At 35.5% G+C, this 41,902-nt stretch carries 42 protein-coding genes and 1 tRNA gene (1 of these 43 running past the window's edge); 25 read left to right on the top strand and 18 right to left on the bottom strand.

Features of this window, described 5'->3' with window-relative positions; genetic code table 11:
* The 5 genes from ACTYBU_RS19705 to ACTYBU_RS19725 all read left to right on the top strand — a co-directional run.
* Positions 1–205: the 3' portion of a DUF1871 family protein gene (locus ACTYBU_RS19705; RefSeq protein WP_445492388.1), read on the top strand. It extends 56 nt beyond the left edge of the window; the window shows 205 of its 261 coding nt (coding positions 57–261); its start codon lies beyond the left edge, outside the window; it ends in the stop codon at positions 203–205.
* Positions 206–619: 414 nt separating this feature from the next.
* On the top strand, positions 620–1,120 hold the full coding sequence (locus tag ACTYBU_RS19710) for an Lrp/AsnC family transcriptional regulator (RefSeq protein ID WP_445492390.1): 501 nt from the start codon (positions 620–622) through the stop codon (positions 1,118–1,120).
* Entirely contained in the window at positions 1,120–2,304 is a 1,185-nt protein-coding gene (locus ACTYBU_RS19715; protein ID WP_445492391.1) for an aminotransferase, read from the top strand. The genes ACTYBU_RS19710 and ACTYBU_RS19715 overlap by 1 nt, the downstream gene beginning before the upstream one ends.
* A gap of 681 nt (positions 2,305–2,985) precedes the next feature.
* Positions 2,986–3,396, top strand: coding sequence for a S1 domain-containing post-transcriptional regulator GSP13 (gene yugI, locus ACTYBU_RS19720; RefSeq protein ID WP_445492393.1), 411 nt, complete (start codon positions 2,986–2,988; stop codon positions 3,394–3,396).
* 158 nt (positions 3,397–3,554) lie between these two features.
* Positions 3,555–4,757 (top strand): ornithine--oxo-acid transaminase, encoded by a 1,203-nt coding sequence (locus ACTYBU_RS19725; RefSeq protein ID WP_445492395.1) that lies wholly within the window; start codon positions 3,555–3,557, stop codon positions 4,755–4,757.
* Between the two features lie 159 nt (positions 4,758–4,916).
* Here ACTYBU_RS19725 and ACTYBU_RS19730 read toward each other — a convergent pair whose 3' ends face one another.
* Positions 4,917–5,150 (bottom strand): DUF378 domain-containing protein, encoded by a 234-nt coding sequence (locus ACTYBU_RS19730; RefSeq protein ID WP_445492397.1) that lies wholly within the window; start codon positions 5,148–5,150, stop codon positions 4,917–4,919.
* Positions 5,151–5,377: 227 nt separating this feature from the next.
* Here ACTYBU_RS19730 and ACTYBU_RS19735 point away from each other — a divergent pair, with 227 nt between their 5' ends.
* Positions 5,378–6,541, top strand: coding sequence for an iron-containing alcohol dehydrogenase (locus ACTYBU_RS19735; RefSeq protein WP_445492399.1), 1,164 nt, complete (start codon positions 5,378–5,380; stop codon positions 6,539–6,541).
* Positions 6,542–6,832: 291 nt separating this feature from the next.
* Positions 6,833–8,179 (top strand): glucose-6-phosphate isomerase, encoded by a 1,347-nt coding sequence (locus ACTYBU_RS19740; protein WP_445492401.1) that lies wholly within the window; start codon positions 6,833–6,835, stop codon positions 8,177–8,179.
* A 14-nt stretch (positions 8,180–8,193) separates the two neighbouring features.
* Here the strand turns inward: ACTYBU_RS19740 and ACTYBU_RS19745 are convergent, their stop codons facing one another.
* Positions 8,194–8,499: a hypothetical protein gene (locus ACTYBU_RS19745; protein ID WP_445492403.1), complete on the bottom strand. Its 306-nt coding sequence runs from the start codon at positions 8,497–8,499 to the stop codon at positions 8,194–8,196.
* A 270-nt stretch (positions 8,500–8,769) separates the two neighbouring features.
* Here ACTYBU_RS19745 and ACTYBU_RS19750 point away from each other — a divergent pair, with 270 nt between their 5' ends.
* A complete protein-coding gene (locus ACTYBU_RS19750; protein WP_445492405.1) occupies positions 8,770–9,102 on the top strand; it encodes a four-helix bundle copper-binding protein in 333 nt (110 codons plus the stop codon).
* Between the two features lie 64 nt (positions 9,103–9,166).
* Here the strand turns inward: ACTYBU_RS19750 and ACTYBU_RS19755 are convergent, their stop codons facing one another.
* Both ACTYBU_RS19755 and ACTYBU_RS19760 read right to left on the bottom strand, forming a co-directional pair.
* Entirely contained in the window at positions 9,167–10,168 is a 1,002-nt protein-coding gene (locus ACTYBU_RS19755) for a potassium channel family protein (protein ID WP_445492407.1), read from the bottom strand.
* A gap of 642 nt (positions 10,169–10,810) precedes the next feature.
* Positions 10,811–11,683 carry a TetR/AcrR family transcriptional regulator gene (locus ACTYBU_RS19760; RefSeq protein WP_445492408.1) on the bottom strand — a complete coding sequence of 291 codons (873 nt, stop codon included), beginning with the start codon at positions 11,681–11,683 and terminating at the stop codon, positions 10,811–10,813.
* 576 nt (positions 11,684–12,259) lie between these two features.
* Between ACTYBU_RS19760 and ACTYBU_RS19765 the strand changes: the two genes are divergently transcribed.
* The 5 genes from ACTYBU_RS19765 (at position 12,260) to ACTYBU_RS19785 (ending at position 15,755) form a co-directional block, all read left to right on the top strand.
* Complete coding sequence (locus tag ACTYBU_RS19765; RefSeq protein WP_445492410.1) at positions 12,260–13,000, top strand: GTP cyclohydrolase II; 741 nt, start codon at positions 12,260–12,262, stop codon at positions 12,998–13,000.
* A gap of 12 nt (positions 13,001–13,012) precedes the next feature.
* A complete protein-coding gene (gene ribD / locus ACTYBU_RS19770) occupies positions 13,013–14,107 on the top strand; it encodes a bifunctional diaminohydroxyphosphoribosylaminopyrimidine deaminase/5-amino-6-(5-phosphoribosylamino)uracil reductase RibD (protein WP_445492411.1) in 1,095 nt (364 codons plus the stop codon).
* 210 nt (positions 14,108–14,317) lie between these two features.
* On the top strand, positions 14,318–15,451 hold the full coding sequence (locus ACTYBU_RS19775) for an FAD-dependent monooxygenase (RefSeq protein WP_445492413.1): 1,134 nt from the start codon (positions 14,318–14,320) through the stop codon (positions 15,449–15,451).
* Positions 15,452–15,472: 21 nt separating this feature from the next.
* Positions 15,473–15,601 carry a hypothetical protein gene (locus ACTYBU_RS19780; protein WP_445492415.1) on the top strand — a complete coding sequence of 43 codons (129 nt, stop codon included), beginning with the start codon at positions 15,473–15,475 and terminating at the stop codon, positions 15,599–15,601.
* Complete coding sequence (locus ACTYBU_RS19785) at positions 15,591–15,755, top strand: hypothetical protein (protein WP_445492417.1); 165 nt, start codon at positions 15,591–15,593, stop codon at positions 15,753–15,755. The genes ACTYBU_RS19780 and ACTYBU_RS19785 overlap by 11 nt, the downstream gene beginning before the upstream one ends.
* Before the next feature lie 265 nt (positions 15,756–16,020).
* Here the strand turns inward: ACTYBU_RS19785 and ACTYBU_RS19790 are convergent, their stop codons facing one another.
* The 3 genes from ACTYBU_RS19790 to ACTYBU_RS19800 form a co-directional block, all read right to left on the bottom strand.
* Positions 16,021–16,497 (bottom strand): Lrp/AsnC family transcriptional regulator, encoded by a 477-nt coding sequence (locus ACTYBU_RS19790; RefSeq protein WP_445492419.1) that lies wholly within the window; start codon positions 16,495–16,497, stop codon positions 16,021–16,023.
* Positions 16,498–16,580: 83 nt separating this feature from the next.
* The gene (locus ACTYBU_RS19795) at positions 16,581–17,120 is read right to left on the bottom strand and encodes a chromate transporter (protein ID WP_445492421.1); all 540 of its coding nucleotides are present in this window, start codon (positions 17,118–17,120) and stop codon (positions 16,581–16,583) included.
* Between the two features lie 3 nt (positions 17,121–17,123).
* Positions 17,124–17,693, bottom strand: a complete 570-nt coding sequence (locus tag ACTYBU_RS19800; RefSeq protein ID WP_445492423.1) for a chromate transporter — start codon at positions 17,691–17,693, stop codon at positions 17,124–17,126.
* A 586-nt stretch (positions 17,694–18,279) separates the two neighbouring features.
* On the opposite strand from ACTYBU_RS19800, the gene ade reads away from it, so the two are divergent.
* Positions 18,280–20,010, top strand: a complete 1,731-nt coding sequence (gene ade, locus ACTYBU_RS19805) for an adenine deaminase (protein WP_445492425.1) — start codon at positions 18,280–18,282, stop codon at positions 20,008–20,010.
* A 1,132-nt stretch (positions 20,011–21,142) separates the two neighbouring features.
* On the opposite strand, the gene ACTYBU_RS19810 is transcribed toward ade, so the two are convergent.
* Both ACTYBU_RS19810 and ACTYBU_RS19815 read right to left on the bottom strand, forming a co-directional pair.
* A complete protein-coding gene (locus tag ACTYBU_RS19810) occupies positions 21,143–21,463 on the bottom strand; it encodes an 8-amino-7-oxononanoate synthase (protein ID WP_445492426.1) in 321 nt (106 codons plus the stop codon).
* A gap of 22 nt (positions 21,464–21,485) precedes the next feature.
* Positions 21,486–22,409, bottom strand: coding sequence for an HD-GYP domain-containing protein (locus ACTYBU_RS19815; RefSeq protein ID WP_445492427.1), 924 nt, complete (start codon positions 22,407–22,409; stop codon positions 21,486–21,488).
* A 365-nt stretch (positions 22,410–22,774) separates the two neighbouring features.
* On the opposite strand from ACTYBU_RS19815, the gene ACTYBU_RS19820 reads away from it, so the two are divergent.
* The 3 genes from ACTYBU_RS19820 (at position 22,775) to ACTYBU_RS19830 (ending at position 25,017) form a co-directional block, all read left to right on the top strand.
* Positions 22,775–23,371: a nitroreductase family protein gene (locus ACTYBU_RS19820; RefSeq protein WP_445492428.1), complete on the top strand. Its 597-nt coding sequence runs from the start codon at positions 22,775–22,777 to the stop codon at positions 23,369–23,371.
* Positions 23,372–23,775: 404 nt separating this feature from the next.
* Entirely contained in the window at positions 23,776–24,387 is a 612-nt protein-coding gene (locus ACTYBU_RS19825; RefSeq protein ID WP_445492430.1) for a flavin reductase family protein, read from the top strand.
* A gap of 21 nt (positions 24,388–24,408) precedes the next feature.
* Positions 24,409–25,017: an alpha/beta hydrolase gene (locus ACTYBU_RS19830; protein WP_445492432.1), complete on the top strand. Its 609-nt coding sequence runs from the start codon at positions 24,409–24,411 to the stop codon at positions 25,015–25,017.
* A 157-nt stretch (positions 25,018–25,174) separates the two neighbouring features.
* Here ACTYBU_RS19830 and gsiB read toward each other — a convergent pair whose 3' ends face one another.
* Complete coding sequence (gene gsiB, locus ACTYBU_RS19835) at positions 25,175–25,540, bottom strand: glucose starvation-inducible protein GsiB (protein ID WP_445492433.1); 366 nt, start codon at positions 25,538–25,540, stop codon at positions 25,175–25,177.
* Positions 25,541–25,749: 209 nt separating this feature from the next.
* Here gsiB and ACTYBU_RS19840 point away from each other — a divergent pair, with 209 nt between their 5' ends.
* The 5 genes from ACTYBU_RS19840 (at position 25,750) to ACTYBU_RS19860 (ending at position 30,736) form a co-directional block, all read left to right on the top strand.
* Positions 25,750–26,124 (top strand): hypothetical protein, encoded by a 375-nt coding sequence (locus ACTYBU_RS19840; protein WP_445492434.1) that lies wholly within the window; start codon positions 25,750–25,752, stop codon positions 26,122–26,124.
* Positions 26,125–26,436: 312 nt separating this feature from the next.
* Entirely contained in the window at positions 26,437–27,339 is a 903-nt protein-coding gene (gene murQ, locus ACTYBU_RS19845) for an N-acetylmuramic acid 6-phosphate etherase (RefSeq protein WP_445492436.1), read from the top strand.
* 19 nt (positions 27,340–27,358) lie between these two features.
* On the top strand, positions 27,359–28,216 hold the full coding sequence (locus ACTYBU_RS19850; RefSeq protein WP_445492438.1) for a MurR/RpiR family transcriptional regulator: 858 nt from the start codon (positions 27,359–27,361) through the stop codon (positions 28,214–28,216).
* Between the two features lie 145 nt (positions 28,217–28,361).
* Positions 28,362–29,723 carry a PTS transporter subunit EIIC gene (locus ACTYBU_RS19855; RefSeq protein ID WP_445492439.1) on the top strand — a complete coding sequence of 454 codons (1,362 nt, stop codon included), beginning with the start codon at positions 28,362–28,364 and terminating at the stop codon, positions 29,721–29,723.
* Positions 29,720–30,736 (top strand): MupG family TIM beta-alpha barrel fold protein, encoded by a 1,017-nt coding sequence (locus ACTYBU_RS19860; protein ID WP_445492440.1) that lies wholly within the window; start codon positions 29,720–29,722, stop codon positions 30,734–30,736. The genes ACTYBU_RS19855 and ACTYBU_RS19860 overlap by 4 nt, the downstream gene beginning before the upstream one ends.
* A 214-nt stretch (positions 30,737–30,950) precedes the next feature.
* Here the strand turns inward: ACTYBU_RS19860 and ACTYBU_RS19865 are convergent, their stop codons facing one another.
* Together ACTYBU_RS19865 and ACTYBU_RS19870 are read right to left on the bottom strand one after the other, a co-directional pair.
* Positions 30,951–31,697, bottom strand: a complete 747-nt coding sequence (locus ACTYBU_RS19865; RefSeq protein ID WP_445492442.1) for an NADPH-dependent oxidoreductase — start codon at positions 31,695–31,697, stop codon at positions 30,951–30,953.
* Between the two features lie 142 nt (positions 31,698–31,839).
* Positions 31,840–32,622, bottom strand: coding sequence for an SDR family oxidoreductase (locus tag ACTYBU_RS19870; protein WP_445492443.1), 783 nt, complete (start codon positions 32,620–32,622; stop codon positions 31,840–31,842).
* A gap of 251 nt (positions 32,623–32,873) precedes the next feature.
* Here ACTYBU_RS19870 and ACTYBU_RS19875 point away from each other — a divergent pair, with 251 nt between their 5' ends.
* A complete protein-coding gene (locus ACTYBU_RS19875; RefSeq protein WP_445492445.1) occupies positions 32,874–33,869 on the top strand; it encodes a zinc-dependent alcohol dehydrogenase family protein in 996 nt (331 codons plus the stop codon).
* 57 nt (positions 33,870–33,926) lie between these two features.
* Here ACTYBU_RS19875 and ACTYBU_RS19880 read toward each other — a convergent pair whose 3' ends face one another.
* Positions 33,927–35,597, bottom strand: a complete 1,671-nt coding sequence (locus tag ACTYBU_RS19880; protein WP_445492447.1) for an Ig-like domain-containing protein — start codon at positions 35,595–35,597, stop codon at positions 33,927–33,929.
* A gap of 246 nt (positions 35,598–35,843) precedes the next feature.
* Between ACTYBU_RS19880 and tlp the strand changes: the two genes are divergently transcribed.
* Positions 35,844–36,077, top strand: coding sequence for a small acid-soluble spore protein Tlp (gene tlp / locus ACTYBU_RS19885; protein ID WP_445492449.1), 234 nt, complete (start codon positions 35,844–35,846; stop codon positions 36,075–36,077).
* A gap of 294 nt (positions 36,078–36,371) precedes the next feature.
* Positions 36,372–36,572, top strand: coding sequence for a ChaB family protein (locus ACTYBU_RS19890; protein ID WP_445492450.1), 201 nt, complete (start codon positions 36,372–36,374; stop codon positions 36,570–36,572).
* An 83-nt stretch (positions 36,573–36,655) separates the two neighbouring features.
* Here the strand turns inward: ACTYBU_RS19890 and ACTYBU_RS19895 are convergent, their stop codons facing one another.
* The 5 genes from ACTYBU_RS19895 to ACTYBU_RS19915 form a co-directional block, all read right to left on the bottom strand.
* Positions 36,656–37,441, bottom strand: a complete 786-nt coding sequence (locus ACTYBU_RS19895) for an SDR family NAD(P)-dependent oxidoreductase (RefSeq protein ID WP_445492452.1) — start codon at positions 37,439–37,441, stop codon at positions 36,656–36,658.
* Between the two features lie 238 nt (positions 37,442–37,679).
* Positions 37,680–38,819: a carboxynorspermidine decarboxylase gene (nspC, locus tag ACTYBU_RS19900; protein WP_445492453.1), complete on the bottom strand. Its 1,140-nt coding sequence runs from the start codon at positions 38,817–38,819 to the stop codon at positions 37,680–37,682.
* A 10-nt stretch (positions 38,820–38,829) separates the two neighbouring features.
* A complete protein-coding gene (locus ACTYBU_RS19905; RefSeq protein ID WP_445492454.1) occupies positions 38,830–40,029 on the bottom strand; it encodes a saccharopine dehydrogenase family protein in 1,200 nt (399 codons plus the stop codon).
* 338 nt (positions 40,030–40,367) lie between these two features.
* Positions 40,368–40,443, bottom strand: a tRNA-Ala gene (locus ACTYBU_RS19910).
* 188 nt (positions 40,444–40,631) lie between these two features.
* Positions 40,632–41,324 (bottom strand): MgtC/SapB family protein, encoded by a 693-nt coding sequence (locus ACTYBU_RS19915; RefSeq protein WP_445492456.1) that lies wholly within the window; start codon positions 41,322–41,324, stop codon positions 40,632–40,634.
* Positions 41,325–41,902: the final 578 nt, after the last annotated feature.

The raw sequence follows: 41,902 nt of genomic DNA on the forward strand, positions 1-41,902 counted from the left end.
TTTTCAAATAGGAGAAGGTAATTATGAAACAGAAATTGCTGATTGTATTCAAGCTGTTCATGATATTGATCTGACTGAAGCATTAGCTGTAAAGATTCAATCGATATATGAATTTTCTTTTGAAGAGTATATTCCGATGGATAAATGTATGGATATTTCAAAAAAACTTCTTCTTATTAAAGAGAATGGCGCTTGCTCTATTTAAAGATAAAAAAGATCTATTTGTAATAAAAAATAACACTTATCCAAAGGATTAGCGAATGGAAACTTTGATATATTTGTTATAAAAATAAGCTTTTTTTTTTCTGTAATTTGTTATAATAGATATATTTTAAAAGATAAGAATTTTTTAAAAATAACGAAGCGATCCAGCTCGTAAATCGATGACCAAGGCGCTTCCGTTTTTCTTAAAAAATAAGAAAGTGTAAATTTAAACAGAGAATAGTGTCTAGCTGCAGCGCCTATCGCCTAACGAACTTCAGGTCTTTTCCCTACGATAAGTCAACATCGATTCGCCATCCGGCTCTTCGTGTTTCCTTTATCTCAGTCAAAGCTCTTCCAGTTCGTAAGTCGATGACCAAGGCGCTTCCGCTTTTCTATTTAAGCAGGAGGGTTTTTTATGAAACTGACGGAAAAAGAAATTGAAATTGTTGAAATTTTAGAAACAAACGCCAGGATTTCAGATGAAGATATTGCTAAAATGATTAATGAAAGTTTGGATGCAACAAAACACCTAATCGCGAAACTGGAAGAAATGAAGGTTGTAGTCCGTTATACGTCCATCGTTGATTGGTCTAAAATAGAAGGACATGAAGGTGTAACAGCAATGATTGATGTCAAAGTAACTCCAAAGAGAGGAGTTGGCTTTGATGAGGTAGCACAAAGGATCTATCGTTTTAAAGAAGTAAAATCTCTTTACTTAATGTCCGGTGCATATGATCTGTCTGTTATTATTGAAGGGAAATCCATGAATGATGTGGCTCGATTTGTGTCTGAAAAATTATCAACTATTGATTCCGTTTTATCCACAACAACCCATTTTATTTTAAAACAGTATAAACATGATGGAACTATTTTTGAACCCAATGATGATGACAAACGAATTGTGGTGTCTCCGTAATGAAACAAACGAAAAGTTATATTGCAAAAAAAGTAGAAGAGATGAAGCCATCTGGAATCAGACGTTTTTTTGACTTAGCTTCAGGCATGAAGGGAGTAATCTCTTTAGGTGTTGGAGAACCTGATTTTGTTACTTCTTGGTCAGCAAGAGAAGCTGCAATTCTTTCCCTTGAAAAAGGATACACATCCTACACAGCGAATCCGGGACTACTGGAACTTCGAATGGAAATAGCACATTATATGAAGAAAAGATTTCATGTACCATATGAACCAAAATCCGAAATAATTGTCACTGTAGGGGCAAGTCAAGCAATAGATATTGCATTAAGAGCGATTCTTAATCCAGGAGAAGAAGTGATTGTGCTAGAACCAAGCTTTGTTTCTTATAGCCCTCTTGTATCACTTGCCGGTGGTGTTCCCATTGCAGTGCAGACGTTAAAAGAAAATGATTTTAAAGTGCTGCCGCAGCAGTTAGAAGAAGTGATAACATCAAATACAAAAGCAATTATGATTTGTTCACCTAACAATCCAACCGGTTCTACTTTGTCAAAAGAAGAATTGAAGGCAGTTGCTGAAATAGCCAAAAAACATGATTTGCTTGTTATTTCCGACGAAATTTATGCAGAGCTTTGTTATGACGAGGAGTATACGAGCATGGCTTCCATTGAGGGAATGCGGGATAGAACCATTTTAATTTCCGGTTTTTCAAAAGGGTTCGCTATGACAGGATGGCGGTTAGGTTTTGTATGTGCTGAAGAAGGATTGATTCAGGCGATGCTGAAGATCCATCAATATAGTTTAATGTGTGCTCCAACAATGGCGCAGTATGCAGGGTTGGAAGCACTTCAGAGCGGCAGTGATGATGTAGAAGAAATGAAAAAAAGCTATCGCCGCAGAAGAAATTTTATTGTAGATTCTTTAAATGAGATGGGATTAACATGCCATAATCCTGGCGGTGCATTTTATGCTTTTCCTTCAATTGTTTCTACAGGCTATACATCTGAGGAGTTTGCTGAAAAGCTTTTAATCGAAGAAAAAGTGGCAGTAGTGCCAGGTAATGTCTTTGGTGAAAGCGGGGAAGGCCATATCCGCTGTTCTTATGCCACTTCATTAGAACAATTACAGGAAGCGATGAAAAGAATAAAAAGATTTGTTCATAATCATGCCTGTAACGTAGTAAAGTAAGACAGCTCCCTATAAAACAAAAAAGAATGATTCCCGGAAAAGGAATTGTTCTTTTTTATTTGTATCAAAATTTATATGTTTCAAGTTAGCTAACTGTCTAGCTCCGAAGTATAGGTTGTATAAATGCCGATGCTGCCACAGGCTTGAAGGATGAGATTCAATCGACGAAGACATAATGCCGTGGCGTAGTTAGTCGATTTTCCTTTTTTCCGTATTTAATCGGCCAAACTGTACGGCAATAATCAAGGCGCTTGCGCTTTTCTTGTCTAGCTGCAGCGCCTATTGCCTAACGTACTTCAGGCCTTTTCCCTACGATAAGTCAACATCTATTCGCTATCGCTCCTCGTGTTTCCTTTATCTCAGTCAAAGTCCTTCCAGTCCGTACGGCAATAATCAAGGCGCTTACGCTTTTCTTGTCTAGCTTCAGCGCCTATTGCCTAACGTACTTCAGGCCTTTTCCCTACGATAAGTCAACATCTATTCGCTATCGCTCCTCGTGTTTCCTTTATCTCAGTCAAAGTCCTTCCAGTCCGTACGGCAAATAATCAAGGCGCTTGCGCTTTTCTTAATAAAATGTTTTTTGTATATAATAGAATAAGGTTTTGAATTAATTTGTTTTTTATGATATAATTTTATACTGCGTATAAAAGTAAATTTATTATAAAAATTAGGAGTGTTCTCATGTCAGATAAAATCGAAGTTGGAAGTGTAATTACAGGAAAGGTAACAGGCATTCAGCCATATGGTGCATTTGTATCTCTAGATGAAAATACACAAGGTCTTGTTCATATTTCAGAAGTAACACATGGCTTTGTAAAAGATATTAATGAGTTTTTAAAAGTTGGCGAAGAAGTAAAAGTTAAAGTTCTTTCTATTGATGAAAATGCTGGGAAAATTGGTTTATCCATTCGTGCAACAGAAGAAGCTCCAGCTCCACAGCCAGAAGCAGAAAAAGCAAAAAAACCACGTGCTAAGCGTCAAGCTGCACCAATTAAAGCAGAGGCTGACAATTCTCAAGGCTTTAATACTTTAAAAGATAAACTGCAAGAATGGATTGAACAATCCAACCGCAACGATTTAATTAAAAAATAATTTTAATAAGAAAATTATATAATATGATGAATAGAAGCTGATATAAATTGCGTAATTATCTTTGAACAAGAGGTAATGTCAGGGCAAGTCCCTTTCCTTTTTATATCAGCTTTTTTTTATTCAACAAAAATTATTAGGATTTTTCTGGGGGAGATAATATGGCAAATCGATTTGATTCTCAATCATTTATAGAACTATCGAATACATATGGAGCAAATAATTATCATCCGCTGCCAATTGTTATTTCAGAAGGAAAAGGCGTCTGGGTAAAGGATCCTGAAGGAAAACAGTATATGGATATGTTAAGTGCTTATTCTGCTCTTAATCAAGGTCATGGTCATCCCAAAATCATTGGAGCATTGAAGGATCAAGCAGATCGTATTACTTTAACCTCTCGTGCGTTTCATCATGATCAATTAGGCTTGTGGTATGAAAAAGTCTGTACACTTGCCAAAAAGGAAATGGTGCTTCCGATGAACACTGGTGCAGAAGCAGTAGAAACAGCAATCAAAGCAGCAAGGCGATGGGCTTATGATGTAAAAGGGGTAGAAGAAGATAAAGCAGAAATTATTGTTTGTGAAGGGAATTTTCACGGCCGTACAATGGGAGCAGTTTCCTTATCTTCTGATGTTGAATATAAACGAGGATTTGGTCCAATGCTTCCAGGCATAAAAGTAATTCCTTATGGTGACATCGATTGTTTGACAAAGAATATAACGAACAACACTGCTGCCTTTTTGTTTGAGCCGATTCAAGGGGAAGCAGGGATTAACATTCCCCCAGAAGGGTTTTTAAAACAGGCATTATCTGTTTGCAAAGATCAAAATGTATTATTTATTGCGGATGAAATTCAAACTGGTTTAGGCCGTACAGGCAAAATGTTTGCCTGTGAATGGTTTGATGTAGAGCCAGATGTGTATATATTAGGAAAAGCACTAGGCGGAGGGGTTTACCCTATTTCCTGTGTAGCTGCGAACAAAAATATTCTAGGTGTGTTTAATCCAGGATCTCACGGTTCCACTTTTGGCGGAAATCCTTTAGCATGTGCGGTATCAATAGCAGCTTTAGATGTAATCTTGGAAGAAAAATTGGCGGAACAGTCTGAAAAACTCGGCAGTTCTTTTATAAGTAAATTAAAAAGCATCCCTAATCCAATCATTAAAGAAGTAAGGGGAAAAGGGCTATTTATAGGTGTAGAGTTATATTCATCAGCACGACCATATTGTGAAAAGCTGAAAGAAGAAGGACTGTTATGTAAAGAAACGCATGATACGGTCATTCGATTTGCACCGCCACTAACCATTGCACAATTTGAATTAGAATGGGCATTTGAACGTATTCAACGTGCCTTAACAGTATAAATAATAAAAAAAGCTTGCTATAAAAGTTGAATTGTAGACACTTTTTGGCAGGCTTTTTTTATTTTACGAATAATAATGAAGGGTGAAGCCAACAACGTATAGGAAGTACAGGAGACAAATAACAACAGGGGAAGAACGCCCCCCTTGAAGAAGCCTCCTTTATCGTGTTGTTCTTGGTTCAGGTTCTCTAACAATTTCACGACTAGGTTTAAATAAAAGTCCAAGATTAATTAAACCTGCGATTCCAACAAGACCGTAAATAATTCTAGCAATGGCAGATCCTTGTCCGCCAAAAACCGCTGCTACAAGGTCAAATTGAAAAAATCCAATTAATCCCCAATTTATTGCTCCTATGATGGTAAGTACTAGTGCAATTCTTTGGATTGCGCTCATTGTGATTTCCTCCTTAATATGAAGTCCTTATTAGCTTGATTCAATGGTTGCTAATTTATGCATGCTTTATGAATTATTATATTTTTCAATCCTTTCGTGAAAATAGTGGCTGATAAGCTGAACTTTTGCTTTTATAGCTCATTTGCTTAATAATAGTCAATAGGCAGAGGCCTAATAAGAGAAAAAAAGCAATTGTTCATTTTTAAAAAGTAAGGAGGAATAAGTGCATGGATAATTTTATGTTTTGGAATCCGACAAAGCTTATTTTTGGAAAAGGACAGCTAGGACAATTAAAAAATCAACTTGCTCCATTTGGAAGTAAAGTGCTGCTTGTATATGGTGGAGGAAGTATTAAAAGAAATGGTTTATATGATAGTGTGTTGACCATCTTAAAGGATAATGATAAAGAAGTATTTGAACTTGCTGGTGTAGAGCCTAATCCACGCCTTACAACTGTACAAAAAGGAGTAGATATCTGCAAAAAAGAGAAGATTGACTTCTTATTGGCAGTAGGCGGAGGAAGTGTAATAGACTGTACAAAAGCGATATCCCTTGGTGCAAAATATGATGGAGATCCATGGGACATTGTAACAAGAAAGACGACTGCTACAGATAGCATTCCATTTGGAACGGTATTGACCCTTGCGGCAACAGGCTCTGAAATGAATGCAGGATCCGTTATCACCAATTGGGAAACGAATGAAAAATACGGATGGGGCAGTCCATTGGCATTTCCTGTTTTCTCTATCTTAGATCCGGAAAATACATATTCCGTTCCGAAAGATCAAACAGTCTATGGAATTGTTGACATGATGTCCCATGTATTAGAGCATTATTTCCATTTGGAAGAGCATACAGAGTTTCAGGATTATATGTGTGAATCCTTGCTAAAAACAGTCATTGAATTTGGTCCGAAACTTGTAAATGATTTAGAAAACTATGAATATCGTTCCACTATTCTTTATTGTGGAACCATGGCGTTAAACGGCATAGTGAATATGGGGTATCAAGGAGACTGGGCAACACACAACATTGAACATGCAGTTTCTGCAGTATATGATATTCCACATGGCGGCGGATTAGCCATTCTTTTCCCAAATTGGATGCAACATAGCCTGTCTATAAAGCCAGCGCGATTTAAGCAATTAGCAGTGCGGGTATTTGGAGTAGATCCTGAAGGGAAAACAGATGAAGAAGCTGGATTGGAAGGTATTGAAAAATTAAGAGCCTACTGGAACAGCATCGGTGCTCCGTCAAGACTTGCTGACTATGACATTGATGACAGCAAGTTAGGTCTTATGGTCGATAGAGCAATGGCTAGAGGAGATTTTGGCCGTTTTAATGTCCTAAAAGCGGAAGACGTTGAAGCGATTTATAAGGCATCATTATAAGAACAAAGTGTTTAAGCGGAAACAGTCACAAGAGTTTGTATCCAATTACAATTTCTATATGATGGGCGGAGGATAGCGACTAAATATGGAGAGAGTAAAGGAGAATATAAACTCTTTGGACATGGCCGTTTTTTAAATCAAGTGTAAGAAGTAAATTTTTTTGAATAAAAAGTGAAATTATAAAAAAAGTATGTATGAATGCGTTTACAACAGAAGATCTTTCTTGATAAGTTTTCATTCATTCGTTAAAGTGAAATAGGAAGCAAAAATAATAATATGGAGGATCAATTTATGACACACGTTCGTTTTGATTACTCAAAGGCACTTAGTTTCTTTGGAGAACATGAAATTACATATTTAGAAGATGCAGTAAAAGTTGCTCATCATTCATTACATGAAAAGACAGGAGCTGGAAATGACTTTTTAGGATGGATTGACCTACCGGTTGATTACGATAAAGAAGAATTTTCCCGTATTGTAAAGGCATCAGAAAAAATCAAAAATGATTCAGAAGTTTTACTTGTAATTGGTATCGGAGGATCTTATCTAGGTGCTCGCGCTGCAATTGAAATGTTAAACCATAGCTTCTATAACGCACTATCAAAAGAAGAAAGAAAAACACCTCAAATTGTATTTATCGGAAAAGATATAAGTTCTACATATATGAGTGATGTTATTGAATTCTTAGGAGATAAAGATTTCTCAATCAACGTTATCTCTAAGTCTGGAACTACGACTGAACCTGCAATCGCTTTCCGCATTTTCCGTAAACTATTGGAAGAAAAATATGGAAAAGAAGAAGCAAAAGGTAGAATTTATGCTACTACCGATAAAGCAAGAGGCGCTTTAAAAACATTAGCGACAGAAGAAGGTTTTGAATCATTTGTTATTCCTGATGATGTAGGCGGCCGTTATTCTGTATTAACACCAGTTGGGTTATTGCCAATAGCTGTTAGTGGAGCAGATATTGAAGCAATGATGAAAGGTGCTGCAGCAGCAAGAGACGATTTCAGCACATCTGAATTGAAAGATAATATTGCCTATCAATATGCGGCAGTGCGCAATGTTCTTTACAATAAAGGCAAAACGATTGAAATGTTAATTAACTATGAGCCAGGCTTGCAATATTTCTCTGAGTGGTGGAAACAACTATTTGGAGAAAGTGAAGGGAAAGATCAGAAAGGTATTTATCCTTCTTCAGCAAACTTCTCAACAGACCTGCATTCATTAGGTCAATACGTGCAAGAAGGTCGCCGTGATCTGTTTGAAACAATTGTAAAAGTGGACAAACCTCGTCACGAATTGATAATTGAAGCAGAAGAGAACGACTTGGATGGATTAAATTACTTAGCTGGAAAAACAGTTGATTTTGTGAATAACAAAGCATTTGAAGGAACATTGTTAGCACATACAGACGGCGGAGTTCCAAACTTAGTAGTAACGATTCCAGAAATGAATGAGTACACATTTGGATATTTAGTGTATTTCTTTGAAAAAGCATGTGCGATCAGCGGCTATCTTTTAGGAGTAAATCCTTTTGATCAGCCAGGAGTAGAAGCATATAAAGTAAACATGTTCGCACTTCTTGGCAAACCAGGATTTGAAGAGAAAAAAGCAGAGCTGGAAAGCCGTTTATAAGAAATGTCGATTAACTAAATAACAGAGGAACATACCGTTCGATTCCCGTTTAAGGAGAATCGAACGGTATGTTTTTTTTTGGCAAATAATAAAACGGAATAAGATAAATGGATTTTATTGGTAGTTAATGGTGTCTTATCCTTCCTTATTAATAAAGCTAGTTCGCAGCCGGCAAACACTTCGCTTTCCATGGGGCGGGCGTCGAGCCTCCTCGTCTGTCCCGCTAATCCCATAGGAGTCTTCGTGTATTCCGGCTGCTCTGCGCTAAAAAATAGGGATACTGCTTCTTTCATGCGCCATGGTGCGAATTTTATCAGCATGGATGTCTCTGTTAAATTTCATTGTTGATTTTTGAATGGTCAGGGAATCTACTCGTTTTCCGCGGACGAACCGGCAAGCCTCCTCGCTTGTACCCGTCTGAGTTGAGGTCTTGCCAGCCCGTTTTTAAAGCAGGAGTCTCGCAAATTCCCTTCCTAGAAACAACATGATCGTTTAACAGATACTATTTATTATTCTCTTTGTGTTTCTCTATGTTTGAATCCATCATTTTAGGCTAAATAAATAAAAGATTCCAAAATGGAGGAGGATTTATGATGGTAGATGAAAGAGATCAATTACTTATTCAAGCTTTGGAGGAATGCATGGTTGCATGCAATCATTGCTTAATGGAGTGCTTAGCAGAAGAGAATGTAGGAATGATGATTGATTGTATTCGAATCGACAGAGAGTGTGCAGAATTTTGTGCTTATTTAGAACAAGCTATAATTCGAAAATCTCCTTATATATTGGATTTGACAAAACTATGTTTATCTGTTTGCAAGGCTTGTGCAGAGGAATGCAGCAAGCATGACCATAAGCATTGTCAATACTGTGCAGATATTTGTAGACAGTGTGCAGATGAATGTGAAAAATATCTTCAATAAAATGAATGAAACCAATAGAAAAAAGTTCTGGAAATCAATTAATCTTAAGATTTCCAGAACTTTTTTACGTAATAACAATAACTTTATCCCCAGCTTTTATTGGAAAAGCAGCAGTTGGATTAAAAAATGTGTGTCCTTCTCTTTTTACTCCGAGCAGAAGCTTTCCTTCTTTTAGTAAATGGCTGCTTAATGTGATATAGTCTATATTTTTTTGAAATTCTCTATCTTGCAAAGGAACAATTTCGAGCTTCTTTTCTTTAAATTGATTGAGCAAATCGAGAAAGGTAATCATAGTATCTTGCGAACTCAAGCTGCTGTGCATAACAAAACTTGTTAAACTATTTGTTTCCATAATCTGATCTGCTCCAGCTCTTTTAGCATTGGATACTTGCTCTGTTTTTAGTATTTCCACAATGCAGGATACCGTTGGATTCAATCCTTTTACGGCTAAAAGCGTTAAGATGGAGTTCATATCTGCATGCAGCTCATCTTTGCCTTGATCCGAAGTAATCATTACCTTATCGGCGCCAGCAATATTTGCCATTATCAAGGTTTCGTCTAGATTTGGATTTCCATGAATAAAATGAATGGAATCTGGCATAGGGTTTTTTTCCAAAGAAGCATCAATTAAGGTGATGCTGGCTTTTGAGTGTTCAAGTATTAGAGATTTGATAAGTGCTTTTGAGCGCTCATTCCAACCAATTATTACTATATGATTGTCTCCTTTATATGTAGATTTGCCTTCTAAAAAAGCATTTTGTTTCGAAACTGCTGTAGTAGCCAATGCTACAAAATAGGTGGAAATAAAGCCAACACCTATAAAAATAAGTAATATTGCAGTTAATTTCCCCAAGAAGGTATCTGGAACATAATCACCATATCCGACTGTAGATGTTGTGATTATAGCCCACCAAATTCCATCAAAGAAAGACGGAAATTTATTTGGTTCGATAAACGTAATTGTAATACCAAAGGTAGCAATAATAAAAATGGAAATAAATAGGATTCTTAGTGTCATTGGCAAGCGCAAAAAGGCGGTAATAACATCATTATGCAATAGATTCACCTCTTTATAGTCATTTTGTTTATGCTATTTAAAGTATGGACAAAGTACATAGCTTTCAGACTGCTGAAATGTTTTCTTAATACATTGCTCCAAGGCATTCTATATTAACTAACTTATTCGCAAAAAAGAGCATATAAAGAGGAGGACGCTGAAAAAGTGTTTTATTAGGTAAATTATAGGTAATGCCCTTATATTTAGTAGGATAAAAATGGTATAGGGAGTTTGAAAACGACCATTATGTTGATTAGGAGAGGAGTCCGCACGACTCCTGATTAGATTAGAGATACTGGCTAGCCCCCCACAGGAGCGTCGCTGCGAGGAAACTTGGCACTCGCCCCGCGGAAAGCGTGTGGTTAGTCTCGGAAAACCGAACAAAAACCTCTGAGTGCTTGGATTGTCACTATCTATATTTCATAGCACCCTCTTTTTTAGTGACCTCTATAAAAAGTTGGAACTTTTTATATGCTTGCTTCTAGAAAAGGATATAAAGTAAACTTCCATCAGTGGAGGTTTTTCCTCATCCCCACTGATGGTTAGTTGCACTTATCGGACCTTTACGGGCGAGTTTCAACACCTAGATTCCTCGATTTCTCGGCATCCCCGAGGTTGGGGGTCTTACTGCCCGTTAAGAGTGGGATAAAATTAAAATTGAGATAGTTGATAAAAGGAAGCAATTTCTTTTTGGTATTTTTTTAATTGGTCATACTCACTCAAATTAGAGAGCATTCCTTGAATAATCGGAATACGTGGATGATCTTTGTTTATTTCTGCTTGTAACACTTCTAACGTCACTTCTAATTCCTCTTTATTCGGATAATCTTCAATTACTACTCTTATTTGTTCTAGTATCTCAAGAATTATTTTCGTATCTTTGACCATAAAATTAATTTTTGGTTTAATAAGAAGTCTTTGTAGATAATTTTCAGTTAACAGCGGCACTTCTTGGTTGATTTCTTTTACGATAGAATCCATTCTTCTTAATAAATATTCAGCAACATTTTTAGTATCTATCTCATTTTTATCTAAAATTAACAGTTTTAAAAAAGAATGAGTAAAACCTTCATACATGATTAATAAATCAAATACAAAATCTTTGTACTTCTCTCCGTAAATAGAGTATAAGCATCTCAAGGAATATTGATGTAAATCGGATTGCATTTGCAGCATAAGTGCACGGATTGATTCATTTAATGGAATAGCCTGTTCTCTTGCTTGCATGATAATAAAATCCTTATGTTTTAAAGCGTTATCAAATAAATAGGTTGTCTGCTGCACAAATTTATCTCTATCTGATATGTCTTTTTGGCTAATAGATTCAAACATGGAGATTATTTCATCGTAATAATAATGCAATATAGCAAATAATAAGGAATCCTTTGATTTAAAATATAAATAAAATGCCCCTTTTGATATACCGCAATCGTTGGCAATTTCCTGTATAGAAGTGGAGGAATATCCTTTTTGGGCGAATAGTTTAAGGGCTGAGTAAATAATCATTTTTTCTTTCTCTTTCAAATAAATGCCTCCTACGTTTTAAAAGATAAGAAAGTATAAGTCTGGTTAGAAGCTAAATGGATCCTAGTTTCGTTCCTATTAAGTTGTAAGCAAGCACTAACTCGCCAACGCTCGCCGCATTTTGCTTAACAGCTATAATTAGATACTCACACTTTTCTTAGCAAGGAAGAGAATAATATTAATAATACCTAAAAATAAATTAAAAATGAAGCAGAAGTTGCACGTGTCACTTAATTCTTGGATAACAACATGTGCTGAACGTATTTTAAGATAATCTAGTTGGATTGAGAATGACCTTTACTAGGAGAATTATGTATTTCGCTTATTCCTAAATTTACTAATGAAAACTTTGTCCAATTTTTGAAAACTTATTTGTATATTTCGAAAAATTTCTTTATGATAATTATTATCGGCACTAAAATATTTAATTAATTTAGTTGCAGATTCGTTACTTGACGTTAATTCATAATCAATATATACTTACTTACATATAGTAAGTATAAGAGATGAAAAGAGTGATTCCTCTTGCTTTCATAAAAAATAGATATTATGCCAGAGGGAAAAGGAGATTATAAAATGCAAAAAGAAGTAATCAATCTTCTTCAAAATAAAATGGAACTAATCCAATTAAATGATTCAAATAATCTATGTCTTGTTGGACCAGTAAGATTGCCAGTTCAATTAGATGACAAGGTAATTACATTTCAATGGTATACTTGGCTTCCTGTTGAAAAAAATCAAACAAAAAAAGATTTGCTTGAGATGCTGCCGGCTTTAAAATTAGCTGATTATCAACAATCCTCTGTGCTTGTATATGGAGATTTCAAGGAAGCAGATGATGCATTAATTCGTATGCATAGTATTTGTCATACGGGAGATATATTTGGAAGTAAACGCTGTGATTGCGGTTTTCAATTGCGAGAGGCAATGAAAATGATTGTGGAAAATGGCAGCGGTGCATTATTTTATATTGCCAACCATGAGGGGAGAGGCATCGGTTTATTCTCTAAATCTTTAGCATACTTATTGCAGCAAGAAGGTTTAGATACAGTAGAAGCGAATAATGCACTTGATTTTCCAGATGATCTTCGCAGTTATGAAGAGCCTATTAAAGTCCTTCAATTTTTACGGGAAAAGCAAGTGAAATTGATTACAAATAATCCAAAAAAGCTAGAGGCTTTGCAGGCGTTAGGAGTTACGGCAAAGGAAAATGTTCCAATATGGGGAGATATCTCCGAATATAATGAAAACTATTTGAAAACAAAAGTCCAAAAATCAGGTCATATTCCGGTAAACGAAAAAATTGTCATAATATAAGGGAGAAAAAGGATGAAGTTAGACCAAGATTTTATGAGAATGGCTTTAGATCTTGCAGCGACAGCAAAAGGCAAAACAAATCCCAATCCTGTTGTTGGTGCAATCCTTGTGAAAGATGAGGTTATTGTCGGATCGGGCATCCACAGAAAAGCCGGAGAACCACATGCGGAAGTTCATGCATTTCAGATGGCAGGGGAGCATGCCAAAGGCGCTACATTATATGTAACGCTGGAGCCATGCTCTCATTATGGGAAAACGCCTCCCTGTGCAAAGCTGGTAAAAGAGTCCGGAGTTAAGCGAGTGGTAGTTGCAACAGAAGATCCAAATCCTTCTGTAGCAGGAAGAGGAATCAACCTGCTTAAAGAGGCTGGAATAGAAATAGAAGTAGGATTGCTGAAAGAAGAAGCACAAAAATTAAATGAGCGATTTATTCATAATATGATTTATGAAACTCCTTTTGTCCTTTCAAAAGTTGCGATGACCTTAGACGGCAAAATTGCTGCATATACAGGACATAGTCAGTGGATTACAGGGGAAGAAGCAAGAAGGGAAGTTCATTATCTGCGGAATGAAGTGGATGCTATACTCGTTGGTGTTGGAACTGTCTTGGCAGATAATCCTAAACTAACAACACGATTAGACACTCCATCCAAAAACCCGGTGCGCATTATTATGGATTCCAATCTTCGAACACCTATTGATGCACATATTGTTGATTGTTCAGAGGCTTCTACGATTATCTTGACAACACAAGAGGCAAATCCTGAAAAAGTGGAGGCTTTAGAAGCAAAAGGGGTAGAAATAATGACAGTAGCCGCTGTAAATGGCAAAATAGACAGCAAAAATGCATTGAAAATGCTGTATAAAAAAGGAATTACTGATATTTTGTTAGAAGGCGGAAGTGAATTAAATGCAAGTTTTCTTCGGGCAGGACTTATTCAAAAATATATTGTCTATGTAGCACCAAAAATTCTTGGCGGAAAAAATTCATATACACCTTTTAGAGGCAATGATGTGGAGACAATAGATGAAGCAGTTAAGCTGCATTTTGATGAGGTTGTGAATATTGGAAGTGATTTAAGAATCACTGCTTATCCTCTTGGTTAAAAGCAAAAAGAAGCCTTCCTTTACTATTTATAATGGAAGGCTTTTTTTATCTTAAACTTTTCGAGAAGTTGTCCTCTTATCTCGAGTATTTTAAGAACAAATCAACAACAATTGTTTGTAAATATATAGTAGAGAAAATGAATCGAAGAGCACCGCATCGTTCTGCTAATGTTAGTGTGATAAAAAGTAAATTAGAGAAGAGTGGAAAAAATGACGGTACTTCATGCAGAAGTTTGTATAGTAGGTGCAGGTCCAGGGGGAGCATTATTAGCTTATCTATTAGGAAAGGCCAACATTTCAACCATCTTGTTAGAGCGGCATGAAAACACGAACAAAGAGTTTCGAGGCGAGCACTTAAATGAAGAAGGAGAAAAGGTACTACGACATGCAGGAATATATGAAATGCTGCAGAAAAAAGGGGTATTATTAATGGATCGTGTTGACTACGTCCATAAAGGAAAAGTGGTTAAAACGATCCATCCTGCTCAAAACATTGGGCACACAGGCATACATGTTCCACAAAGCCACCTGTTGAACTTGCTTATAAAAGAGGCAAGTCAATTTCCTTCTTTTCGTGTAAGGATGAATAGTAAAGTACTGGATATCAGCAAAGGGGAAAAGGATCATTATCGTGGAGTGACGGCCCTGATAGATGGAAAAAGAGTAAACATTGAAAGTCAAATCATTGTTGCCGCAGATGGCAGATTCTCCACCATTAGAAAAAAGGCTGAATTTCCAGTTAAAAAGATTAGGCATGGATATGATTTATTGTGGGCGAAAATTCCAGCACCGCCTCACTGGGAAGCAACGATAAAAATGGCGCTTGTAAACGATTCTCAAATTGCGTTGTTTACACAGTATGGAGGGTATATTCAAATCGGTTGGAATATAAAAGAAGATAGTTATCCTCACTTAAGAAAAAACTCCTTTCAATTCTTTATTAATGGACTTGCCAAAGCATTTCCAGAGTTAAAGGAAGAAGTGGCTAAGCATATTCGCACATGGAAGGATTTTGTATTGTTAAAGGTAGAAAGCTCAAGCAGTCCTTTCTGGGTTAAGAACAATGTTGTGCTCCTTGGAGATGCAGCACATACAATGAGTCCTACTGGAGCATTTGGGTTAAATAGTTCGTTAAAAGATGCAGAGGTGCTGGCAGAGGTAATTCAAACAATGATAACAAAAAACCAGCAATTCTCTTATTTGAAAAACTATGAACGAAGAAGAAAAGAAGCAGTCGATGCCATTCAATTAGAACAGTTTAAAAGAGAAAAAAGCTTTAAAGAAAATTTTTATTCGAAAACAAAGATAATGGAGAAACTAGCAGCAAATTCATTGGACGAATAAAAATGAAATTTGGTTTTGATATTGATGATACGCTTATTAATTTATTTGTTTAATAAAAAGTTGAATAAAAATCTCGATTTAAGTGTATTTAAACCCTTAAAAACAGTAGAAATACATGAACCGTTTGGATTGCTTGCACATGAAGGATAAGAAATGTGGAATTCTTTGCGGGAAGAGATTTTCTTTAGGATTGCCCTTCATTTCCTTAAACGAATTGGCGAGTATTGGCTATGAAGTATGTTATATTATTGCAAGAAATATACAATTTGCAGAGCGGACAAAAAAGTGGATGAAACAGCAATAATTCCCAATTAAAAATGTTTTAACATACGAAATAAAATATGACTATAAGTTTGTAGTAGGATGCTAAATCCTTTGCTGATTTTATTGTTATTTAAAGTGAAAAAATAGGTAAAATCGCTATATAACAACAAAAAAAGGATGCTAAAATTTATTTGATTTAGCATCCTTTTTTGATATTAAATAATGTTTTTCTCCATCGAAAGTGAACTATTTAGCTTAAACTGCTGACTTCTTTTTTGTATCGTTTAAAAAAGATGGAAATAATATTATAGCTTCATTCCCATTCTGCTTTTGTACCGCTTAATTAAAAGCTGACTGTCTACACTGACAATTCCTTTAATTGGATATAACTTTTCTGTTAAAAATTCTTCCATTTCTTGATTATCTTTAAAGATTCCATGCATATGCAGTTTGCTTGGTCCTGTCATATGATAAAGACTTGTGACACATGTTTCATTGGATAAAAGATCTGCAACATGCTCCAAATGTTTTGGCTCTACATCTACATTAAAAAAAGCAGAAACAGTGATGCCGATTTTAGTTGGGTTGATAACAGTAGTAAACTTTTCAATAATTCCTTGCTCCATTAATGTATTAATTCTCATTTGAACAGCTACTCGTGAAATTTCTACGTGTTTGCCGATATCTGTATAAGAAAGACGGCTGTTTTCATGAAGCAATCCTATTATGGCTTGATCTATTTTATCCAATTTAAAATTAGGAATTTGAAAGTCATTTGACATAAAAATCTCCTCTTTTTTTTTAAGATAAGAAACGAAAAATCTTTGAAGCTGGATGGCTGCCCAACTTTTAGACACATAAGCTATTAATGGATATGCGGTACAACAATGCCTCCATAAATAAAGGCAAGAATGATAACCAAAGCAGGATGCACTTTGAATTTTTGGAATAGCAATAAGGCAATAACTGCAATAATTACAGATTGATAAATACCTAATGAATGATATGAATCCTGAAACATTTCGAATGTAAGCATGACCATTAAAGCAGTAATAACTGGCTGGACCATGATGGTCATTCCTTTAACAATGGCTGAATCTCTATGCTTGCTCATTACATTGATTAAGAAAATAAGAGCAAGTGCAGAAGGTAAAACAGTTGCAATTAAAGCAATTAGAAAACCAGGCCAGCCGCCCATTCCAAAACCGACATATGCGGCAATTTTTGTTGCAATAGGACCTGGCAAAGCATTTCCTAGTGCCAACATATTTGAAAATTCAGCATTGGAAAGCCAGTTATATCGATTTACAATTTCTTCATACATTAATGGGATAGAGGCAGGTCCTCCGCCGTAGCCAAGTAGATTTGCCAAAAGAAAACTTAAAAAAAGGCTGATTAAAATCATTCGTTACGCACCTCTTTCTTTCTTATGAAGCAGCTTTTCTTTAATCTTGAAGTGAAATGCTCCATATACTAAAAATAACAAAATAACAATGGCTGGATGAATAGAAATTTTTTGGATAAGAAATAAGCAAACAGCAGTAAGCAAGATTCCGATATAAATTCCTAATCCTTTGACTGCTTTTTCACCAAATTCATACGCCATTATTCCCAACATAACAGCAATTACTGGCAATACAGCAGAGATCATGCCTGTCACAATAGGGGAGTTGCTTAATACATTTACAAACGTGATTAATAGCACCATCGCTAAACAAGTTGGAAGAATATGTGCCAGCACACTTACAATAGCGCCAAGTGTTCCTTTTACACGATATCCTAAATATGCTGCCATTTTAGTAGCAATAGGACCTGGAAGTGTATTGGCAATTGCTAAAACTTCTCCAAATTCATCATTATTAATCCATTTAAATCGATTAACGGCTTCGTGACGAATAAGTGGAATAACAGAAGGACCCCCTCCAAAACCAAAAATTCCTGATCGCATCATTCCAATAATGAGTTCTTTATATATCATTATTTTCTCCTTTCAGTGATACAATGTACATCTTGTAAATTAATTTAAGTTATTATGAACAATACGAAATAATAATAGCATATTTTTTGATTGTAAAGGATATTAATAGAAAAAAATAATTACAGTTTGCACTTTTGTTTTTGTATAGTTTACATAAAAATCAATTGAAAGTTATCAAAACTTATAATACAATAGTAAAAATATTCTAAATGTCACATAAACTTGAAGTTTTATTTTTATTTTTTGCTTAAAGAACTATTCTATTCTGTGCCAGCATTAACCCAAAACTATTCAGCAAAAGTACTTCTAACTTTTCTACTTAGAAAAACCTCAATCTAATTTCTTCAAAAACATGGTTAAATAAAATAATTATGTTCTATTTTTATCCCACTCTTAACGGGCAGTAAGACCCCCACCTCGGGGATGCCGAGAAATCGAGGAAGCAAGGTGTAGAAACTCGCCCGTAAAGGTCCGATAAGTGCAACTAACCATCAGTGGGGGATGAAGAAAAACCCCCACTGATGGAAGTTTACTTTATCAATTGATGTTTTCACCGGTCCATTTACGTATTGAAAGGGGATATTGTATGGAAATAAATAAGTATACAAAAAGAATTCGTGTAGCTGCAAAAAAAGAAAAAGCAGATTTAGTTATACAAAACGCAAAAATTGTAAATGTTTTCACTGGTGAAATAATGGAAGGCGATATTGCTATAGCAGATGATTCTATTGCCGGGGTAGGAGCATATGAGGGTAAAAATACTATAGATGCTGCCGGTAAATATATTGTTCCAGGATTAGTAGATGGTCATGTGCATATTGAAAGCAGTATGCTGACACCGCAGGAGTTTGCGAAAGTATTATTGCTTCATGGCGTTACAACCGTAATAACTGACCCACATGAAATAGCAAATGTTGCTGGAGCAAATGGAATACAATACATGCTGGATAAATCTGAAGGCCTACCATTAGATATACGCATCATGCTGCCTTCATGTGTTCCTGCGGTTCCTTTCGACAATAATGGAGCAACATTGCATGCTGATGATTTAGCACCTTTTTTTACTCATGATAGGGTACTTGGATTAGCAGAGGTGATGGATTTTCCCTCTGTCTATCAAACAAACCCTAATATGATGGCTAAGTTATTGTTAACAAGACAAAATCAAGCATTAATGGATGGTCATGCTGCCGGAATAGATAGGGAAAAACTAAATGTATATACTGCTGCCGGAATACGAAATGATCATGAAGCGACAACGGCGCAAGAGGCAAAAGATCGTTTGGATTTAGGTTTTTATTTAATGATAAGAGAAGGTACTGTGGCAAAGGATTTAAAAGCATTACTTCCTGTTGTAACAGAGAAAAATTCCAGAAGATGTTTATTTGTTACAGATGATAAGCTAATAGATGATTTGGTGGAAGAAGGAAGTGTAGACCACTGTATTCGTTTAGCTGTAAGTCAGGGGCTAGACCCGATAACAGCTATTCAAATGGCGACGATCAATACAGCTGAATGTTTTAAACAAGAGGACATTGGCGCTGTTTCACCTGGTTATAAAGCAAACTTCCTGCTGGTGGATGATTTGGAGCAATTCTCGATTAACAAGGTATTTAAAGATGGCAAATGCATAGTAGAGGACGGAGTATTAAAGGAAGAACATTTTATTCAACATGCATATTTAGATGAACAACTGCCGGAAATAAATGCTGAAGAACTATTATTAGAACAATTAACAATGCCGCTTTCCACCGATTATTGCCATATCATTGGAATTATACCAAACAGCATTGTGACGAACCATTTAAAAGAGAACGTAACGATAAAAAGTGGGGAATTTGTTCCATCCATTGAAAAAGATCAATTAAAGCTAGTAGTAGTAGAAAGACATCATAAAACCGGTAATATCGGCAAAGCGATTGTAAAGGGTTTCGGCTTAAAAAAGGGAGCTATTGCAACAACCATCTCACATGATTCCCATAATATTGTTGCTGTTGGCACAAATGATGAAGATATCTTAGCAGCTATTACTAACCTGAAGGAAATGAAAGGTGGAATTGCAGTTATTGCAGATGGAAAACCCATTGCAAGCATTCCGCTTCCCATTGCAGGATTGATCTCAGATCAAAGCTATCAAACATTATATAATCAAACAAAACTTTTAAATCAAGAAGTAAAGCAGCTTGGAGGAAATCATTCTTTTAATCCTTTTTTAACTTTATCCTTTTTATCCTTAACAGTTATTCCTACATTAAAATTAACAGACGAAGGACTATTCCATTTCGATTCATTTTCATATATACGGGTTGAAGTATAACTTGAATGATAAAAAAGATGATAGTAATCTTTTTTATCATCTTTTTTATTAGGCTCTTTTCGAATAGATTGTTGTTATTTAACACACAGCCTGAATACACTTCGCTTGCCGCGGGGCGAGCGCCGATCCGCTTCGCCGTTTCACTTCTGCTTTCTTCTCGCCTGTCTCGCTAATCCATGCTGAGAGTCTACGTGGATTTATGCTGCTCCGTAATTCTAAAAGGTTTTTCAACTTATTAAAAAGCAACAAACTTTTAGAAAAACAGCCTTTTATTATTAAGCGAAAAGAATAAAAAAGAGGCTGTCCTTTTATAAGGACAACCGAAAGAAAATATATATTTAAGAGGGGAAACTCTTAACATGTTTATATAGTAAAGGATAATTATGAAAAATTAATGAACAAATCATTAATAGAATAAAAAAATTTATGAAAAGCCTTTATTCTTAAACAGTCAATAAAAATCCAAAAAAATCCTTCATAAATTAGTCATAATCATTTGTTATATTGTCATTAAGGGAAGATAACTCTTTATGGATTTTAAAGGAAATGTTTAAGAAATAAAAAAAATGATAATCATAATGATAAATACTGTCATAATGTAAGCGTTTTCGGTTATAATGAGTATATAGGATTCATTAGCTGATCTACTTACTAATAAGGAGTGGATATAATGGAAGAACAAACTAACTTTTTAAAAGGATTGAAGTGGGGAGTTATTATTAGTGTCCCTCTATGGATATCTTTCTTTGGCTGGATAAAAATAATATACCATATGGTTTGAATTAGAGTAGCAGCCCAATATTGGGCTGTTTTTTTGTTGTCTAGGAAATTATAAACGAGATAGAGTTGTGGATAACTTAGCAGTTTGGTCCGCGTCCAGCTCCAGCGCCTATCGCCTATCAAACTTCAGGTCATCTCCCTACGATAAGTCAACATCGATTCGCTATCGCTCATCGTGTTTCCTTTATCTCAGTCGAAGCCTTTCCGAAGTATAAGGATGTACAAGTGCCGATGTTGCCACAGGAAGTGGCGTAGTTAATCGGCCAGTTTGTACGGCGATGATCAAGGCGCTTGCGCTTTTGTTCTGTTTATATGCATAAAAACCCCCCAATATTTAATATTGGGGGGGGAATTATACCATTGGAATTGGTGGATCAATGCCCAATACAGGTACACCATTAACTGTTAACCAAATATAGTAATGGTCTATTTCTTGACCGATTATATTTTCGATTTTTGCAATTAATTTTTCTTGTGTATTAAAAGAAAGTGTAGCAGTTTGCTCCCCAAGTGGAACACCCTTTAATCCTAAAAGGTCTGCAATTTGACGTGCTTCATCATAAGATACTTCTACATATTTATCATATTCTGATAAATATGCTGCTTCTGCAGGTTTAACTTGAAAAGCTACCACTAATAAAGCTGTTAGAAAAGCCCAAACTAATTTTTTCAAATCATTTCTCTCCCTTATGGTACTAATAGTTTAATATTTTTTCTTTTAAGGATAAAAATGTATCCACAATTAATGGGTGATACATAGTCCCTCGATTTATTTTAATTTCTTTAAAAGCCTCTTCTTTCGATTTTCCTTTTTTATATACTCGATCAGTTGTCATCGCATCAAAGGAATCCACAACAGAAATAATAGAAGCTTCTATAGAGATTTCATCTTCTTTTAACCCTTTAGGGTAGCCTTTTCCATCATATCTTTCATGATGCTGTTCCACGATTTTTCCTATCTCTATTAAGGCAGGATTATTAGTGCTTGATAACACCTCTTTACCATATGTGGTATGCTGCTGCATTATTTTCCATTCCTCAGCCGATAACTTTCCTGGTTTTTGAAGGATATGCAAAGGAACTTTAATTTTACCTATATCATGATAAAAGGAAGCATAATTCAAGTTAATTAATTGATGGGAAGTCAGATCTAAGGCTTCACCTACCAGCATAGAATAATTTTTAATACGTTCACAATGGTCAACAGTATAACCATCTTTTTCTTCAATCGAAATGGCAAGCTCCATTAATTCTTTTGAAACTTGGCTAAATTGATAAAAAACGGGTTGACTTGAAACATATATGAATTCAGATTCTTCCTCTGCATGAAAAATACTATGGGTTTTAACAGGTGATCCGTATACTGCTTGTCCTTGTTTTAATATCTGTATATCTGTATCAGTTTTTTCATTAACATCACTATGTAAAACAAGCTTTCCTGAAAGGATAAATATATATTCTAATCCTGTCCAACCTACAACAGGACCCATAGCCCACCGAGAACCGGGCTGCATTTTATGGTAAATAACTTCCGTACCGTCTCCGGCGGTTATTAAAGAAATTTGTACCCCTTTAATATGAACAGTCTCTATAAACTCACCTGGATTAATAATGTCCACATTTAAACCCTCTCTCTTTAAAACACTAGTAACTATTTATATGAAGAAATTTTTATAATAAATCATAGATATAGTTATTTTAATGGATTAAAGAGTCAAATGTAATAGGTAATTACTATTAAATTATTAGTTTGCAAGTGGAAGAAAACCCATTAATTACTAATACTGAGTGAGTAATCAAATTATATCAAATGATTATAAATAAGAATAGTGGGTAAGGGTAAGAATATGCATAAAAATTTAAATATTTTTTAAGATTGATTGCTTGACATTATATTGTTATGAAATTAAAGTTAATTACAAATAGTAAGTAAAAGTGCTATTTATGCATTAATTTAATAAAAGAAAAAGTGGAGGAATGGAAAATGAGCAAACTTTTAGAAGCCATTAAAAATCGCCGCACCTATTATGGAATCAGCAAAGAGCAAGTAGTTTCAGATGAAAAAATTCAAGAAATTGTTAATGAGGCTGTCCTACATACTCCTTCCGCATTTAACTCGCAAAGTGCTCGTGTTGTTGTATTGCTTGGCGAACAGCATGATAAAGCATGGGATCTTACATCAGATGCTTTGAGAAAAATTGTCCCAGCAGAAAATTTTAGTTCCACAGAACAAAAAATAAATTCCTTTAAGGCAGGCTATGGAACTATTTTATTTTTTGAAGATCAAGAAGTAGTAGAAGGACTGCAAAAGTCATTCCCATCTTATGCGGATAATTTCCCAATTTGGTCCCATCATACTTCAGCCATGCACCAATTAGTTATTTGGACTGCGTTAGAAGAAGTAGGTTTTGGTGCATCTTTACAGCATTACAATCCGTTGATTGATGACGCAGTAGCAGCAGAGTGGAGCCTTCCTTCAACTTGGAAGCTGGTTGCTCAAATGCCTTTTGGAAAACCAACTGCAAAGCCTGGTGAAAAAGAGTTTAAAGCATTAGAAGAGCGTATTAAAGTATTTAAATAAGCAGGTATCCTAGAAAAGACCCATGAATTTTTTTATGGGTCTTCTGGCTGTCGACAAACGCTCGATTTCTTCGTTGTTCACCTTACTCGGATGCTCATTACGGGTAGTAAGGATGAACGACTAAGTACGTATTAAAGGAAAATCGACTAACTGTGCAACGTCAATTGACTCGCATCCTGCGGCCTGTGACAACGTCGTTCTGACCAACATCGTGTTGCCCGCCGCTCCTCGTCATGGGCTTCACGCCTCGAAATACAAACCTTTTCGATCAGCCTGCAGTTTGTGCAATTAACACTTTGTCTACACTCTGAATCTAATATCTTGACATATTCCTTATAGAAGTAGTATTATTATCTCGAATTCAAGATAATTGTTTTATAGGAAATTAAGGGGGAGAAATTGTCATGCAATCTATTGATCCAGCTGCATTGTCTGATAAAGAAATTTATAAATTTTTTATAGGAAGCATTATTCCTCGACCAATTGCTTTTGTAACATCCTTAACAAAAGAAAACATTCTAAATGGAGCTCCTTTTAGTTTTTTTAATATTGTATCTTCTAATCCTCCTATTCTTTCTATCGCTGTACAAAGAAAGGAAGGTGTCCAAAAAGATACGGCACGTAATATACAAGCTCAAGGTGAGTTTGTCATTCATATATGTGATGAAGAAAATATCATAAAAATTAACGAAACAGCAGCAAATTTACCATCTGATAAAAGTGAAATAGATGATGCAAAACTGCAGCCAGTTGAAAGTTCGAAAGTATCCGTACCAGGAATTAAAGAAGCAAAAATAAGGATAGAATGCAAGGTGGAAAAAATCATTACAATGAAAAATGATCAAGGTTATCCTGCTTGTGATTTAATCTTAGGCCGTGCCGTTTATTTTCATATTTCCGAAGCACTTTATCAAGATGGGAAAATTAATGCACAGCTTTTAAAGCCTGTCAGCAGAATGGCTGGAAATGATTATAGTAGGCTTGGAGAGACATTTACGATAAAAAGGCCTGACTAAAAGAAGAAAAGGAGTATACAAATGAAGCATCTATTTAAAAAAGGAACAAATTCAAATAAACCAACTCTTTTATTACTTCACGGTACAGGCGGCACCGAACATGACCTACTGCCGCTTGCAGAAATAGTGGATCGCGAAGCCAATGTATTAAGTGTCCGCGGAAATATTTTAGAGAATGGAATGCCCAGATTTTTCCGACGATTGGCTGAAGGAGTGTTCGATGAAGAAGACTTAATTTTTAGAACAAACGAGTTGAATGAATTTTTGAATGAAAGTGCTGAAAAATATGACTTTGATCGAAAAAATGTGGTAGCAATCGGTTATTCCAATGGTGCCAATATTGCAGCAAGCATTTTATTTCATTTTGCAGGTGGATTAAAAGGAGCTATTCTGCATCATCCAATGGTACCTAGACGTGGGTTGGATCTTCCGAATTTAAAAGGAATACCAGTTTTTATTGCAGCAGGAAAAAATGATCCTATATGCCCAATGAAAGAATCAGAAGAGCTACAAGAGCTATTAACAATTGCAGGTGCAAATGTGGAGTTGCTTTGGGAACATTATGGACATCAGCTAACAAGAACAGAAGTAGAAGCTGCTGCAAAATGGTACCAGGAGCAGTTTTCTTAATGGAAGAAAAGTGATGGGGAGAAAAAAGAAAACAGGTTGTATTTTTTCTTCGGATAAAATAATATATAATATAATTAACGAAATGAAAAACCCAATACATAAATATGTACTGGGTTTTCGGGTTTTATCTAATGTTCATTTTTCATATTTAAATCAATTAGTTGTTATCGCGGGAATTTCCGCCTTTGCGGCCGATATCTTGATAAAATTCTTTATCATGATTTTTGGAGGTAGCTTCTCCGCCTTTTTCACCAATTTCTTGGTAAAATTCTTTGTCATGACTTTTGGAGGTAGCTTCCCCGCCTTTTTCACCAATATCTTGATAAAATTCTTTGTCATGATTCTTAGAAGTAGCTTCTCCACCTTTTTCACCAATTTCTTGGTAAAATTCTTTATCGTGGTTTTTAGAAGTAGCTTCTCCACCTTTTTGTCCAATTTCTCGATAAAAATCCTTGTCGTGATTTTTTGATGTAGCTTTTCCGCCTATTTTTCCTGCTTCTTCTCTACTCATTTTGTCTGCCATGTTGATCACTCCTTAAAAGATTTTTAGTAATAAGTTGTACATTGGTTATATAGCCGATATGGATTTAAATAAACATAAATATAGAAAAAAACAAGAGGAAAACTTTGGCAATAGATAAAGGGAAGTGTTATGAATAATTTGAAAATGGATTGCGAAAACAAATAATAATAGAGCTATTATTTTATATAGAAAAAAACAAATAAGGGAGAATGAGAATAGTGATTTCAATTGATAAATTTTTAGAAGTGGTTGCAAAAGCAGAGGAGCTTGGCTGTAAAGTAATTTATGATTCTTCCAAAAAAATAAGCTTTAATGCAAGTATGATTATTACCATTCCTTATTTAATCACTTTGGAAAATACATATGCTCTTGCCCATGAAATCGGTCATGTCATAGATTACGTAAATGAAGAATTGGATTATGACAAATGGCTGAATGATTGGTCGTATAGAGTGAATGCTGAAATGAGTGCATGGGTCCATGCTTATAAATTATTAAATGATTTAGGGGTCCCGCTGGATGGCTGGAATAATCATGTGAACAGCAAATTAAAAAATTACTTTACTTTACCAGAAGTTATATAAAGCAAATAAGGAAAAACACTTTCTATTAAAGAAGGTGTTTTTTTGTTTGTAAAACCAAAGTTTATATCTGAAGTTAGACAAGTGACTAGCTCCAGCGCCCAAGAAATAAGTCCGTCAAGTTTTTGCTTAAACGCTAGGATTCTACCATTTATGAAAATTAATTTTAAAGAATAAATAAAATTATTGAAAATTAATTTTAGAATATTTATACTTTATTTAAATAATCTAATTTTTTAAAATGTTAACACACTTTGTAATGGAGCAATTCTCAAAAGCTTGTACAAGAAAAACAGCCAACAGGAGGGATTGAACATGGAGCAAGAACTTTCTGGTTTAACGACAGAGTCGCGAAATGAAGGTAGTATGAAGATTGATGTTGCAGAACCAATGGAAATTTTGTCAATTATGAATCAAGAAGATCAAAAAATAGCTCTTGCGGTTCAACAGGTTTTAGGCGATGTGGAGAATGCAGTAAAGTTTACTGTCAATTCCTTTCGTAAAGGAGGCCGTCTTATTTATGTAGGAGCAGGAACCAGCGGCCGTCTTGGAGTCTTGGATGCGGTGGAATGTCCGCCAACATTCAGCACCAATCCAGACATGGTACAAGGAATCATGGCAGGAGGACAACATGCATTTGTTAAAGCTGTAGAAGGAGCAGAGGATAATCCGGAATTGGGAGAAAAGGATCTGAAGGAAATCCAGCTTACAGCCAATGATACGGTAATTGGCATTGCAGCAAGCGGGCGAACCCCATATGTTATCGGTGCTTTAAAATACGCAAGAAGCATAGGAGCTAAAACAGTTTCGCTTACGTGCAATAAAAATAGTCTAGTAAGCAAAGAAGCAGATCAAAGTATTGAAGTAGTTGTAGGACCTGAAGTACTTACTGGTTCAACAAGATTAAAAGCTGCAACTGCTCATAAAATGGTATTAAATATGATATCCACTTCCTCTATGATTCTATTAGGAAAAGCATATGAAAACTTAATGGTAGATGTGCATGTCAGCAATCATAAACTAAAGGAACGCGGGATAGGCATCATTATGAAAGTAACAAAAACTACCTATGAATTAGCTAAGGAAAAGTTGGAAGCGGCTGATAATCAAGTGAAGCTGGCTATCCTAATGATGGAAGATAATATAACAAAAGAGGAAGCAGTAAAAAGATTAGAAACAGCAAATGGATATGTACGGAAGGCAATTCTTCCAAAATAATGCATAGGTGGTAGGGAGCATGGCAGCAGGCGGCTTAAAAATGATAAAAAAAGTTATTAGTGAACTTCCTGCATCCGAGCGGAAAATTGCTGAATATATACTGGGAAATCCACATCAAATGGTGAAAAGCACTGTAAACGAGTTAGGAACATTAGCTAATACAAGTGGAGCTGCGGTTGTAAGACTTTGTAAGTCGTTGGGGTTAAATGGGTTTCAGGATTTAAAGGTTCGAATAGCTGGTGATCTAGCAAAGGCAGAAGAACCCGGATACCGTGATATAGATCAAGGGGAATCTATTTACTCGATTGTACAGAAAACAACCAATAACAGTATACAGAGTTTAAAGGATACGGAAGAAATCATCAATTATGAAGAATTAACACAGGCAATTCAAGCTTTAATTAAAGCAGAAACCATTCATTTCTTTGGAATTGGCGCTTCCCATATTATAGCATTAGATGCTTCCCAGAAATTTCTTCGCATTAATAAAAATGCATCAGCTTTTCTAGATAGTCATCTTCTAGCAACATTAATAGCGAATGCAAAAGAAACGGATATTGTTTTTGGCATATCCTATTCAGGGGAAACAAGTGAGGTCATAAAAATAATGTCACTAGCAAAAAAATCCGGAATAAAGACGATAAGCCTGACAAAATATGGACAGTCCACTGTCGCCTCATTAGGTGATATTAAGCTGTTCACCTCTTATTCAGCAGAAGCAACATTTAGGAGCGCAGCAACTTCTTCCAGATTAGCTCAACTCCACATGCTGGATATATTATTTCTCAACATAGCAACAGCTCAATATGAAGAATCAATCCATTATATTGATAGAACAAGAGAGGCCATTCAATTTTTGAAAAAAGAAGATAAATAGAAGGTAGCAGCTAGGCTGTTTTCTTTTTATGATAAAATATCGGAAAATTCTAAATTATAAAGATTATTGTCGAATCGCAAGGTTTAGAAGTAGTAAATGACCGTGAGCTAGCAATAAATAGAATATACAAATGGGGGAATGGTTAATGGCTTCAGTAAATAAACTATTGGCAGAAAAACTATTAGAGGAATTAGGCGGTTCAGATAATATTCATTCTTTTACAAGCTGTATGACTAGATTAAGAGTTACTCCGAACAATGAGGAGCTGGTTAATAAAGATGCTATTAAAAAAATGGATGGTGTATTGGGGTTTGTAGAGGAGGAAACGCTGCAAATAATACTAGGTCCTGGAAAAGTAACAAAAGTTGCAGAAGAATTTGGCTTGTTAATTGATTCAAATTCAGACGGTGTTGATTTAAAGGAAAAAGCAAAAAGAAAAAAAACAGAGCTAAACAAAAAAAATGCTACACCATTCAAGCTGTTTCTGCGGAAAATTTCGAGTATATTCATTCCTCTGATTCCAGCATTAGTAGCTTCAGGATTAATCACAGGTATTACAAAAGGATTGATACAAGCCGGCTGGATGGCAGCAGACTCGCAAATTGCCATTATTTTATCTGTCATTGGCGGTGGGCTATTTGCCTATTTAGGAGTTTTAGTAGGGATAAATGCGGCCAAAGAATTTGGAGGGTCGCCTGCTCTTGGAGGACTTGCCGGCATTCTAATAATTAACCCGGCAGTTGCAGGAATTACTTTGTTTGGCAATGCTCTGCTGCCAGGCAGAGGAGGATTAGTCGGCATACTATTAGCCGCAATTTTTATCGCACTTGTGGAAAAAAAGGTTCGTCAATATGTACCAGCAGCAATCGATATTATAGTAACACCAACCGTTGCTTTATTAATCACAGGCATTGTCACATATTTTGTATTTATGCCAGTGGGCGGCTTGATTTCAGATGGAATTACAAAGGGGCTGCTTGCTGTTTTGGACTATGGCGGTGTAGTAGCTGGGTTTGTGCTTGGAGCGGCATTCCTTCCACTTGTTGTAACAGGTTTACATCAAGGCTTAACACCAATTCATTTAGAACTAATTAATTCCATTGGAGATGACCCTCTTCTACCAATTTTAGCAATGGGCGGCGCCGGTCAGGTTGGAGCAGCATTTGCTATTTTTATGAAAACGAAAAAGAAACGCTTAAAAAGAGCAATCGGAGGAGCACTGCCATCAGGAATTTTAGGAATTGGAGAGCCTTTGATCTTCGGGGTGACATTGCCTTTAGGACGTCCCTTTATTACAGCATGCTTGGGTGCTGGAATAGGTGGAGCATTTCAGGCTCATTTCCATATTGCAACCGTTGCGGTGGGAGTTTCCGGTTTGCCGTTGTCGTTTTTGATCCATAAAGGAGTATTTTTATACTTAATGGGTGTTCTTATTGCTTATATAGCAGGATTTATCTTTACGTATTTATTCGGCTTTAAAGATGAGATGGCAGGTGAATTTGATTGATTGGGATTTCCTTTTATTTAAATGATCCTTCAGCAGAAGAAAGGATAAGAGATGCAGGGAAAAAAGGAGTGGAAAATGCGTTTACTTCTTTGCATATACCAGAAGAATCAGGGGATCTTGTTAATCGGGCAAAACAGTTGCTGCAAATCGCAAAAAATAATGGAATAGATGTTTATGCAGATGTATCAGATCATACACCCCGGCATTTAGGGTTAAGCTCTTTATATGATTTGCAATCATTGGGAGTAGTCGGCATTAGACTGGATGATTTTTTTGAAAAAGAAACCGTTGTGGAGTTATCCAAGCATTTTAAAATAGCGCTGAATGCCAGCATTTTATTCGAAAACCAGTTAAAAGCTCTTTTGGATAGAGGACTGGACAACAATCAATTAATTGCCTGGCATAATTTTTATCCTCGAGTTGAAACAGGTTTAGATGAAACCTTCTTTATAGAGCAGAATAAGCTTTATAACAAATATGCTATCCCTGTTTGTGCATTTGTCCCGGGAAAAGGACAAAAACGCGGTCCGTTATTTAATGGACTGCCAACATTAGAAAAGCATCGGAAATGGGATCCCTTTCATGCAGCAGTTGAATTGCTGCATAATGGTGTAAAGCATATATATATTGGGGATCCAGAAGCTGGAGAGAACGTGTTAGAACAATTAATACAATATGAAAAAGAGGCTATTATGCCCATTCGCATAGAATGCAGTTATCTAAAAGAAAAGATGTATAAAACAAGACCAGATGCAGCGAGAGATGTAATTCGTCTAATGAATACAAGGAGCAAGGCAACGATTGATCCTCTGCATCTTGCTCCAAGACCTAAAGGAAGCATTACAATGGATAATGTATTATATGGCCGTTATCAAGGTGAAATCCAGATTACAAAAACCGATCTTCCCTTGGATGAGCGAGTGAATGTAATCGGTAGAGTTGTGAAAGAAGATCTTCATTTGCTAGACTATATCAAACCTGGACAATCCATCCATTTTTTATTACACTCTTAACGGGCAGTAAGACCCTTACCTCAAGGTGCTGAGGAATCGAAGAAGCTAGGTGGGGGATAACTGCCCGTAAAGGTCCGATAGAGGTACACAAACTAAGGTCGCCACTTCCTGTGGCAACGTTTGTGTGATCCACATCCTATGGAAAGCTTCACTTTATTAGAAACAAATGATTTAAAGAAACTGCCCAAATTTGTGTTGTGCAGTTTCTTTGCAGTTATTTCTTATGTAAATCTGTTGCCTTAAAGCCTTGTTTTTTCAGCATTTCAGCATTGCTTGGATAATAGGATTGGTTATAAAATGATGCAATGCGCTCCGTCCAATTCGCTTCTTTATCTCCTCGGTCAACTAAATATTTTTTAAATGTTTGATTATATCCTTGTAAGTAAGGAAGCTGATCTTTGTTATAGGTTTCTTTGTGTAAAATACTCTCTTTTGGCAATCGGGGTTTCAGTCCTGGGTCTTCTCCAGGGTATCCAAGGCAAAGTCCAGATATCGGGATAACATACTCAGGTAATTCTAGAAGTTCAATTACATCCATCGAATTTCTTCTAATTCCGCCAATTGGCACAGTCCCTAATTGTAATGATTCTGCTGCAGCAATTGCGTTTGCCATCGCAAGACCTACATCAGTCGCTCCTACTAATATCACATCCACATCATCAGCTGCTATTAATTCTTTATTTTCTAGATCGCTTGCAAGTTTTGTTCGATAAAAATCCGCACAAAATACAAGGAAAACGGGTGCTTCATTAATATGTTTTTGATTGCCGCATAATTCCGCAAGGCGTTGTTTTCTTTTTGAATCTACAACCGCAATAATGGATACTTGTTGTCCATTGATCCAGGAAGGAGCTGCTTGAGCTGTTGTGATAATTTCTTCCATTAGATGCTCCGGTACTGGTTTATTCGTATACTTGCGATAAGAACGGTGATTTTTTAATACGTTAATTATGTTATTCAATCCAATAATCTCCTTTTTAAAAGATAATAGCATGGAAAGTTCCATTGAATGTATTGTAACATATAGATTATTTTCATAAAAAAAGAATGGCAGTCATTTAGCCATTCTTTTTTGTTATACGAGTAAATGTTCATCTATATTCTTATAAAAGCGATTCCGCACCATCAATATAAATTTTGGTTCCAGTAATATGGCTGGAAGCTTTTGAACTTAGAAAGCAAACAAGATCGGCAACTTGTTCAGGTTCTCCTGGTTTATTTTCAAGTGGCTGGTTGCCTTTAGGATACTCAACGGGTATTCGCACGTCTTTTAATTTGTCCTCATCTGGAAATGTGTTTTCATCAATATTTGTAGAAATGCTTCCTGGACAAATCATATTGACTCGAATTTTATATTTAGCAAGTTCCAATGCTGCCATTTTTCCAAAAGCAACTTGACCAGCTTTTGAAGTACTGTAAGCGGACATCCCTATGTTGGAAAAGGTTCTATTTCCATTAATGCTGCTTGTTATAACGATGCTGCCGCCATTTTTCTTCATAAAAGGAACACAGTAATGCACGGTTAAAAAAGTACTTCTTAAATTCGTTTCAATTGTAGTATTCCAATCTAATGGAGATAATGTTTCAATTGGAGCCACACGCCCATTTATCCCGGCATTTACAAATGCAATATCGATTTGCTCCCATTTTTGAACGGTTTGCTCTATAGCGTATTTAATCGATTCAGGATCTGAAACATCGGTTTCGAAGGCGATTGCTTCTCCGCCGCTGTTTTCTATTTCCGCTTGTACATTCTTTAATTCTTTGGCATCTATATCGAAAAGAGCAACTTTTGCTCCTTTCGATGCTAATGCGAGGGCAGATGCTTTCCCAATGCCTGATGCTGCACCTGTTATAACAGCTATATTGCTTGTTAACTCTCCCATATTGATTCCTCCTATGACCATTGATAGAAAGCTGCTTTTAAAAATAATAAAAGAACTTTCAGGAAGTTATAAAGTGATTCAAAATATAACAATACTAATTTATATCCAATATAAGCAGTTGAGAAACCAACAAATAGCAAAAAAATTTTGAGCAGCAGAAATAAAAAAATGTTGTTTGCTAGATTGTTCATAATATCAGTGTTATCATATGGAATTTATCTGTACAATAAAAGAGAGAGGAGTGGTGCAAGATGAAAGCACAAATCATTGAAAAATTTGGAGATCCATCTGTATTTCAATTAGCGGAAATAGAAAGGCCTGTTGTTATTTCTGGACATGTGTTAATTAAAGTAACTGCAACAAGTGTAAATCCGATTGATACGAAGGTAAGAAGTGGGGCAGTTGCTGCTGCAGCTCCTGATTTTCCTGCTGTCATTCATGGTGATGTAGCTGGTATTGTGGAGGAAGTTGGAGATGGTGTAACAGCTTTTAAAGCTGGCGACGAAGTTTTTGGTTGTGCTGGCGGCTTTAAAGGAACAGGTGGAGCACTTGCTCAATATATGCTTGCAGATGCCGCATTCCTAGCACACAAACCGAAAAACATATCTATGGAAGAAGCTGCTGTAATTCCATTAGTAGCGTTAACTGCCTGGGGAGCATTATTCGAAAAAGGAAACTTAACTGCTGGACAAAAAATATTAATTCATGGTGCAGCTGGCGGTGTTGGACATATGGCGATCCAGCTTGCAAAATGGGCAGGAGCAAAAGTTTATACAACTGCTTCCACACAACAGAAAATGGAGTTGGCGAAAGAATTAGGAGCAGATGCTGTGATAAATTATAAGGAACAATCTGTTCAGGAGTATGTGGAACAGTATACAGGTGGAAAAGGATTCCCAGTTGTATTTGATACAGTCGGCGGAAAAAACTTAGATCATTCTTTTGAAGCAGCTGCACTTAATGGATCGGTACTAGCCATTGCAGCAAGATCGACGCATGATTTATCTCCAATGCATAGTAAAGGGTTATCTTTGCATGTGGAGTTTTTGCTGTTGAAAATATTAAATAAAGAACATCGCAAGGATCTGGGATCTGCATTAACGAAAATAGCAAAGTTGGTAGAAGAGGGAAAACTCCGCCCGCTTATAGATGAAAAAGTATTTTCCTTTGATGAGATATCACAAGCACATGATTATCTAGAATCAGGCAAAGCAATTGGAAAAATTGCTATAAAAAATACATGGTGAACATATAAAAGACATCCGGACTGCTGAGCCGGATGTTTTTTTGAGTTGTTAAAGCTACTATTTAACAACCGTAATAGAACTGGACTTGCTAATATTTTTGGACGAGTCTGCTGCAGTTGCATAAATTTTTGTTTTCACTTTTTGCAGCTTTATCGTAATCTTAAATTTTCCTGCTTTATCGGTCTTGCCTGTACCAATCGTTTTATTATTTACTTTCAAGGTGATGGCAGAATATGCTTCGGATTTTCCAGTAACCGTTTTTGTTTTGCTTGTCACTTTATATAAAGCTGGAGCAGAAGGAGCCGTTTTATCTAAAACTTTCGTATAGCTGGATTTGCTTGTATTTTTAGCAGAATCTTTTGCGGACGCATAAATTTTTGTATTCGCTTTTTGCTGCTTTATGCTAATTTTAAATTTTCCTGCTTTGTCTGCTTTTCCCGTACCAATTGTTTTCTTATTTACTGACAAGGTGATAGTGGAATTAGCTTCTGCCTTTCCAGTAACCGTTTTTGAAACAGATGTGACTGTATCTAATTTAGGTGCAGAAGGTGCTGTTTTATCGGCTACTGTTATAGTTTTCGCTTCACTCAAGGCATGTAAATAATTTGTATACACAACAGCAAGCTTGGTACCAGCTTTTTGAGGTGCTACGTTTATTCGGAAATTCCCCTTTTCATCGGAAACACCAGTGCCAATAATGGAAGAACCTTTTTTTATGGAGACAGAAGCATAAGCCAGCGATTTTCCTGTTATGGCTTTAGAATAATCAGCAACCGTATTAACAAAAGGAGCACCCACTTTTGTTGTAATATATGCTGATGAAATATATCCAACTAATTTTTTGTCAGCAGTTTTTACTGGATACCAGACAAATTGATTAAAGCTGTTTGGATTAGAATCGTAAACGAAATTTCCATCTATTAAAAGGGGTGTATTTTTTGCTAGTTTTAAGAGAGATGAAGATGTATTCATACCTTTTCTTAATTTGACATTATCAGTTGTTGTTATTACATTATCCCCTTTTTTTAAGGTATAGATGGTTTCATGCAATTCCGAAGGGACAGCATAACTTAAAACATTAAAAATAATATTATCATTTGAATCTGGATTATATAGAAAATCTTCTTTTTTAAAAGGAATGGATGCAAGTGAACGTTCCCCTAAAAAACTGTTATCCATTAGCTTGTGTAATACGATTTCCTGATAAGCTGCGTTATTTATCTCGCCTGTGCTTTGAACAGTCGGGCTATTTACAGGTTTTGTACCGTTGTAAGCCAAAATCGGAAAATACCAGTTTTCCAATACTTGACTGTTTGCTCCAATAATTTTCGGCAAGTCGGTTCGCGCAAACATGCTTTTTAGTATATTTATGCCTGCATAAATATTATATAGGATGTCTGTTTTTAATTTTTCTTGATCATAATCTGTATGGTTGGTAATTTGCATTAAGCCAATTCCACCGTCAATAGATATACTTGCTTCCCCATTATCATTGAATTGTTTCCAGCCGCTTTCTTGGGCAGCTATTGCTTTTACTACTTCAGGAGGAATTCCCTCTTTTAATGCAGCGTTTGTTAATAAACAATTGATGGTTTGTTGGGAGGGATTTTTCCCTTGCTCTATAATGCCGCATGCCATGCTGTCTTCAGCAGCTGCTGTCGGAACAGAGTGAGATATTATGAATAGTCCTAATAGCAGACAGAAGCCAACTTTCATAATTTTTTTCATTACCTGTATTTCCTCCTAGAACGTCTAATAGATTCTTATTTTATTATTTTACTATATTTGGATAGAAATAGGAGGGGAAATTGAAAAGAAAAGTTGAAAGAGTCAAAGCATCAAAATTTTCTATAAATGACCTTAAGAAAAGCTAGAAGATAAAAGAAAAATATAAGATATTTTTAAATCATCGAATAATATGGAGTGAAAACAAACAAAATACATAGGTATTAATTTTTTAGGAGGTAATGGAAAATGGAACAAAATAAACCAAATCCAGATAATCGTTTAGATAATGTGGAGAAATTGCAAGATATGGTAGAAAACACAATGGAAAATATTCAAAAGTCTGAACAAACATTATCGTTTGCTAGTGACGAGGAGAAGGCACAAATAGAACAAAAAAATAAAAGAAGAGAACAATCTATTCAAGGGTTTAAAGAAGAAATAAAGGATGAAGCAGCAGACCGGGAAAATGGCTATCAATAAGCGTAAACGTCTTAAGAAAACTTTATCCTACTCTTAACGGGCAGTAAGACGCCCACCCCCCACCTCAAGGTGCTGAGGAATCGAAGAAGCTAGTTGGCGGATAACTAACTGCCCGTAAAGGTCCGATAGAGGTACACAAACTAGGGTCGCCACTTCCTGTGGACCGCAACCTTTCCATCAGTGGGGGATGAAGAAAACCCCCACTGATGGAAAGGTTCATTTTATTTACTATCAAGTTTAAGAGATTTATTTCTGGATATACATACACTATAAAATGATAAGGGAGGAATTAAGATGCCGTATGATACTATAAATGATTTGCCTGAATCAGTTAAAGATCATTTGCCACATCATGCCCAAGAGATTTTTAAGGAAGCATTTAATGCAGCAAGTGAAGAATACAACGAAGAAGAAAGAGCTTTTAAAGTAGCTTGGAGTGCGGTGAAAAATAAATATAAAAAAAGTGATGATGGGAAATGGGTAAAAAACGAATAAAAATGGCTTACAAGAAAAGGTTGCCTTATAGAAATACTAATTCTATTAAGACAACCTTCTTCCTTTTATTTATAGATTTTAAATCAACCTTTTACTAATGTCTCCGCACCATCCACAAATACTTCTGTCCCTGTTACGTGGGATGCTTCATCAGAGGCAAGGAATAGAAGAAGATTTGCGACTTCTTCAGGATGACCTGGTTCCATTTTTAGAGGAACAGCATTTTGTGGAATATCAATTGGGAAATGAATTTCCTCTAATTTATCTGATTGCTTCATCGAATCAAAAATATTGGTTTCTGTTATGCCAGGGCATATGGCATTTACACGAATTTTATATTGTGCAAGCTCCAGAGCGGCCATTTTAGCGAAAGCAGCAATTGCAGCCTTTGAAGTACTATAAGCTGAAAAACCTTGCTGTGCAAATTGGCGATTGCCGCTGACAGAACTTGTAACGGTAATGGATCCGCCTTTTTCTTTCATATAGGGAATAGAGTGTTTTACGGTTTCAAATACACCAATTAAGTTATTATGAATAGTCTTAACCCAATCTTTGCTTGGAAAATATTCGATTGGAGAAATCGTACCTAAAATTCCCGCATTTGCAAAGACGGTATCTGTTTTTCTCCATTTATCATTTGATTGTTTTATCGAGGTGCTTATTTGTTCTTCTTGTGAAATATCTGCTATAAAATAGGCTGCCTGACCGCCATTTTGATTTATTTCTTCGACTGTTTCTTTTGCACGCACTTCATTTGCTTCAATAATGCTGATTTTCGCGCCTTCATTCGCTAAACGAATAGCCGAAGCTTTTCCAATGCCTGAACCACCGCCTGTTACAATTGCTACTTTATTTTCCATACGATTCATTTTTAATCAACTCCTAGGTAAATATAGTTTCAATAAGGAAGACTTAACATATTTTTCTGAATAGCTTAGTTCAAAAAAGCTAATCTGCAACGATTTAGAAAACTATCTTTTAGCAGTTCATATTTTATACCCTATATCAGAATTTTTAATCATGAAATGAGAGGGGGAGTGTAATGATGGAGGAAACAATCTGTATAAAAAAATACACCTCTATTTCAAGGTGTATTTTTTCCTGCTATTAAGATAATCGATTGCTGTAATCTTCAAATCCAAATTGTTTAACTACTTTAATGCCTTCTTCGTCATTGTAGGATGCAATAGAAGGAAGATTAACTCCATTAAACATATGATTCTTTACCATTGTGTAATGAGCCATATCACAGAATATTAATTTATCTCCTGGTTTTAAAGGTTGTTTAAATGAATAGTCGCCAATTACATCTCCTGCTAAACAAGTCATTCCGCCGAGTCTGTATGTGTATTCATTTTCACCAGGCATTCCTGCATCAATAATATTAGGTCTGTAAGGCATTTCAAGTACATCTGGCATATGACAAGTTGCAGAAGTATCAAGAATTGCAATATCCATTCCGTTATTGACAATATCTAAAACAGTTGCTACTAAGTAGCCTGTATTTAAAGCAATTGCCTCACCTGGCTCTAAATAGACATCCACATTATACTTTTCTTTTATAAATAAAATGGATTCGATTAGTGTTTCGATATCATAATCAGGTCTTGTAATATGATGTCCGCCGCCAAAGTTGATCCATTTCATTTTTTTAATGTATTCGCCAAATTTTTCATCGACTACTTTAATTGTACGTTTTAAAGTATCGGAATTTTGTTCGCACATTGTATGGAAATGAAGACCATCAATACCGTCTAATTCTTCTGGTTTAAAGTTGTCCAACGTCACGCCGAATCGCGAATAGGGAGCACATGGATTATAAAGCTGTGTTTCAATTTCTGAGTACTCTGGGTTAATACGAAGACCTGCTTCGATTTTTTTGCCAGCGTTTTTAACTTTATCTTTAAAACGATTCCACTGATCAAATGAATTAAATACAATATGGTCTGTATATTGTATTAATTCGTCAAACTCACTGTCCACGTACGCTGGTGCATATGCATGAACTTCTTTGCCCATTTTTTCAAAGCCTAGTCTAGCTTCAAATAAGGAGCTTGAAGTAACACCTGCTAAATATTTTCCTACTAAAGGAAAGACGGAATGCATCGAAAATCCTTTTAACGCTAAAAGAATTTTTGCTCCTGTGCGCTCTTGGACAGAATGTAATACTTCTAAGTTTTTCTTTAATAGACGTTCGTCTACTACGTAACATGGTGAAGGTACTTGATTAAAATCGATTTTTGTCATTTCTTTCCTCTCAATCTACAAGAGTTGGAGAGAAGTTCTCCTGCCATGGCAATCCGTATTTGTTTAACGCATCCATGAATGGATCTGGATCGAATTCTTCTACATTGTAAACTCCTGGTCTTTTCCAAACACCTTTCATGATTAACATTGCACCAATCATTGCAGGCACACCAGTAGTATAAGAAATAGCTTGTGATCCTACTTCTTTGTAGCATTCTTGGTGATCACAAATATTATATACATAATAAGATTTAGGCTTGCCATCTTTAATTCCTTGGATGATACAGCCGATATTTGTTTTTCCTTTTGTTCTAGGTCCTAGTGAAGCTGGATCTGGAAGGATTTCTTTTAAAAATTGAAGCGGAATAATTTCTTTTCCTTCGTACATAATTGGTTCAATAGATGTCATTCCAACATTTTCAAGCACTTTTAAATGGTTTAAATAGTTGTCAGAGAATGTCATCCAGAATCTGATTCGTTTAAGACCTTTTATGTTAACAGCAAGAGATTCTAATTCTTCATGATATAAAAGGTATATATTTTTCGTTCCAACTTGATCTAAATCATATTCTCTTTTTTCAGAAAGAGGAGCTGTTTCAATCCACTGTCCATTTTCCCAATAACGTCCATTTGCTGTGATTTCACGAATGTTGATTTCAGGATTGAAGTTTGTTGCAAAAGGATAGCCATGATCTCCACCATTCGCATCCACAATATCAATATAATGAATTTCATCAAAATGATGTTTTTGAGCATATGCTGTAAAAACACCTGTTACACCTGGATCAAATCCGCTGCCAAGCAATGCAGTCAAACCGGCTTCTTCAAACTTTTGTTTGTAGTCCCATTGCCATTTATATTCAAACTTAGCTGTTTCTGGCGGCTCATAGTTAGCTGTATCTAGATAATGAACTCCTGTAGCAAGACATGCATCCATAATTGTTAAATCTTGGTATGGAAGAGCTACATTTATCACAACTTCCGGTTTAAAAGCATTGATTAACTCAATAACTTCTTCCGTTTTATCGGCATCAACTTGGGCTACTGAAACCTTTGTTTTGCCACCGTCTAATTTATTTTTAAGCGCTTCACATTTAGAAAGCGTTCTACTTGCAATACAAATCTCTTCGAATACATCTGGAACTTGGCAGCATTTATGCGCAACAACACTTGCAACCCCGCCAGCACCAATAATCAATGCTTTTCCCAAAATGAAAAACCTCCTCAAATCGTTTTGAAAAAATTCAATAAGGCTGATTATACAGAAAGTGTGTCAAATAATCCATAAAATCCGACAAAATATAATATTTTTTTTTAGAATATATAATTTAGTTTTAATAATAAGGAAAAAGATAATAAAAAAATTTTTATAATATAGTGAAAAATGAGTGTTTTTTTATGAAAACATGAAATTTTCAAGGGGAATTGTTATAAAAGAAAAATGTTAAATTCCCCCTTGCTAAAAAAAACACAACAAAAAAAGACACCATATACTGCTCACTCTTTTCTCATGAATGAATAGTTTAGTGTCTTGGGAATTTGTATTTATGGTGGAGACTATCGGGATCGAACCGACGACCTCTTGCATGCCATGCAAGCGCTCTCCCAGCTGAGCTAAGCCCCCCTTATCTTTTGTAGGTTTTTAGGATATTACTAATTATACATATTTCTGTGATTTTTTCAAATTATTTTTAAAAAGCAAGGATGAAGTTTAAACGGAGTGAGTAAATTGGATCTTTAAAAGCATAAAAGCTTTGTTTAATAGAGACCTTAAGTGTAGGAAAGAAGTTATCTCGCTTTCCTACTCCTTCGTTAATGTAAACTGTCTATTTCAATTTGTTCAACACCGTACAAAACGGAGATTTTTTGATAAATATCTGTTATTTCACTTTTATGATCAACGATAAGGATAAGTAAAATAGAATGTTCACCTGTTTCTAAATCCTTAATTCGAGTGTGTTTTATACCAATTTCGAGTTTTGATATAGATTTAATAATGGATGAAACATTTTGTTTTTCATTAGCAATAAATTTCACTTTAATCTCTTTTTCCCTTAATTGCCGCGGCCCAATTAAACTCATTAAAACTGGAATAAACTTTACACCGACTATTAGTAGCAATACTCCTGAAATTGCCTCTATATAATAACCAGCTCCTACAACAATTCCTATTCCACCTGCACCCCAAATAAGTGCGGCAGTTGTAAGACCTGAAATGCTGTCATTTCCTCTTCTTAAAATAACGCCAGCACCTAAGAAACCGATGCCTGATACAATTTGTGCGGGTAAACGAAGAGGATCCATTTGAATATTAACCTCTTGGCTTCCAGGAAATTTATAAGCTGCTTCAATTGAAACAATAGTTAATAAACAGCTTACTATGCTGATGACAAGACTTGTCTTTAATCCCACTGGCTTTTTTTTAATTTCTCTTTCTAGACCGATAATAATTCCCAATCCAGTTGAAATTGCAAGTTTAATAATAAAATCTATATCTAATTGCATAATTATCTCCAACCTTTGTTATTTTTTATGTAAAAAGTATTGTATGTACCAATCCCTAATTTAAATATAAAGAATGTATTATCCTTCTTCAAAAGAAATTAAACAATTATGAAAAAGAATTTATTTTTTTTAGAAATTCTTTTTTAAAAGTCATTGTTTTATTAATTTATGATTAGAATGATCGTGTTATTACGTAGAGAAGTATAAAAGCAGAATGCAAGAAGGCAAAAAATAAAGTAGCTATTCATTTGAACATAGTCCGATATGTTCAGTTATATTATGATAATCTTACTCCGTATTTATTATTTGTTTTATATAAATATAGGAAGAGTTTTGATTAAATATAAAAAAACAATCTTTTTTTTAAAAAAATATAGAAAAAAGGTTGCGTAGTATATTTATCCATGGTATATTAAATCTCGTCCTCAACAAGGGTAAGAAATTCTAAAAAACTCTTTAAGAAGTTGTTGACAGATATTTAATGGATGTGTTAAATTAATAAAGTCGCTTATTGAGCGCCGGAAATAAAATTGCTCTTTGAAAACTGAACAAACAAAACGTCAACAATAAACGTTTAT

The sequence above is a fragment of the Niallia sp. 03133 genome (genome assembly GCF_052663225.1).

Bases quoted from the DNA above. Each gene is read 5' to 3' on its own strand.
- ACTYBU_RS19875 (WP_445492445.1), top strand. From the start codon at position 32,874: ATGAAAGCACAAATCATTGAAAAATTTGGAGATCCATCTGTATTTCAA.
- ACTYBU_RS19775 (WP_445492413.1), top strand. From the start codon at position 14,318: ATGACGGTACTTCATGCAGAAGTTTGTATAGTAGGTGCAGGTCCAGGG.
- ACTYBU_RS19825 (WP_445492430.1), top strand. From the start codon at position 23,776: ATGCAATCTATTGATCCAGCTGCATTGTCTGATAAAGAAATTTATAAA.
- nspC (WP_445492453.1), bottom strand. From the start codon at position 38,819: ATGACAAAAATCGATTTTAATCAAGTACCTTCACCATGTTACGTAGTA.
- ACTYBU_RS19785 (WP_445492417.1), top strand. From the start codon at position 15,591: ATGAAGGATAAGAAATGTGGAATTCTTTGCGGGAAGAGATTTTCTTTA.
- ACTYBU_RS19715 (WP_445492391.1), top strand. From the start codon at position 1,120: ATGAAACAAACGAAAAGTTATATTGCAAAAAAAGTAGAAGAGATGAAG.
- ACTYBU_RS19870 (WP_445492443.1), bottom strand. From the start codon at position 32,622: ATGGGAGAGTTAACAAGCAATATAGCTGTTATAACAGGTGCAGCATCA.
- ACTYBU_RS19725 (WP_445492395.1), top strand. From the start codon at position 3,555: ATGGCAAATCGATTTGATTCTCAATCATTTATAGAACTATCGAATACA.
- yugI (WP_445492393.1), top strand. From the start codon at position 2,986: ATGTCAGATAAAATCGAAGTTGGAAGTGTAATTACAGGAAAGGTAACA.
- ACTYBU_RS19765 (WP_445492410.1), top strand. From the start codon at position 12,260: ATGCAAAAAGAAGTAATCAATCTTCTTCAAAATAAAATGGAACTAATC.
- ACTYBU_RS19895 (WP_445492452.1), bottom strand. From the start codon at position 37,441: ATGAATCGTATGGAAAATAAAGTAGCAATTGTAACAGGCGGTGGTTCA.
- ACTYBU_RS19735 (WP_445492399.1), top strand. From the start codon at position 5,378: ATGGATAATTTTATGTTTTGGAATCCGACAAAGCTTATTTTTGGAAAA.
- ACTYBU_RS19740 (WP_445492401.1), top strand. From the start codon at position 6,833: ATGACACACGTTCGTTTTGATTACTCAAAGGCACTTAGTTTCTTTGGA.
- ACTYBU_RS19855 (WP_445492439.1), top strand. From the start codon at position 28,362: ATGGCTTCAGTAAATAAACTATTGGCAGAAAAACTATTAGAGGAATTA.
- ACTYBU_RS19710 (WP_445492390.1), top strand. From the start codon at position 620: ATGAAACTGACGGAAAAAGAAATTGAAATTGTTGAAATTTTAGAAACA.
- gsiB (WP_445492433.1), bottom strand. From the start codon at position 25,540: ATGGCAGACAAAATGAGTAGAGAAGAAGCAGGAAAAATAGGCGGAAAA.
- ACTYBU_RS19840 (WP_445492434.1), top strand. From the start codon at position 25,750: ATGAGAATAGTGATTTCAATTGATAAATTTTTAGAAGTGGTTGCAAAA.
- ACTYBU_RS19750 (WP_445492405.1), top strand. From the start codon at position 8,770: ATGATGGTAGATGAAAGAGATCAATTACTTATTCAAGCTTTGGAGGAA.
- ACTYBU_RS19880 (WP_445492447.1), bottom strand. From the start codon at position 35,597: ATGAAAAAAATTATGAAAGTTGGCTTCTGTCTGCTATTAGGACTATTC.
- ACTYBU_RS19820 (WP_445492428.1), top strand. From the start codon at position 22,775: ATGAGCAAACTTTTAGAAGCCATTAAAAATCGCCGCACCTATTATGGA.
- ACTYBU_RS19745 (WP_445492403.1), bottom strand. From the start codon at position 8,499: ATGCTGATAAAATTCGCACCATGGCGCATGAAAGAAGCAGTATCCCTA.
- ACTYBU_RS19830 (WP_445492432.1), top strand. From the start codon at position 24,409: ATGAAGCATCTATTTAAAAAAGGAACAAATTCAAATAAACCAACTCTT.
- ACTYBU_RS19800 (WP_445492423.1), bottom strand. From the start codon at position 17,693: ATGATATATAAAGAACTCATTATTGGAATGATGCGATCAGGAATTTTT.
- ACTYBU_RS19730 (WP_445492397.1), bottom strand. From the start codon at position 5,150: ATGAGCGCAATCCAAAGAATTGCACTAGTACTTACCATCATAGGAGCA.
- ribD (WP_445492411.1), top strand. From the start codon at position 13,013: ATGAAGTTAGACCAAGATTTTATGAGAATGGCTTTAGATCTTGCAGCG.
- murQ (WP_445492436.1), top strand. From the start codon at position 26,437: ATGGAGCAAGAACTTTCTGGTTTAACGACAGAGTCGCGAAATGAAGGT.
- tlp (WP_445492449.1), top strand. From the start codon at position 35,844: ATGGAACAAAATAAACCAAATCCAGATAATCGTTTAGATAATGTGGAG.
- ACTYBU_RS19795 (WP_445492421.1), bottom strand. From the start codon at position 17,120: ATGATTTTAATCAGCCTTTTTTTAAGTTTTCTTTTGGCAAATCTACTT.
- ade (WP_445492425.1), top strand. From the start codon at position 18,280: ATGGAAATAAATAAGTATACAAAAAGAATTCGTGTAGCTGCAAAAAAA.
- ACTYBU_RS19790 (WP_445492419.1), bottom strand. From the start codon at position 16,497: ATGTCAAATGACTTTCAAATTCCTAATTTTAAATTGGATAAAATAGAT.
- ACTYBU_RS19915 (WP_445492456.1), bottom strand. From the start codon at position 41,324: ATGCAATTAGATATAGATTTTATTATTAAACTTGCAATTTCAACTGGA.
- ACTYBU_RS19890 (WP_445492450.1), top strand. From the start codon at position 36,372: ATGCCGTATGATACTATAAATGATTTGCCTGAATCAGTTAAAGATCAT.
- ACTYBU_RS19850 (WP_445492438.1), top strand. From the start codon at position 27,359: ATGGCAGCAGGCGGCTTAAAAATGATAAAAAAAGTTATTAGTGAACTT.